The 56400-nt window shown below is 72.4% G+C and carries 55 protein-coding genes and 1 pseudogene (1 of these 56 only partly in view); 45 read left to right on the top strand and 11 right to left on the bottom strand.

The window, feature by feature from the left end; all coding sequences use genetic code 11:
• The 7 genes from rsmD to mutM all read left to right on the top strand — a co-directional run.
• On the top strand, window positions 1–125 hold the 3' end of the coding sequence (gene rsmD / locus AB0B35_RS09695; RefSeq protein ID WP_361043362.1) for a 16S rRNA (guanine(966)-N(2))-methyltransferase RsmD. 508 nt of this gene lie to the left of the window's left edge; only the last 125 of its 633 coding nucleotides appear in the window; the start codon falls outside the window, past its left edge; the stop codon is at window positions 123–125.
• Between the two features lie 7 nt (window positions 126–132).
• A complete protein-coding gene (coaD, locus tag AB0B35_RS09690; RefSeq protein WP_361042961.1) occupies window positions 133–621 on the top strand; it encodes a pantetheine-phosphate adenylyltransferase in 489 nt (162 codons plus the stop codon).
• Between the two features lie 110 nt (window positions 622–731).
• Window positions 732–1226: a hypothetical protein gene (locus AB0B35_RS09685; RefSeq protein WP_360520473.1), complete on the top strand. Its 495-nt coding sequence runs from the start codon at window positions 732–734 to the stop codon at window positions 1224–1226.
• 225 nt (window positions 1227–1451) lie between these two features.
• Window positions 1452–2042, top strand: a complete 591-nt coding sequence (locus tag AB0B35_RS09680; RefSeq protein WP_361042959.1) for a DUF177 domain-containing protein — start codon at window positions 1452–1454, stop codon at window positions 2040–2042.
• Window positions 2043–2157: 115 nt separating this feature from the next.
• Window positions 2158–2331 carry a 50S ribosomal protein L32 gene (gene rpmF / locus AB0B35_RS09675; RefSeq protein ID WP_120318486.1) on the top strand — a complete coding sequence of 58 codons (174 nt, stop codon included), beginning with the start codon at window positions 2158–2160 and terminating at the stop codon, window positions 2329–2331.
• Window positions 2332–2452: 121 nt separating this feature from the next.
• Window positions 2453–3226, top strand: a complete 774-nt coding sequence (rnc, locus tag AB0B35_RS09670; protein ID WP_361042957.1) for a ribonuclease III — start codon at window positions 2453–2455, stop codon at window positions 3224–3226.
• Window positions 3227–3458: 232 nt separating this feature from the next.
• A complete protein-coding gene (mutM, locus tag AB0B35_RS09665) occupies window positions 3459–4316 on the top strand; it encodes a bifunctional DNA-formamidopyrimidine glycosylase/DNA-(apurinic or apyrimidinic site) lyase (protein WP_361042954.1) in 858 nt (285 codons plus the stop codon).
• 47 nt (window positions 4317–4363) lie between these two features.
• Here the strand turns inward: mutM and AB0B35_RS09660 are convergent, their stop codons facing one another.
• The 3 genes from AB0B35_RS09660 to AB0B35_RS09650 form a co-directional block, all read right to left on the bottom strand.
• Window positions 4364–4951: an endo alpha-1,4 polygalactosaminidase gene (locus tag AB0B35_RS09660; RefSeq protein WP_361042952.1), complete on the bottom strand. Its 588-nt coding sequence runs from the start codon at window positions 4949–4951 to the stop codon at window positions 4364–4366.
• Between the two features lie 2 nt (window positions 4952–4953).
• Window positions 4954–5580, bottom strand: coding sequence for a spherulation-specific family 4 protein (locus tag AB0B35_RS09655; RefSeq protein ID WP_203694319.1), 627 nt, complete (start codon window positions 5578–5580; stop codon window positions 4954–4956).
• 79 nt (window positions 5581–5659) lie between these two features.
• Complete coding sequence (locus tag AB0B35_RS09650) at window positions 5660–6409, bottom strand: CAP domain-containing protein (RefSeq protein ID WP_361042948.1); 750 nt, start codon at window positions 6407–6409, stop codon at window positions 5660–5662.
• Window positions 6410–6646: 237 nt separating this feature from the next.
• Between AB0B35_RS09650 and AB0B35_RS09645 the strand changes: the two genes are divergently transcribed.
• The 7 genes from AB0B35_RS09645 to AB0B35_RS09615 all read left to right on the top strand — a co-directional run bounded on the left by AB0B35_RS09645 (window position 6647) and on the right by AB0B35_RS09615 (window position 19343).
• Window positions 6647–6841: a hypothetical protein gene (locus tag AB0B35_RS09645; RefSeq protein WP_203694320.1), complete on the top strand. Its 195-nt coding sequence runs from the start codon at window positions 6647–6649 to the stop codon at window positions 6839–6841.
• A 290-nt stretch (window positions 6842–7131) separates the two neighbouring features.
• Window positions 7132–10671, top strand: coding sequence for a chromosome segregation protein SMC (gene smc / locus AB0B35_RS09640; protein WP_361042945.1), 3540 nt, complete (start codon window positions 7132–7134; stop codon window positions 10669–10671).
• Window positions 10668–11267 carry an HAD-IA family hydrolase gene (locus AB0B35_RS09635; protein WP_361042942.1) on the top strand — a complete coding sequence of 200 codons (600 nt, stop codon included), beginning with the start codon at window positions 10668–10670 and terminating at the stop codon, window positions 11265–11267. The genes smc and AB0B35_RS09635 overlap by 4 nt, the downstream gene beginning before the upstream one ends.
• Before the next feature lie 358 nt (window positions 11268–11625).
• On the top strand, window positions 11626–12282 hold the full coding sequence (locus tag AB0B35_RS09630; RefSeq protein WP_360520448.1) for an ATP-binding cassette domain-containing protein: 657 nt from the start codon (window positions 11626–11628) through the stop codon (window positions 12280–12282).
• 217 nt (window positions 12283–12499) lie between these two features.
• Window positions 12500–15505: an FtsX-like permease family protein gene (locus AB0B35_RS09625; protein ID WP_361042939.1), complete on the top strand. Its 3006-nt coding sequence runs from the start codon at window positions 12500–12502 to the stop codon at window positions 15503–15505.
• Window positions 15502–18468, top strand: coding sequence for an FtsX-like permease family protein (locus tag AB0B35_RS09620; RefSeq protein WP_361042935.1), 2967 nt, complete (start codon window positions 15502–15504; stop codon window positions 18466–18468). The genes AB0B35_RS09625 and AB0B35_RS09620 overlap by 4 nt, the downstream gene beginning before the upstream one ends.
• Window positions 18469–18479: 11 nt before the next feature.
• Entirely contained in the window at window positions 18480–19343 is an 864-nt protein-coding gene (locus AB0B35_RS09615) for an ATP-binding cassette domain-containing protein (protein WP_361043359.1), read from the top strand.
• A 205-nt stretch (window positions 19344–19548) separates the two neighbouring features.
• Here AB0B35_RS09615 and AB0B35_RS09610 read toward each other — a convergent pair whose 3' ends face one another.
• A complete protein-coding gene (locus tag AB0B35_RS09610; protein WP_361042933.1) occupies window positions 19549–21135 on the bottom strand; it encodes an alkaline phosphatase D family protein in 1587 nt (528 codons plus the stop codon).
• Between the two features lie 111 nt (window positions 21136–21246).
• Between AB0B35_RS09610 and ftsY the strand changes: the two genes are divergently transcribed.
• The 6 genes from ftsY (at window position 21247) to ffh (ending at window position 29483) form a co-directional block, all read left to right on the top strand.
• Entirely contained in the window at window positions 21247–22479 is a 1233-nt protein-coding gene (gene ftsY, locus AB0B35_RS09605; RefSeq protein ID WP_361042930.1) for a signal recognition particle-docking protein FtsY, read from the top strand.
• 36 nt (window positions 22480–22515) lie between these two features.
• A complete protein-coding gene (locus AB0B35_RS09600; RefSeq protein ID WP_239165823.1) occupies window positions 22516–23319 on the top strand; it encodes an aminoglycoside phosphotransferase family protein in 804 nt (267 codons plus the stop codon).
• Between the two features lie 248 nt (window positions 23320–23567).
• Window positions 23568–24974, top strand: a complete 1407-nt coding sequence (locus tag AB0B35_RS09595; RefSeq protein ID WP_360520431.1) for an ammonium transporter — start codon at window positions 23568–23570, stop codon at window positions 24972–24974.
• A 24-nt stretch (window positions 24975–24998) separates the two neighbouring features.
• Window positions 24999–25337: a P-II family nitrogen regulator gene (locus AB0B35_RS09590; protein WP_166386781.1), complete on the top strand. Its 339-nt coding sequence runs from the start codon at window positions 24999–25001 to the stop codon at window positions 25335–25337.
• Between the two features lie 33 nt (window positions 25338–25370).
• A complete protein-coding gene (locus AB0B35_RS09585; RefSeq protein ID WP_361042928.1) occupies window positions 25371–27638 on the top strand; it encodes a [protein-PII] uridylyltransferase in 2268 nt (755 codons plus the stop codon).
• A 288-nt stretch (window positions 27639–27926) separates the two neighbouring features.
• Window positions 27927–29483 carry a signal recognition particle protein gene (gene ffh / locus AB0B35_RS09580; protein WP_361042925.1) on the top strand — a complete coding sequence of 519 codons (1557 nt, stop codon included), beginning with the start codon at window positions 27927–27929 and terminating at the stop codon, window positions 29481–29483.
• A 274-nt stretch (window positions 29484–29757) separates the two neighbouring features.
• Here ffh and AB0B35_RS09575 read toward each other — a convergent pair whose 3' ends face one another.
• Window positions 29758–30549, bottom strand: a complete 792-nt coding sequence (locus AB0B35_RS09575; protein WP_361042923.1) for a hypothetical protein — start codon at window positions 30547–30549, stop codon at window positions 29758–29760.
• Between the two features lie 47 nt (window positions 30550–30596).
• Here AB0B35_RS09575 and AB0B35_RS09570 point away from each other — a divergent pair, with 47 nt between their 5' ends.
• Together AB0B35_RS09570 and proS are read left to right on the top strand one after the other, a co-directional pair.
• Complete coding sequence (locus AB0B35_RS09570; RefSeq protein WP_361042920.1) at window positions 30597–31679, top strand: amidohydrolase family protein; 1083 nt, start codon at window positions 30597–30599, stop codon at window positions 31677–31679.
• 333 nt (window positions 31680–32012) lie between these two features.
• Complete coding sequence (gene proS / locus AB0B35_RS09565) at window positions 32013–33422, top strand: proline--tRNA ligase (protein ID WP_361042918.1); 1410 nt, start codon at window positions 32013–32015, stop codon at window positions 33420–33422.
• A 55-nt stretch (window positions 33423–33477) separates the two neighbouring features.
• Here proS and AB0B35_RS09560 read toward each other — a convergent pair whose 3' ends face one another.
• Window positions 33478–33873, bottom strand: coding sequence for a hypothetical protein (locus tag AB0B35_RS09560; RefSeq protein WP_361042916.1), 396 nt, complete (start codon window positions 33871–33873; stop codon window positions 33478–33480).
• Between the two features lie 196 nt (window positions 33874–34069).
• On the opposite strand from AB0B35_RS09560, the gene AB0B35_RS09555 reads away from it, so the two are divergent.
• The 14 genes from AB0B35_RS09555 to AB0B35_RS09490 all read left to right on the top strand — a co-directional run bounded on the left by AB0B35_RS09555 (window position 34070) and on the right by AB0B35_RS09490 (window position 43102).
• On the top strand, window positions 34070–34723 hold the full coding sequence (locus AB0B35_RS09555; protein ID WP_361042913.1) for a DUF402 domain-containing protein: 654 nt from the start codon (window positions 34070–34072) through the stop codon (window positions 34721–34723).
• Window positions 34724–34903: 180 nt separating this feature from the next.
• On the top strand, window positions 34904–35572 hold the full coding sequence (locus tag AB0B35_RS09550; RefSeq protein ID WP_361042911.1) for a DUF402 domain-containing protein: 669 nt from the start codon (window positions 34904–34906) through the stop codon (window positions 35570–35572).
• A 121-nt stretch (window positions 35573–35693) separates the two neighbouring features.
• A complete protein-coding gene (gene rpsP / locus AB0B35_RS09545; protein WP_361043357.1) occupies window positions 35694–36158 on the top strand; it encodes a 30S ribosomal protein S16 in 465 nt (154 codons plus the stop codon).
• The gene (locus AB0B35_RS09540) at window positions 36130–36393 is read left to right on the top strand and encodes an RNA-binding protein (RefSeq protein ID WP_120318507.1); all 264 of its coding nucleotides are present in this window, start codon (window positions 36130–36132) and stop codon (window positions 36391–36393) included. The genes rpsP and AB0B35_RS09540 overlap by 29 nt, the downstream gene beginning before the upstream one ends.
• Before the next feature lie 18 nt (window positions 36394–36411).
• A complete protein-coding gene (gene rimM, locus AB0B35_RS09535) occupies window positions 36412–36930 on the top strand; it encodes a ribosome maturation factor RimM (RefSeq protein ID WP_361042909.1) in 519 nt (172 codons plus the stop codon).
• A 5-nt stretch (window positions 36931–36935) separates the two neighbouring features.
• Window positions 36936–37706 (top strand): tRNA (guanosine(37)-N1)-methyltransferase TrmD, encoded by a 771-nt coding sequence (trmD, locus tag AB0B35_RS09530; protein WP_361043355.1) that lies wholly within the window; start codon window positions 36936–36938, stop codon window positions 37704–37706.
• Window positions 37707–37868: 162 nt separating this feature from the next.
• Window positions 37869–38225: a 50S ribosomal protein L19 gene (gene rplS / locus AB0B35_RS09525; RefSeq protein WP_361042906.1), complete on the top strand. Its 357-nt coding sequence runs from the start codon at window positions 37869–37871 to the stop codon at window positions 38223–38225.
• A gap of 174 nt (window positions 38226–38399) precedes the next feature.
• On the top strand, window positions 38400–39275 hold the full coding sequence (gene lepB / locus AB0B35_RS09520) for a signal peptidase I (RefSeq protein WP_361042903.1): 876 nt from the start codon (window positions 38400–38402) through the stop codon (window positions 39273–39275).
• 35 nt (window positions 39276–39310) lie between these two features.
• Window positions 39311–39946: a signal peptidase I gene (lepB, locus tag AB0B35_RS09515; RefSeq protein WP_361042901.1), complete on the top strand. Its 636-nt coding sequence runs from the start codon at window positions 39311–39313 to the stop codon at window positions 39944–39946.
• Between the two features lie 54 nt (window positions 39947–40000).
• Window positions 40001–40645: a signal peptidase I gene (lepB, locus tag AB0B35_RS09510; RefSeq protein ID WP_361042898.1), complete on the top strand. Its 645-nt coding sequence runs from the start codon at window positions 40001–40003 to the stop codon at window positions 40643–40645.
• 53 nt (window positions 40646–40698) lie between these two features.
• Entirely contained in the window at window positions 40699–41163 is a 465-nt protein-coding gene (locus AB0B35_RS09505; RefSeq protein WP_361042895.1) for an NUDIX domain-containing protein, read from the top strand.
• Entirely contained in the window at window positions 41157–41861 is a 705-nt protein-coding gene (locus AB0B35_RS09500; protein ID WP_361042892.1) for a ribonuclease HII, read from the top strand. The genes AB0B35_RS09505 and AB0B35_RS09500 overlap by 7 nt, the downstream gene beginning before the upstream one ends.
• Before the next feature lie 66 nt (window positions 41862–41927).
• A complete protein-coding gene (locus AB0B35_RS09495; protein WP_020523399.1) occupies window positions 41928–42245 on the top strand; it encodes a DUF2469 domain-containing protein in 318 nt (105 codons plus the stop codon).
• A 119-nt stretch (window positions 42246–42364) separates the two neighbouring features.
• The gene (locus tag AB0B35_RS09490) at window positions 42365–43102 is read left to right on the top strand and encodes a M23 family metallopeptidase (protein ID WP_361042889.1); all 738 of its coding nucleotides are present in this window, start codon (window positions 42365–42367) and stop codon (window positions 43100–43102) included.
• A 120-nt stretch (window positions 43103–43222) separates the two neighbouring features.
• Here the strand turns inward: AB0B35_RS09490 and AB0B35_RS09485 are convergent, their stop codons facing one another.
• From AB0B35_RS09485 to AB0B35_RS09470, 4 genes are all read right to left on the bottom strand, one after another.
• A complete protein-coding gene (locus tag AB0B35_RS09485; protein ID WP_361042886.1) occupies window positions 43223–44392 on the bottom strand; it encodes an aminotransferase class V-fold PLP-dependent enzyme in 1170 nt (389 codons plus the stop codon).
• A gap of 11 nt (window positions 44393–44403) precedes the next feature.
• Window positions 44404–45609: a DNA-processing protein DprA gene (gene dprA, locus AB0B35_RS09480; RefSeq protein ID WP_361042883.1), complete on the bottom strand. Its 1206-nt coding sequence runs from the start codon at window positions 45607–45609 to the stop codon at window positions 44404–44406.
• On the bottom strand, window positions 45606–47126 hold the full coding sequence (locus AB0B35_RS09475) for a YifB family Mg chelatase-like AAA ATPase (protein WP_361042880.1): 1521 nt from the start codon (window positions 47124–47126) through the stop codon (window positions 45606–45608). The genes dprA and AB0B35_RS09475 overlap by 4 nt, the downstream gene beginning before the upstream one ends.
• 129 nt (window positions 47127–47255) lie before the next feature.
• Window positions 47256–47615, bottom strand: coding sequence for a YraN family protein (locus AB0B35_RS09470; RefSeq protein ID WP_361042877.1), 360 nt, complete (start codon window positions 47613–47615; stop codon window positions 47256–47258).
• A gap of 161 nt (window positions 47616–47776) precedes the next feature.
• Here AB0B35_RS09470 and AB0B35_RS09465 point away from each other — a divergent pair, with 161 nt between their 5' ends.
• From AB0B35_RS09465 to AB0B35_RS09430, 8 genes and pseudogenes are all read left to right on the top strand, one after another.
• Window positions 47777–48619 (top strand): hypothetical protein, encoded by an 843-nt coding sequence (locus AB0B35_RS09465; RefSeq protein ID WP_361042874.1) that lies wholly within the window; start codon window positions 47777–47779, stop codon window positions 48617–48619.
• Window positions 48620–48875: 256 nt separating this feature from the next.
• Complete coding sequence (gene rpsB, locus AB0B35_RS09460) at window positions 48876–49703, top strand: 30S ribosomal protein S2 (protein ID WP_360520355.1); 828 nt, start codon at window positions 48876–48878, stop codon at window positions 49701–49703.
• A gap of 78 nt (window positions 49704–49781) precedes the next feature.
• The gene (tsf, locus tag AB0B35_RS09455; RefSeq protein ID WP_361042871.1) at window positions 49782–50609 is read left to right on the top strand and encodes a translation elongation factor Ts; all 828 of its coding nucleotides are present in this window, start codon (window positions 49782–49784) and stop codon (window positions 50607–50609) included.
• 109 nt (window positions 50610–50718) lie between these two features.
• Window positions 50719–51438 (top strand): UMP kinase, encoded by a 720-nt coding sequence (pyrH, locus tag AB0B35_RS09450; protein WP_120318522.1) that lies wholly within the window; start codon window positions 50719–50721, stop codon window positions 51436–51438.
• Between the two features lie 400 nt (window positions 51439–51838).
• A complete protein-coding gene (gene frr, locus AB0B35_RS09445) occupies window positions 51839–52396 on the top strand; it encodes a ribosome recycling factor (RefSeq protein ID WP_360520349.1) in 558 nt (185 codons plus the stop codon).
• A 137-nt stretch (window positions 52397–52533) separates the two neighbouring features.
• Window positions 52534–53343 (top strand): annotated as a pseudogene (locus AB0B35_RS09440) (phosphatidate cytidylyltransferase); the annotation flags it as partial.
• Between the two features lie 108 nt (window positions 53344–53451).
• Window positions 53452–54579 carry a 23S rRNA (adenine(2503)-C(2))-methyltransferase RlmN gene (gene rlmN / locus AB0B35_RS09435; RefSeq protein ID WP_361042868.1) on the top strand — a complete coding sequence of 376 codons (1128 nt, stop codon included), beginning with the start codon at window positions 53452–53454 and terminating at the stop codon, window positions 54577–54579.
• 25 nt (window positions 54580–54604) lie between these two features.
• On the top strand, window positions 54605–55669 hold the full coding sequence (locus tag AB0B35_RS09430) for a DivIVA domain-containing protein (protein WP_361042866.1): 1065 nt from the start codon (window positions 54605–54607) through the stop codon (window positions 55667–55669).
• 108 nt (window positions 55670–55777) lie between these two features.
• Here AB0B35_RS09430 and AB0B35_RS09425 read toward each other — a convergent pair whose 3' ends face one another.
• Entirely contained in the window at window positions 55778–55999 is a 222-nt protein-coding gene (locus AB0B35_RS09425; RefSeq protein ID WP_360521687.1) for a DUF2631 domain-containing protein, read from the bottom strand.
• 198 nt (window positions 56000–56197) lie between these two features.
• Between AB0B35_RS09425 and AB0B35_RS09420 the strand changes: the two genes are divergently transcribed.
• A partial coding sequence (locus AB0B35_RS09420) for an MBL fold metallo-hydrolase (RefSeq protein WP_361042863.1) occupies window positions 56198–56400 on the top strand: 203 nt, incomplete at its 3' end.

Genomic DNA, 56400 nt, shown 5'->3' with positions numbered 1-56400 from the left:
GCTCGCCGGAACCCGCCTGGGTGCAGGGCATCACTGGCGAACGCAGCCGCCGCTACGGGGAGACCGCCCTTTGGTACGGTCGCGCCGTTGCGCAGAGTGGCGGAGCGGTCTTACCGGAAGGGTGAGCAGCTAGTGAGGCGTGCGGTCTGTCCCGGATCCTTCGATCCGGTCACCCGGGGACATCTGGACATCATCGATCGGTCGTCGCGCCTGTTCGACGAGGTGATCGTCGCGGTGCTGGTCAACCAGACGAAGCAGGGGCTGTTCTCCATCGAGGAGCGCATCGAGATCCTGCGCGAGGTCACCAAGAACCTGCCCAACGTGCGGATCGAGTCGTTCCGCGGGCTGCTGGTCGACTACTGCCGCGACAACGACGCCCAGGTCGTGGTCAAGGGCATCCGCGCGGTCAGCGACTTCGACTACGAGCTGCAGATGGCGCAGATGAACATCGGCCTGTCCGGGGTGGAGACCCTGTTCATGCCGACCAACCCGCTGTACTCGTTCGTGGCGTCCAGCCTCGTCAAGGAGATCGCCAAGTGGGGCGGCGAGGTCTCCTCCTTCGTTCCGGAGCTGGTGGAACGGCGTCTGCTGGAGAAGTACCGGGACAGCGGGACCGACTGAACCGCAGGTCCGTCGCGGCGACGCGCCGCAGGGGTCCCCGGTCTGCCACACGGGTGGACGGGGGACGCATCATGGTGTGGACAACAACGCTGGACAAGGAGTGACCGTCGGTGGACCCACTCGACCGGATTGACGACATCATCGCGCTGGTGGAAGCCGCGCGATCGGTGCCGATGTCGCGTAACTGCATGGTCGACCGCGGTGAGCTGATCGGCGCGCTGGACCAGCTCCGGGCAGAGTTGCCCGGTGAGCTGCGGCGGGCCGCTGCCCTGCTGGAGGAGCGGGACAAGATCCTCGACGCCGGGCGGCGCGAGGCGGACCGCATCATCCACGAGGGTGAGCAGGAACACGCCCGGCTCGTCTCGGTGAACGAGATCACGGTCTCGTCCGAGCACGAGGGCTCGCGCATCGTCGGCGAGGCCCGTGCCGAGGCGCAGCGCCTGCGCGAGGAGGTCGACGAGTACGTCGACACCGCGCTGGGCAACTTCGAGCAGTTCCTGACGCGTGCGCTGGCCTCCATCGAGCGCGGCCGGGACAAGATGCACGCGCTGCGCGAGATCGGCTCGTTCGTCCCCGGCGACGACGACCGCCCCCTGCCTTTCTGAGTCATGCGGATCCCGCTGCTGAGTCATGCGGATCCCGCTACGCGGCCTTAATCGGTGTCATCCTGCGCTTGCGCTCCGGATGACACCGAGCGGCCGCTTCGACGGGCTCCTGGGCGCGTGACCGCGCCAACTGCTGGTGGCGGTTCGACGGGGGCCTGTCGCTTCAGGTAATCTTCTACGTCGGCCTGCGATGACGGCCTCCATCTACCTGCCCAGTGAAAGCTCATGTCTGCACACTCGACGAAGCACCTCGACCCGCGCGCTCCGCTCGTCCTCGACACCCGGGACCTGCCGCGAGGCGCGGGGTCGATGCGTGCCGTCCATCGGGTGGTGCCGGCACCGGCTGAGCTGGGTCTTCAGCTGATCGGTGTGCCCGAGGGCGCGGACCTGACGCTGGATCTGCGGCTGGAGTCGGTGTCGGAGGGCGTGCTCGTCTCCGGAACCGTCTCCGGTGAGGTGACGGGCGAGTGCGCCCGCTGCCTCGCCGACATCGGCGAGCCGCTGACCGTGAACATCCAGGAGCTTTTCGCGTACGCGGACAGCGCCACGGACGAGACCACGGACGAGGACGAGGTGGGCCGGCTCCAGGACGACATGATCGACCTTGAGCCGACGCTGCGGGACGCGGTGGTGCTGGCATTGCCGGTCAATCCGCTGTGCCGAGAGGACTGCCCAGGGCTGTGCTCCGAATGCGGGGCGCGCTGGGACGACCTGCCCGAGGATCACTCCCACGAGCAGATCGACCCGCGCTGGGCGAAGTTGGGCAAGCTGACCGGCTCTTCAGGGCCGGACGAGCCGGCCGAGCCGGCGCCCTAGATCGGTGACCTGCCCGCCGCGTTCGCCGCGGTGGGGGCCGAGACCCGGGTACGACGGCTGCGGCCGTACCGAGATAATGGTCGGCGACCGCCGACTACTACTGAGGAGTAAGACAGTGGCAGTCCCGAAGCGCAAGATGTCGCGCAGCAACACCCGTCACCGCCGGGCGCAGTGGAAGGTGAGCGCGGTCGCGACCGTCGCCTGCCCGCAGTGCAAGTCGGCCAAGCTGCCGCACGCCGCGTGCAGCGTGTGCGGCACCTACAACGGCCGCCAGGTTCTCGAGGTCTGAGTCTCAGGCGATCCCGGTGTTTCCGGGAAGCTGTGAAACGTCACGTCGCCGGCTGGTTCTCGCCAGCCGGCGACGTCGCCGTACCTGTGCTGCCCCTCAGCCGCCGGGAGGGGAGTGACTGATGGCCTCGAAGCCGTCCCAGGATCCGCGTGCCGCCGAGCGGTCCGCGGAGGCCGCCGCGGCCGATCTCGCCGCGGCGTTCGGCGTGACGCTGGAGCCCGAGCTGCTGGAGCGGGCGCTGACCCACCGCTCGTACGCGTACGAGCACGGCGGGCTGCCCACCAACGAGCGGCTGGAGTTCCTCGGCGACGCCGTGCTGGGCGTCGTCATCACCGCCTCGCTGTACGAGGCCCATCCGGACCTGCCCGAGGGCCGTCTGGCGAAGCTGCGGGCCAGCGTCGTGAACTCGCGCGCCCTGGCCGGGGTGGCCCGTTCCCTCGGCGGTGACGGCATCGGCCGGCACCTGCTGCTCGGCAAGGGCGAGGAGACCACCGGCGGGCGCGACAAGGAGTCGATCCTCGCCGACACGCTCGAGGCGCTGCTGGGCGCGATCTACCTCGAACACGGCATGGAGAAGGCCGCCGAGGTGGTCCGCGCGCTGTTCGACCCGCTGATGGCGGAGTCCGCGCGCCGGGGCGCGTCCCTGGACTGGAAGACGAGCCTGCAGGAGCTGACCTCCGCGCACGGCTGGGGCGTGCCCGAGTACGCCATCGAGGAGCAGGGCCCCGACCACGCCAAGATGTTCACCGCCTGGGCGGTCGTCGGCGGCGAGCGCTTCGGCGGCGTCACCGGCCGCACCAAGAAGGACGCCGAGCAGCGTGCCGCCGAGGACGCCTGGAAGCTGCTGTCGCACCGGGCCGTGGACATCTCCCACCCCGAGGCCCGGGAGGCCTGAGGCCGCGACCGTGGCCAGCCCTTTGACCATCCGACTCGCCTGGCACTCGTGCGATTCTTGAGCACGCTTTCGCCCAGGTGCCTGGCAAGTCGAGCGATCAAGGCCACCGGGTGCCGGTGGGAACGTCAGGGGTGTTGTTCATGATGAGGGCGACGCCCGGGCCACTGCTCGGGCGGTTCGCGTCGGCACTGCCGCGCCGTCGCTTCAACGGCCGGTGAGGGAGGCTGGAGTCATGCCCGAGTTGCCCGAGGTCGAGACGGTCCGCAGCGGGCTGGCCCGCTGGGTGGTCGGCCGCACCATCGCCACCGTGGAGGTGCGGCACCCGCGTGCCGTGCGCCGCCACCCGGCCGGGGCGCAGGACTTCGCCGACGTGCTGGCCAGGCGGACGATCACCGACGCCCGCCGCCGCGGCAAGTACCTATGGCTGCCGCTGGACAGCGGGGACGCGGTCGTCGGCCACCTCGGCATGTCCGGCCAGCTGCTGGTGCAGCCCGCGGACGCGCCGGAGGAGAAGCACCTGCACATCCGGTTCGACTTCAGCGACGACGGCCCGCAGCTGCGCTTCGTCGACCAGCGCACCTTCGGCGGGCTGGCGGTCTCGCCGGGCGGCGCGACGCTGCCGGCGGAGATCGCGCACATCGCCCTGGACCCGATGGACGCCGCGTTCGTCGAGGCCGACTTCCTGGCCGCGCTGCGGCGCAGACGCACCGCGGTCAAGCGGGCACTGCTCGACCAGACGCTGATCTCGGGGGTCGGCAACATCTACGCCGACGAGGCGCTGTGGCGGGCGAAACTGCACGGCGAGCGGCCCAGTGACGAGCTGACCAAGCCGGCCGCCTCGCGGCTGCTCGGGCACGTGCGCGACGTGCTCGGCGAGGCCATCGCGGTGGGCGGCACGACCTTCGACGCGCTGTACGTGAACGTCAACGGCGAGTCGGGCTACTTCGACCGCTCGCTCAACGCGTACGGGCGCGAGGGCGAGCCGTGCTCGCGGTGCGGGTCGCCGATCCGGCGCGAGCAGTTCATGAACCGCTCGTCGTTCTCGTGCCCGCGCTGCCAGCCCAGGCCGCGCACGGTGGGCCGGGCGTGACCCGCCTGCAGGCCGGGTCGCGGTCCCTTCGTCGCCCGGCTTGAGGTTCAGCCCGGGGGCCGGTCGGGCGAGTCCGGGACGGTCAGGTCGGCGTCGGCGTGCTCGGCGTCGAGCAGGCCGACCGGCAGCGACATCCGGTGCGCCTGCGTGATCAGCTCGTCGACGACGCTGTGCGGCGCGCCGGCCAGCTGGTCCAGGACCGCGGCGTCGAAGCCCTTGTCCCGGCACAGCCGCAGCCGGTCGGTGAGGATGGGCGTGATCCGGGTGCGCAGCTCGCCCTCCGGGGCGTCCCAGCGCACCCGCCCGGCCGCGCTGGTCATCTCGGCGGGGAAGCGCGCCGCGTCGGGCCGATCGCGTTCGACCTCGGCCAGCGGCAGGTAGCAGACCGCCCGGCGGCGGGCGTGGTGCAGGTCCTCGACCGTGGCCGCGGCGGTGGTGAACCCGTCCAGCACGAACACGTCGGCCGCGGCGGGCTGCGGCGGCGCGGCCAGCGACCACTGCCAGCGCAGCCGGTCGGGTACGGCGGCCGGCGGTGGGGCGTCGTACCAGTGGGTCGGCCGGGCCGGTGTGGCGCAGGCGACGCAGCCGAGCGCGACCATCGCGCTGACCGGGACACGGGCCCCCGCGATCCGCACGGCTACACCGGGACCGGCACGACCGCGGACGCCCCGTGGATGGACGCCTCGTGGGTGGCCAGGCCGAACCGTGCGCCGCGGCCGCGCATCAGCTCGTGGCAGGCCGCGATCTGGTCCAGCGGCACCGAGTGCACCAGGTGCGCGTCACCGGGCCGTACGCCCTCCTCGGTGCCGTGCCGGTAGCGGTCCCAGGGGCCCTCGAAGGTGCACAGCACCGCGCCCAGGCCCCGGTAGATGGAGTCGGTCGGGCGGCCCGGGTTCACCAGCAGCGTGTCGAAGCCGATCCGGCGGGCCGCGCGGACCGCGACGGCGACCGGGCCGATCGAGTACGGGCTGGTCGGGGCCTGGTCGAAGAAGACGCCCCGGACCGGGTAGCCGGCCCAGCGGCCGAGCTCGGCCCGCACCTGCTCGGCCGGTCGCGCGCCGAAGGCCAGGTCGACGTAGCCGAGCAGCCCGGCGCCGGCGCGGACCAGCCGGGTGGTCGCCGCCGTCCAGGTCGGGTCGAGCCCGCTGCCAGGCCCGGCGTCGATGTTGAGCAGGACGGTCGCGCCGACGCCGGCGGCCTCGATCGTCGCCCACAGCTCCGGGTTCAGCTGCGGGTGTGCGGGAAGTGGGAGCAGGGGGGTCACGCTCGTACAACGACCGATATCGGTGTGCCGCGACTGCCCGGAAGTGACTGTCGGCTAGCCGACTGGCTCCCCGCCGCCGCTACTCGCGGCCGAACTCCTGCGTCCAGTACGCCCGGCGCTCCTGGTAGGCCAGGCCCACGCCGGTCGCCCGCGCGTCGCAGTTCAGGATGTTGTTGCGGTGCCCGGTGCTGGCCATCCACGCGTCCACGACGGCCTGGGCGGTCGAGTAGCCGTAGGCGATGTTCTCGCCTGCCGCATGCCGGCGTGGGTAGCCTGCGTCCTCCAGGCGGTCGACGAAGCTGCTGCCGTTGCGGCCGGTGTGGCTGAAGTAGTCGTACCGGGCCATGTCGGCGCTGTGCCGCCGGGCCGCGTCGGCCATCTGCGTGTCGGTGTGCAGCCGCCCGCAGCCGGCCCGGTCGCGCTCCCGGTTGATCAGGACGGCGACGAGGCTTTCCAGGGCGGTGATCCGGTCGCTCTCGGGACTGGTCCGCGGGGTGGGGACGGCGGCCCGCGCGGCGGCGGGCCGATTCGCGGCGGACACATCCGGAACGGCGGCGGCCGATCTCGGGGACACGTGCGGCGACCCCGGCGGGGTGATCCGCGATGACGGAGTGTCACCGGAAAGTGTGGCCGCGGTGTCATCCGAACCGGTGACAGCCGCCCCGCCCGCGGTGGGAGGTCCCCCGGCCGGGGTGGGGGCGGCGGGCGGTCCGCTCAGCGCCAGCGCGCCGCCGACCAGGGCGGCGAGTAGCGCACCCGAGCCGATCAGCGCGGGCAGCAACCGTAGAGGCGCACGATGCCGGCCGGCGTAACGGCCACGAGGTGCCACCGCCTGACGCTAGCAAGCCGGGGCGGTTTGTCGCCTCTCGACACCTTCCGTGATGTGTGGCGCAGGGCAACTTGACGTTACGGGCGTATCGGCGGAGTATGGATACGTCGCCAGTCGCGCCCGACCGCGCTCGCCAGCCATATCCGGAGAAACATTCCGGATGGCACGGGCCGGGAGTCGCGAATAACTGGGCGCGCGTTTGGCCGGCGAACCGGCAGCGCTTCACAAGGAGACGATATGGCGAAGGCCCTCTATGGCCACGTCGCCGCTGCGCCAGATCGGCGTATGCTCGACGAGGTCACCCGGTTGCGTGCCACGGTGCGGGCACTGGAGTTCGAGGTAACCCGGTTGCGTGCGGAGAACGATCGGCTGGCGGCTGCTGCTGCCGAGGCCGACGACTTCTTCCGCATTGCCGAGCCGGCTCTGACCTGAACAAATCCCGCGTGAGCGGGACCGTGGCCGACCGCCGCTTCTGCCGGCGTCGCCACAGTGCACCAGTCCTAATGCGCGCCTCCACTCCTGTGGCGGCGCGCTTTTTCATGTGCCGGGCCGAACGGGCGCCGGCGGCGGTTTAACCGTCCGGCAGGGTTGGGCATACGACAGCGGCGGCATCGGCGGCGCGTCCGGTGGCCGATCTCCTGTTGGGTACCCTGCAGCTTTGACCGGATAGCATGTGCCACCCGCCGACCGGCGGGATCGCTGATGATCATTTTCGGAGCGCCGTGCACCTCAAGAGCCTGACGGTGAAGGGCTTCAAGTCCTTCGCCTCCGCGACCACGCTGCGGCTGGAGCCGGGCATCACCTGTGTGGTGGGCCCGAACGGCTCCGGCAAGTCCAACGTGGTGGACGCGATCTCGTGGGTGCTCGGCGAGCAGGGCGCCAAGGCGCTGCGCGGCGGCAAGATGGAAGACGTGATCTTCGCCGGCACGTCCGGCCGGCAGCCGCTGGGGCGCGCCGAGGTCACCCTCACCATCGACAACGCCGACGGCGCGCTGCCGATCGACTACACCGAGGTCTCGATCACCCGCCGGATGTTCCGCTCCGGCGAGAGCGAGTACGAGATCAACGGCGACGCCTGCCGCCTGATGGACATCCAGGAGCTGCTGTCCGACTCCGGCATCGGCCGCGAGATGCACGTCATCGTCGGCCAGGGCCGGCTCGACAGCGTGCTGCACGCCCGGCCCGAGGACCGCCGCTCGTTCATCGAGGAGGCCGCGGGCGTCCTCAAGCACCGCAAACGCAAAGAGAAGGCGCTGCGCAAGCTCGACGCGATGCAGGCCAACCTGAACCGCGTCACCGACCTCACCGACGAGTTGCGCCGCCAGCTCAAGCCGCTGGGCCGGCAGGCCGAGGTGGCCCGCCGCGCCGCGACCATCCAGGCCGACCTGCGCGACGCCCGGCTGCGGCTGCTCGCCGACGACCTGTTCACGCTGCGCACGACCCTGGACAAGGAGGTCGCCGACGAGGCGGCCCTGCGCACCCGGCGGGAGCTGGTCGAGGAGGAGTACGAGCAGGTCCAGCTGCGGCTGTCGGTGCTGGAGCAGGCGCACGCCGCCGACGCGCCCGCGCTGACCCAGGCTCAGGACGTCTGGTACCAGCTCTCCGCGCTGCAGGAGCGCTTCCGCTCCACCGCCCAGCTGGCCGCCGAGCGGCACCGCCACCTGGCCGCGCCCGCCGAGGACGAGCGCTCCGGCCGCGACCCGGAGCGGCTGGAGGCCGAGGCCGAGGCGGTACGCGAGCAGGAGGAGGCGCTGCGCGAGGCGCTCACCGAGGACCAGGTGCGGCTGGCTGAGGCCGTCGAGCGCCGCCAGGAGCTGGAGCGCCAGCTCGCCGGGGCCGAACGCGCGCTGGTCGCCGCCGTGAAGGCGATCGCGGATCGGCGCGAGGGCATGGCCAAGCTGTCCGGCCAGGTCAACGCCGCGCGTACGCGCACCGCGACCGCGTCGGAGGAGATCGAGCGCCTGTCCACGGCGTACGGCGACGCCGCGATGCGGGCCGAGGCCGCCCAGGAGCAGGTCGAGGCCGTCGCCGAGCAGACCTCCGACGCCGATCGTGACAACGCCGACCTGGACACCGCCCACGCCGTCGCGGTCGCCGCGTACGAGGAGGCCAACGCCGCGGTCAAGCGTGCCTCCGACGCCGAGCGCGCCGCCGAGAAGGAGGCCACCGGCTGGAAGGCCCGCGAGGAGGCGCTCGCGCTCGGCCTCAACCGCAAGGACGGCGCGGGCGCGCTGCTGGCCCGCGGCGGCGAGGTGCCCGGCCTGCTGGGCAGCGTCGCGTCGCTGCTGGCCGTCGAGCCCGGCTGCGAGGCGGCACTCGCCGCGGCGCTGGGTGCGCTGGCCGACGCGGTCGCGGTGTCCGGCGTCGACGAGGCGACCGAGGCGATGCGGCTGCTCAAGATCCAGGATGCGGGCCGGGCCGCGCTGCTGATCGGCACGCCGACTCCGCAGTCCCGCCCCGACGTGGCGCTGCCGCCCGGCGCCCGCTGGGTGCTGGACGTGGTGCGCTGCGCCGACACCATCCGTCCCGCGATCACCAGCGCGCTGCGTGACGTGGTGCTGGTCGCCGACCTGCGGGCCGCGTCCGCGCTGGTCGCCGCGCACCCGTCGCTGCGCGCCGTGACCGCCGAGGGCGATCTGGTCGGCGCGTTCGCCGGGGCCGGTGGCTCGGCCAAGGCCCCCAGCTACATCGAGGTGCAGGCGGCCGTCGACGAGGCCCGCGCCAAGCGTGCCGCGGCCGAGGAGTCGATCGCCGTCCTGCGGGAGGAGATCGCCGAGGCCCGCGAGCTGGCCACCGCGCGCAAGCGTGACGTGGACGAGGCCGCCGCCGCCAAGCGCGCCGCGGAGGGCGAGCGCAACGCCGCCGCCCGCCGCCTGGCCGAGGTCAGCGCCGCCGCCCGCTCCGCGCAGGCCGAGGCGCAGCGCCTGGCCGCCTCCCGCGACAAGGCCGTCGCCGCCCGCGAGCAGGACCTGGTCCATCTGGCCGAGCTTGAGGAGCGGCTGATGGCCGCCGAGTCGGTGCCGGTCGACGAGGACCCGTCCACCGCCGAGCGCGACCAGCTCGCCGCGCTGGTGCCGCAGGCTCGGCAGAACGAGGTCGAGGTGCGTCTCGCGGTGCGCACCGCCGAGGAGCGCGTCTCGCAGATCGCCGGCCGGGCCGACTCGCTGCTGCGCCAGGCCGCCGCCGAGCGCGCCGCCCGGGAGCGGGCCGCCGCCCGCCGGGCCGCCCGCGAGCGCGGAGCCGCCGTGGCCAAGGCCGTCGAGTCCGGCACCCGTGAGGTGCTGACCAGGTTGAACGTGGCGCTGGAGGAGGCGGCCGAGCGGCGGGACACCATCGCCGAGGCGCGTACGGCCCGGGAGGCCGAGCTGGCGCAGGTGCGCAACGGCGCGAAGCGGCTCGGCGACGACCTGAACCGGCTCACCTCCGAGGTGCACCGCGACGAGGTGGCCCGCGCCGAGCAGCGCATGCGCATCGAGCAGCTGGAGACCCGTGCCGCGGAGGAGTTCTCGCTGGACGTGGAGACCCTGCTCGGCGAGTACGGTCCCCAGGTCCCGGTGCCGGTGATCATGCTCGGTTCGGCGGACCTCGCCGAGCCGGAGCCCTACGACCGGGCCATCCAGGAGAAGCGCGCCGCCAAGGCCGAGCGCGACCTGGGCCTGCTCGGCAAGGTCAACCCGCTGGCGCTGGAGGAGTTCGCGGCACTGGAGGAGCGCTACAAGTTCCTCTCCGACCAGCTCGAAGATCTCAAGGCGACCCGCAAGGACCTGCTCACCGTGGTCAAGGACGTGGACGACCGCATCCTGGAGGTGTTCACCACCGCGTTCGAGGACACCGCGCGCGAGTTCCAGGTGGTCTTCCCGATCCTTTTCCCGGGCGGCGAGGGCCGGCTCGTGCTGACCGACCCGGAGAACATGCTCACCACCGGCGTCGAGGTCGAGGCGCGCCCGCCCGGCAAGAAGATCAAGCGGCTGTCGCTGCTGTCGGGTGGCGAGCGCTCGCTGACCGCGGTGGCGATGCTGTGCGCGATCTTCCGTGCCCGCCCCAGTCCCTTCTACATCATGGACGAGGTGGAGGCGGCGCTCGACGACGTCAACCTCGGCCGCCTGATCACCCTGTTCCAGGAGCTGCGCTCGCGCAGCCAGCTGATCATCATCACGCACCAGAAGCGCACCATGGAGGTCGCCGACGCCCTGTACGGCGTGACCATGCGCAACGGTGTGACCGAGGTGATCAGCCAGCGTCTGAAAGGCGAGTCCGCATGAGGCGTCGGCCGGCCGAGGCCCTGCTGATCGACTTCGACGGGGTGCTGCGCCACTTCGATCCGTCCGCCTACGGCGACTTCGAGGACCGGCACGGCATCGCCCCCGCTCGGCTGCTGGAATCCGGCCTGGAGTGGGCCCGCCAGCTGCCGGCGATCACCGGTCACTGGACCCGGCAGCAGTGGCTGGACGCGATCGCGGCGCACACCGGAGCACCCGCCGCGGCACTGACCGAATGGGACGCCTACCCCGGGTTTGTCGACCAGGCCGTGCTCGCGTTCGTCCGTGAGGTGCGCGCGGCCGGTCGCAAGGTCGGCCTGGCCACGAACGCGACCGATGATCTGCACGACGACTTGGGGCTGCTCGGTCTCAAGGGCGACTTCGACGCGATCGTCTCCTCGGCCGAACTCGGCGTGCACAAGCCGACGAAAGAGTTCTTCAAGGCCGCTTGCCTGGCCCTGGAGACCCCACCGGATCGGTGCCTGTTCATCGACGACACCGACCGCAACATCCGCGGTGCCCGCGTCGCCGGTCTGTCCGCCCTCCGCTGGGACGGCCCCGACGTGCTGACCTACGCCCGCGCCGCCCTCGCGCTCTGACCCGCGACCGCAAGGGCCAATCCACCGTGCCCCGCCGGTCCGTCCCCGCCGACCCGCCCGGCCCGTCCAAGGTCATCGGACTTGCCTGGCACCTGTGCGTTTCTTGAAGGCGCTTTCGCCCAGGTGCCAGGCAAGTCGAGTAATCATGTGGGGCTGGCGCGGCTGGGGGCCGCATTCGGCTCGGTGTGAAAGTTTCTCTCGGGATGTGGAAACGGTAAGGGGCGGTGACAACCGGATCTCCGTGCTGCGCGTGACTACTACCGGACTCTTGCCGATCTCCAGGGCCGCCTCTCGCTGAGAGCGATCTCCGGTAGCCGCGAGGGTGCGCACGACCCGATTCGGCGAGGGGAGCGCGGCGATGACGTCGTCGCTGGAAGTGGACCGCGTGACGGTGGAGTACACCGCCGGAGCGCCGGTGCTGCGTGACGTGTCCGTGGCGGCCCAGGCGGGCCGCATGCTCGCGGTGACCGGCCCGTCCGGCGCGGGCAAGACGACGCTGCTGCGGGCCATGGCGGGGGTGCTGCGCCCGGTCAGCGGCGCGGTGGCGGTGGACGGCAAGCCGCTGCGCGACCGCGACGACGCGGTGTCGCGACGGGTGGTGCTCATCCCCCAGGACAACGGCCTCGCCACCATCCTCACCGCGGGCGAGAACGTGCAGGTCGTGCTGGTGGCCAACGGTTTCTCCCCGGAGGATGCCCGCCGGGCCACGGCCGAGTCGCTGGAGCACGTCGGCCTGTCCGCGCAGGCGGGGCAGCTCGTCGAGGAGCTGTCCGGCGGCCAGCAGCAGCGTACGGCGATCGCCCGCGGCCTGGCCCTGTCCGGCGCGGTGCTGCTGGCCGACGAGGTCACCAGCGAGCTGGACGCCGCCAACCGGGCCCGGGTGCTCGACCTGCTGCGCGCCGAGGCGGACCGGGGCGCCTGCGTCGTGCTGGCCACCCACGACCTGGAGGCCGCGGCCGCCTGCGACGCCGAACTCCACCTGCTCGACGGCGCTGCCGAGCTGGTCCGCGCCTGACCCCCGCCCCGGTGCGGACTCGATCGCGCCCGACCCCACCCCTGGTCCGGACTCGATCCCGCACCCCGTGATCCGGACATGGCCGCCACCGACCCCGACCCGATCGCGCCCGACATCACCCCTGGTCAGGCTTGATCGCGCGGGGCCCCACCCCCTGATCCGCCGCCCGTGGAAGCGCTTCCGGCGCTCGGAGCGGGTATCCCCGAAGAGGTAGCGCATGCTTCGCTTGGTGCTCGGCGTGCTGGCGAGCCGCCGCAGCCAGGCCGTCATCCTGGCCGTGCTCGCCGTGCTGGCGGTCGCCGCCGGGACCGCCGCGCCGCTCTACGCCTCCGCCGCCGACCGCGCCGTGGTCGCCGCCGAGCTGCGCGCGGCCACCGCGGCCGAACGGGCCATCACCTTCACCGCCGAGATCGCCGCGGCGAACGGGTATACCTCCCAGCTCGACAGCCTGCGCGGTCAGGTCGCCGAGCGCACCGACGGCAGCGGGCTGACCGAGATCGTCGCGGTGCACGCCGACGGGCGGGTGCCGGGCGTGTCCCCGGTCGACGCGCCGCTGTCCATGCGCGCGGACGTGTGCGAGCACCTGGTGCTCACCGCCGGGACCTGCCCCGCCGCCGCGGGCGAGGTCGCGATCAGCGAACCCACCGCCCAGCGGCTCGGGTTGAGCACCGGCGGCGAGTTCACCTACCGGGCGCACAAGGCTCCGGAGCCGGTGACGCTGCGCGTGGTCGGCGTGTACGACCCCGCGGGCCCGCTGGCCGGCGGCGACCCGTACTGGGCGGGCCGGGCCGACTACACGCCGCGGCCGCAGCGCGTGGGCAACCCGCTGTTCGTGGCCGCGCCGACGGTGGCCGAACTCCGAGCCACCACGCTGATCGCGACCGTGGACATGATCGCCGGGGACGAGGCGTTCACGGCCGGCAACCTCGACGGGCTGACCGAGGTGGTCAAGCCGGGGATGGGGCTGGTCGGCGTACGGATCGACAACGGCCTGCCGCGGCTGCTGCAGCGCATCGAGGAGACCCGACAGGTGCTGAGCCTGGCCGCCCCGCTGGGCGCGGTGCAGCTACTGGTCGTGTGCTGGTTCGTGCTGCTGATGGCGATCGGGTACACCGCCTCGGAGCGGCGCAGCGAGCTGGCGCTGGGCCTGCTGCGCGGGGTGCCGCCCCGGCACCGGGCGCTGCTCGCGCTCGGCCCGACGGCGTTCGTGCTGCTGGTCGCGGCCCCGTTCGGGGTGCTGCTGGGCTGGCTGCTGGTGCGCCTGCTGACCTGGGCGACGTTCGCGCGGGCGCAGGACGTGGTGCTCGATCAGGGAGCGCTGCTGGCGGCCGGCGGCACGCTGCTCGTCGTCATGATCAGTGCCGCGGTCGCCGAGCGCCGGGTGTTCTCCGGCTCGCTCATGGAAGGACTGCGGCAGGTGCCGACCCGGCGGCGACGCCGCGTCGGGCTGGTCGAGCTGGGCGTGGCGGTGGTCGCCCTGGCCGCGATCGGGCAGTCGTACGCCTCGGACAGCCAGGAGGGCGGGCTGCCGCTGCTCGCGCCACTGCTGCTGGCGATCGTGGTCGGCCTGCTCACCGCCCGGGTGGTGCGTTCCGCGGCGACCCGGTTCGGCGCGTCCCGCCTGCACCGGGGCAAGCTCGCGCACGGGCTCGCCGCGCTCCAGGTGGCCCGCCGCCCCGGCGCGGACCGCCTGGTCGCGCTGACCGTCGTCGCGGTGGCCCTGGTCGGATACACCGTGAGCGCGTGGGACGTGGCCGCGAACGCGGCCAGGGAACGTGCCGAACTGGCGCTGGGCGCGCCGCGGGCGCTGACCGTGTACGCCCCGTCGCGTACCGCGCTGCTGACCGCGGTCGCCAAGGCCGACCCGGACGGCGCCTGGGCCATGGCGGTGACCCGCCAGGACGACCCGGACATGACCCTGCTGGGGGTGGACAGCACCCGGCTCGCGACCGTCGCGCTGTGGCCCGCCGGTGCGACCGTGTCGGCGGTCGACACGGCACGGATGCTGCGTGCTCCGGCGGGCGACCCGGTGATCGTGGCCGGTGACGGACTGGAGTTCGAGGTGGAGACCACCCCGGAGTTCGACGGCCCCATGCGGCTGACCGCCGCCCTGGTCGGGCCGGACGGCGCCCCGGTCACCGGCGCGGTCGAGATCGCCGACGGGGCCGGGCGTACGAGCTACAAGCTGGACCTGCCGGCGTGCGCGGTCCCGCCCGGCTGCCGCCTGTACTGGCTGAGCTTCCCCGTCTCACCCGACGGCTTCACGCTGCGCGGCCTGCGCCAGCTCGGCCCGGACCGGGTCCTGCTGGAGGGCCAGGCCATCGGCGCGGCGTCGCGATGGCGGGCCGACATGGGCGCTGAGCGCGAGGTCACGGTGCTCAACTCCGACGACGCGGTGAGCCTGCGCTACGTGCCCAGCGATCCGCGCCAGATCAGCACAGACATCAGGCTGTACGTGTCCGACGCGCCTGTGCCGCTGCCGGTGGTCGCGGCCGGGCCGCCGTGGCTGGCGCACACCGGCGAGCTGGCCGAGATCGAGCCGCTCCAGGCGCTGCCCCGGCCGGTGGACCTGCGCTGGGTGTCGCCGGTGCTGCCGGGCGCGGGCACCGACGGGGCCTTGTTCGACCTGCAGAACGCCGACCGGCTCAGCGGCAGCCGGGACAACGCGATCCAGCTCCAGGTGTGGCTGAACGCCGCCGCCCCCGCCGACGCGGTGGACCGGTTGCGCGCGGCTGGCCTGGTGCCGGTGCGCGACGAGGCGGTCGGCGAGCGTGTCGACCGCTACCGCGAGCAGGGCGCGGGACTGGCGCTGCGGCTGCACCTGGCCGCGGCGGTGCTCAGTGTGCTGCTGGTGGCGCTGGCCGTGCTCGTGCTCGCCGCGACGGACCGCCGTAACCGGTCGGCCGAGCTGGCGGCCCTGCGTACGCAGGGACTGCCCGCCGGTGCGGCCGCCCGCGCGGGCCGCCTCGGCAACCTCGCGATGATCGGGATCGCCGCGCCGGTGGGCGCGTTGACGGCTGCCGTGGCGTGGGCCGTCAGCGGCCCGGCCCGGCAGATGCTGACCGCCAGCGGCGGGCTGGCACCACCGGGACCCGGCCTGGCGCTGGTCGCGGCAGCGGTCGCCGCGGCGACGTTGGTGCTGCTGGCGGCCGCGCTGACGGCGGGACGTTCTCTGGTCAGGGCCACCACCGGCCGCCCCGGCAGTGTGGAGGGACAGCGATGACGGCGCTGCTGTGGGCGATGGTGCGGGCCCGGCGCGGGCTGGCCGTGATCACGCTGCTGCTGACGGCACTGGCGGCGGCCGCCGCCGCGGCAGGACCGCTCTACCAGGACGCGGCCGCCGTGTCGCTGCGCGGCGTCGAGGTCGCCGCGGCCACCGTCGGCGAACGGGTCGTCACCGCGCAGACCTCGGACGACCCGCGCGGCGGCGACCAGCCGCTGCGGCCGTACGTGCCCGGCATGGTCACGCTCAGCGGGATCTCGGCTCAGGTCGTCGTCACCGGCGAGCAGGGCGAGGAGAACGAGCAGGGCATGTTCCTGGCCACCCGGACCGGGATCTGCGAGCACCTGACCATCGTCCGGGGCCGGTGCGCCACTGGCGAGCGCGAGGTCGTGCTGCGCGTGGACGCCGCCTCCGAGCTCGCCGCGCTACCCGGCCAGGACCTGGAGTTCCGTTCGCCGCCGGCTGGGCCGCAGGACGAGGACCCGCCCGCGCCGGTGCGCCTCACCGTCGTCGGCCTCTACCAGCCGGTCCGGCTCGACGACCCGTACTGGGGCGATCGGCAGGTCCTCACCGGTCTGGAGCAGCCCGCCGCGTTCGCCACCGAGCGCACCGTGGCGGCCGTCGACGGCAGCCGGATGCGCATGGTGGACCTCCTGATCACCCCGGCGGCGTTCGAGGACACCGACCGGCTGCGCGACGACCTCGGCGACGCCGAGTCGGAACTGGACGCGGGCGGTTTCGGCACCGACACCGAGGTGGACAACCTCATCGCCCGGATCAGCGCCGGCGAGGAGCAGCTGGCGTCGAGCCTGCTGCTGGCGGCCGTGCCGCTGGTGATGCTGTGCTGGCTGGTCCTGTTCATCGCGGTGGCCGGCGGCGTCGAGCAGCGGCGCGGCGAGCTGGGCCTGACCGCGCTGCGCGGCGTGCCCGCCCGCACCCGGTGGTGGCTGGCCACCGCCGAGACGTCCGTGCCGGTGCTGGTCGCCGTGATCCCCGGCTACCTGCTCGGGTACGCCGCGACCGCGCTGCTCGCGGCGGTCGCGCTGCCGGGCTCACCGCCGGTGTATCTGAACCCGGCGTCGGCGCTGTACACCGCCGTGGCGGTGCTCGGCGCGCTGCTGGCCGGGCTGCTCGCGCAGGTGCGCGCGCTGACCACGCCGGTGCTCGGCCTGCTGCGCCGGGCCCGGGTGCGCCGCCGCGGCGGCCTGGTCGGCGGCGTCGAGGCGATGGTCGGCGCGCTCGCGCTGGTCGCCGGTTACCAGGTCGCGGCGGGCGGGGACACCGGCTCGGGCGGCATCGGGCTGCTCGCGCCGCTGTGCATCGCGCTGGGCCTGGGCCTGGTCGCGGCGCGCGCGGTCGGGGTGCCCGCCGAACGGCTCGGCCGCCGGGCGCTGCGCCGCGGCCGGCTGCGCACCGGCCTGGCCGCGCTGACGCTGGCCCGGGGCGGCGGCACGCACTGGGTCGTGGTGCTGCTGACCGTCGTGTTCGGGCTGCTCGGCTTCGCGCTGTCGGCCCGGGACGTGGCCGCACAGGCCTGGCACGAGCGGGCCGAGGTGCAGGTCGGCGCGGCCCGGGTGCTGCGGGTCGAGACGCTGCCCGCGGCCAGCCTGCTGCACGCGGTGCGCACCGCGGACCCGGCCGGCCGGTACGCGATGGCGGCCATGCGGGTCAACGTGAACACCGAGACGAAGCTGCTGGCGGTGGACAGCTCCCGGCTCCCGGCGGTGGCGCTGTGGCCGGACGCGTACGGCGCCACGGCCCCGGCCGAGGTGGCGCGGCAGTTGCGGCCCGCCGAGGTCACGCCGCTCTCGCTGACCGCAGCCGAGGTCGATGTCACCGTCACGCTGGACCGGATCGAGCCGGGCGCCACGGCGGGCCTCACCCTGCGCCTGGTCGGCGTCGGCGGCGCGCAGTCCAGCGTCCGGGTGGAGAAGCTGAAGCCGGGCACGCACGCGTACCGGATCGCCACACCCGCCTGCGCGGCCGGTCCTTGCCAGCTCCGGCAGCTGTCGGTGGACCTGTTCACGCCCAAGCGGTACCTGGTCGACCTGACCATCGGCGACCTGCGCGACCGCACCGGCAAGACGGTGCTCGGCGGCGCGGACCTGGCGGGCCACCACTGGCGGCTGCCGCAGACCAGCGCCGCGCGGCCAGTGCCGGACCTGGTCCCCGCCGCGGGCGGCCTGCGGGTGTCGGTGGACAGCGTGCTCACCCCCGACATGCGCGCCTCCGCCGATCCCGCGCCCGACCCGCTGCCCCTGGTCGCCGCCGGTGACCTGCCGCCCGAGCTGCTCGGAGCGGGCGGCACGGTGCGGGTCCCGATCGTCCGCGCGGGCACCCTGCCCCTGGTGCCGCGTTACGGCGCGCACGGCGCGCTGGTCGACCTGCAGTACGCCGACCTGCGGGTGGGCGGCGAATCGGACGCCCAGGAACCCGAGGTCTGGCTGGCCGCCGACGCCCCCGCAGATCTCGTCCAGCGCCTGGAGGCCAACGGGCTGAAGGTGCTCGGCGAGCGGAACGCGGCCGGGCAGCTGCGGCTCTACGAGGAGCAGGCCCCCGCGCTGGCGATGCTGTTCCTGGCCGCGGCCGCGCTGGTCGGCGTGCTCTTCGCCGCGGGCGGCCTGCTGGTCACCGCGGTGCTCGAACGCGGCCGCACCGACGAGGGGCTGGCCACCCTGCGCGGTCAGGGCGTGCGCGCGGCGGTGCTGCGCGGCGCGGACCTGGGCGGGCGGTTCGCCCTGGTGCTCACGGGCACCCTGATCGGCCTGCTGGCCGCGGCGCTGTCGTGGGCGCTGGCCCGCGGGGTGCTGCCGGTGTTCGGCGACGGGGGCACCGCCGTGCCGCCGCCCGACCTGCCTGGTCCGCTGGTCACCGCCCCGATCGCGGTGGCCCTGCTGGTGCTGTTGACAACGTGCCTGCTCGCCACGAGGGTGGCGCGCGGGAGCGAGGGAGCGACGTCGTGAAGAACTCCAGCCTGACCGGTCTGGCCGTGGTGTGCCGCCGGGTGGTGCACATCTACCGCGCCGAGGGCGGCGACGTGGTCGCGCTGGCCGGCGTCGACCTGGACATCGCGCCGGGGGAGCGGGTGGCCCTCGTCGGGCCGTCCGGCTCCGGCAAGTCGACGCTGATCGCGCTGCTGGCCGGGCTGATGCGGCCCAGCGCGGGGCGGGTGCAGATCGGCCTGGTGGACATCGGCCGGATCAGCGAGGCCGAGCTGGCCCGGTTGCGCGGCACCGACCTGGGCGTGGTGCTGCAGGGGGCGCGGCGCAACCTGCTGCCGTACGCCACCGTGCTCAGCAACGTGTGGCTGGCCCAGCGCCGGGCGGCGCACGTGCGCCCCGCCGACCTGGAGCCGCCGGAGCGCATCCTGGCGCTGCTCGGGCTGACCGGCCTGGGCCACCGCAAGGTGCAGGACCTGCCGCCCGGTGCGGCGCAGCGGGCCGCGATCGCGGTCGGCATGGCCGCCTCACCCGGCCTGCTGCTCGTCGACGAGCCGACCAGCCAGCTCGACCGGACCGCCCGGGACGAGGTGCTGGCGGCGCTGGAGGCGGTCAACACCGAGCGCGGCACCACCATCGTCGCCGTGACGCACGACCCCGACGTGGGCGCGCGGCTGGGCCGGGCGGTGACCATCCGCGACGGCCGGGTCGGCTCGGAGGGGCGCGACGGGCGGGAGTTCGCGGTCATCGCGGGGGACGGCACCGTGCAGTTGCCGCCGGACGTGCTGGATGTGCTGCCGCCGGGCACGCTGCTCACGGTCGAGCACGCGGGCGGCAAGGTCACGTTGGTCACGGACGACCACTCGGTGTCGGTGCCGGTCAGTACTGAGGCCGTCTGACCGCCATCTGCGCGGCCGGGCCGTCGGTGGCGACGCCCGGCGCTCGCTTCCGCCGCGCCTTCTATCGACGTTGGCCTATTGCATCGAGTTCGATCGCCGCGCGACAGTCGATTTAATAGGCCAACGTCGATGACAGGGCGGGGTCCGGGGACCCGGCGCGGCGGATCGCCGGACGGTCGGGTGTCGGAAAGGTGACATCGAGGGGTCAGCGGGTGAGGTCGTGGCGGCGGACGGGGGACAGGCCGGCGCCGCCGGCGGTGCCCTCGATGACGACCGAGGCGGCGCGGCCGCGGTGGGTGAGCGTGGCCACGGCGCTGCCGAAGTACGGCGGGTCGTAGGCCGTCCAGCGCACCGCCGGACGGGGCACGCCGAACAGGCGGGCGACCAGCGCGGCCGGGCCGGACAGCGCCCGCCACCAGCCCACCCGCAGCAGCGTGCGCATGACGCCCTGGATGCTCTGGTGCAGCGGCGAGCAGGTGATCTGGTGCACGGTCGCGGTCGCGCCGGGGATCGCGGCGCGGGCGACGTACGAGTGGTGCACGTCGCCGCCGAGCACGCTCACCGTTGCCGGGCCGCGCACCCCGGCGATCAGCGCCGTCAGCTCGTCGAAGGAGTGCCCGACGGCCGCCCAGTGCTCCAGGTCGTACTTCTGGCGCAGCCGCTCCATGCCGGGCCGCTTCGCCGCCAGCACCTCGATGACGGCCTCACCGTGGTGGATCGTCGGCGCTAGCAGCCACGGCAGCGAGCAGGCCAGCACGAGGTGGTCGCAGTCGGCGCGAGCCTGCTCGGTCAGGTCGTCCCAGTGCTCCTGCGGCCACATGCGGCGTTCGGGCCCGTCGATCACCCGGTTGCCCCGGCAGTCGAGCATGACCAGCCGCGTACGGCCGACGTCGACGGTGTATCCCCACGGATAGGGGTCCGGCCCTGCCGGGGTGGCGACCCGGGCCGCGAACTCGCTCAGCACCGCAGTGGCGTCCTCGCCGGCCCGGATGCGCGTCCACACCGGGTCGCCGTCGAGCTGCGCCGGGGCGAGGTTGCCGAGGTGCTGGAACAGCCAGTACGAGGCGATGCCGGTGGTGCTGCGCTCGCCCCACCAGGGCTCGCGGCGCACCTCGGCGAGCCAGGCGGCCGAGGAGTTCCAGTCGTCCATGATCTCGTGATCGTCGAAGATCATCACGCTGGGCACCGTGGACAGCAGCCAGCGGACCGGCATCTCGGTCCACGACTCGTGGTAGAGGTGCACGTACTCGGCGAACGTGACGACGTGTCCCTCGGGCGCGGAGCCCGGCCTGGTCTGCTCGGCCAGCCAGCTGCGGGTCGGGGCGGACAGGCCGTCGGCGTAGATCTGGTCGCCGATCAGCGCCAGCAGGTCGGGCAGGTCGGCGTGCCCGTGCCGGGCCTGCGTGAGCAGCCGGTGTCCGAGCGCCTCCAGCGCGTCCGGGTCGTGTCCGGCCTCGGCGTGGGTCTGCGCGCTGGCCTCGCGGCAGGAGCCGAACGCGATCACCGCGTCGGCCTGTCCCGGATCGCGGATGGTGATCACGGAATCGGGGTATCCCGGCAGCGGCCACACGGCCGCGCCGTCGAGTTCGACGGTGTACGAGTTCGCACCGGTCGGCAGTCCGGCCAGCACCACCAGTCCCACGTGCACCCCGAACGCCTCGAACGTGTCCGACGTCACGCTCGCCTCACCCGCGCGCACGCGCACCCGCGCGGGCTGGTCGGTCTGTACCCAGATGACCGCCTGGTCACCGTCGACGCGCCGCAGGAGGGGGCCGAGGAGGAGGTTCGCCACGCGGACATCCTCCGTGATCGGGACGGTGGTGGCCAGGGCCGGGGCTGTCGTATCGGCGCGCGCGGCCTCCGGTGTGCGCCGGATGCCCCGAGGTTTGAGAGGATGCCCAGCATGAAAGACGCGCTCGTCCCCGTACTCATCGTCATCGGCCTGCTACTGCTGGCCGGACTGGCGCTGTTCCTGGTCCGCCGGCCGGGCCGCGGCACGCTGCCGCAGGCGCCGGAGGGCGAGCGCCCGGGGATCGAGCGCGGGGAGAAGATCCCGCCGAGCGTGATCGCGCCGCCCGCGCCCGAGAAGGCGCCGGAGCAGCCCGCACCGGGCAAACCGGCCGTCGTGCCCGCCCCGGCCCCGCCCGCCCCGGTCGAGACGGCGCCGCCGGTCGCGCCGCCGAAGGCCGAGCCGGAGATCGAGAAGCCGGAGCCGACCGCGGGCCGCCTGGTGCGGCTGCGCGCCCGGCTGTCGCGCTCGCAGAACGTCTTCGGCAAGGGCCTGCTCGGCCTGCTGTCGCGCGACCACCTCGACGACGACGCGTGGGACGAGGTCGAGGAGAGCCTGATCAGCGCCGACGTGGGCGTGCAGGCGACCACCGAGATCGTGGCGAAGCTGCGCGAGCGCACCCGGGTGCTGGGCACCCGCAGCGCCGCCGACCTGCGCTCGCTGCTGGCCGAGGAGCTCACCGAGGCGCTGGACCCGAAGCTGGACCGCTCGCTGCACACCGGCGTGGTGGACGGCAAGCCGTCGGTGATCCTGGTCGTCGGCGTGAACGGCGCGGGCAAGACCACCAGCTGCGGCAAGATCGCCCGGGTGCTGGTGGCCGACGGCCACACCGTGGTGCTGGGCGCGGCCGACACCTTCCGCGCGGCCGCCGCCGAGCAGCTGGCCACCTGGGCCAGCCGGGTCGGCGCGCAGGTCGTGCGCGGTCCCGAGGGCGGTGACCCGGCCGCCGTGGCGTTCGACGCGGTCAAGAAGGGCATCGACGCGGGCGTCGACACCGTGCTCATCGACACCGCCGGCCGCCTGCAGAACAAGGTCGGCCTGATGGACGAGCTGGGCAAGATCAAGCGTGTGGTGGAGAAGCACGGCCCGGTCTCGGAGACCCTGCTGGTGCTCGACGCGACCGCGGGACAGAATGGGCTGAGCCAGGCTCGGGTCTTCACCGAGGTCGCCGAGGTCACCGGCGTGGTGCTCACTAAATTGGACGGCACGGCGAAGGGCGGTATCGTGATCGCGGTGCAGCGTGCTCTCGGCATTCCGGTGAAGCTGGTCGGCCTCGGCGAGGGTCCCGACGATCTCGCACCCTTCGACCCTCAGCAGTTCGTCTCCGCCCTGCTGGGCGACGAGTGACGAGCCGACGAGCGACGAGCAGCTGACGAGTCCATGGTGACAGCCCCTTTCCAGGATCCCACCGAGATCCCGCTGCGTGGCGGGAACGTCAGCACGGTGGTGCGGGTCGGCGAGACGGTTCGGCGCAACGCCGGTCCGTGGACGCCGACCGTGCACGCCCTGCTGCGCCATCTCGAGTACGCCGGTTTCACCGGTTCCCCCCGTGCCCTGGGCATGGACGAGCACGGCCGCGAGGTGCTGTCGTACCTGCCGGGCGAGTGCGGGGAGTACCCGCTGGCCCCGCACTGGGTCACCGACGAGGCGCTGGTCACCGTCGCCACCATGCTGCGCATGTTCCACGACGCGCAGGCCGGCTTCCGGACCCCGCCGGGCGGGGTGTGGCGCTCGTTCGGGCCGCCCCCGCCGGACGCGGAGATCATCTGCCACCACGACGCCGCCCCGCACAACGTCATCTGGCGGCCGGACGGCACCCTCGCGATGATCGACTTCGACCTCGCCTCGCCCGGGTCGCGCATCTACGACGTGGCGTACGCGGCCTGGACCTGGGTGCCGATCTTCAGTGACCGGGACTCGATCACGCTCGGCTGGCACCGGCCCGACCGGCCGCGCCGGCTGCGCCTGTTCGCCGACGCGTACGGGCTGATCCCGCGTGACCGGCACCGTCTCGTGCGGACCATCCGCAAGCGGATCGTGGACCACGTCGAGGGCATCCGCCGCCTCGCCACCGCGGGGGAGCCGGCGTTCGTACGGATCGTGCAGAAGGGCCACCTTCGGCGGCCGCTTCGCGACCTTCGGCTGATTGACTACGAGCGGTACACGCTGGAGCACGCGCTGCGCTGAAACGCGCCATGAATGCTCTCCTCACGTGTGAACATTTCTTCACACGTACGAAACAGATCGTGACGTGCCGGAAACCGAGCAGCGTCACTGCGCGAAACAGGGGTTGGCGATGCTGCCCCCCAACCAGCACCGATGGCACTGCGGCGATCGGTCGGGGATGACACGACGAGCGGCCTGTCGACACGGCGGCGCCACGACGGTCGACCTCGGGGCTGGCTGGGAGGAACCCACTCACTTAGGAGGGCAGCGTGCTGCTCGTCGAAGATCCACCGACGATCGACACCGGCAACACAGCGTGGCTGCTGGTCTCGTCCGCTCTGGTGCTGCTCATGACTCCGGGTCTGGCGCTGTTCTACGGCGGCCTGAACCGTGCCAAGGGCGTCCTCAACATGATGATCATGAGCTTCGCCTCGATCGGGCTCGTCTCCATCATCTGGGTCGTCTACGGCTTCACCGCCGCGTTCGGCACGAACGCCAACGCGGACCTGAACGGTTTCATCGGTAACTTCTCCACCTACCTGGGTATGCCGATCGACAAGACCGGCGAGATCTGGTTCCTGGCCGGCGCGTCGACGGGCATCCCGACGTACGTGTTCGCCATCTTCCAGATGATGTTCGCGGTCATCACGGTCGCCCTGATCAGCGGCGCGATCTCCGACCGGGCGAAGTTCGCCGGCTGGCTGGTCTTCGCCTTCGGCTGGGTGACCCTGGTCTACATCCCGGTCGCGCACTGGGTCTGGGGCGGCGGCTTCATCGGCGCCAAGATCTTCGCGCTCGACTTCGCCGGTGGCACCGCGGTCCACATCAACGCCGGTGCCGCGGCACTGGGCGTGGCCCTGGTGCTCGGCAAGCGCATCGGCTGGCCGAAGGACAAGTTCAAGCCGCACAACGTGCCGTTCGTCGCTCTCGGCGCCGGTCTGCTGTGGTTCGGCTGGTTCGGGTTCAACGCGGGCTCGGAGCTGACGGTCGACGCCATCACGGGTGTCGCGTTCCTGAACACCCAGGTGGCCACGGCGGCCGGTCTGCTCGGCTGGATCATCGTCGAGTGGTTCCGTGACGGCAAGCCGACCCTGGTCGGCGCGTCCTCCGGCGCGGTCGCCGGCCTGGTCGCGATCACCCCGGCCTGTGGCTTCATCCCGACCCTGCCCGCGGTGCTGCTCGGCCTCGTGGCCGGTGCGGTCTGCGCGCTGGCGGTCGGCCTGAAGTACAAGCTCGGCTACGACGACTCGCTCGACGTGGTCGGTGTGCACTTCGTCGGTGGCTGGATCGGCTCGCTGTTCATCGGTCTGTTCGCCAGCACCGAGCTGAACTCCTTCATCACCACGCTGGGCGGCCAGGACGGCCTGTTCTACGGCGGCGGCGTGACGCAGCTCGGCCGGCAGGCGCTGGCCAGCGGCATCGTGACGGTCTTCTCGTTCGTGGTCGCGGCGCTGCTCGCGTTCGTGATCGACAAGACCATCGGCTTCCGGGTCAAGCCCGAGGCCGAGGTCGAGGGCATCGACGTGGCCGAGCACGCGGAGAGCGCGTACGAGCTGTCGTCCTCGGCGGGCGGCGGCAGCGCCGGCGCCTTCGCTCTGGCCGGTATCGGTACGCCCAAGGCCCCCAAGGCCGATGTGGAAGAGACGGCACCGGCCACCGAAAAGGTGTCCGGCTAAGGTTCCCAGATGGAGGGGTTGAGCATGAAGCTGGTCACCGCCGTCATCAAGCCGTACCAGTTGGACGCTGTGAAGGAGGCTCTGCACGCCATGGGCGTGGCCGGGCTGACGGTCAGCGAGGTCCAGGGTTACGGCCGGCAGAAGGGCCACACCGAGGTGTACCGGGGTGCCGAGTACACGGTGGAGTTCCTGCCGAAGATCCGGATCGAGGTGGTCACGGACGAGCTGGACGTGGAGAAGGTAGTCGACTCCATCGTCACCGCCGCCCGGACCGGCAAGATCGGGGACGGAAAGGTCTGGGTCACCGAGGTCTCCGAGGTGGTCCGGGTCCGCACCGGCGAGCGCGGACTCGACGCGCTCTGAGGCAGTAGCCGTAACAACCTGAAAGAGGACCACATGGGCCCGGGGAACGTCGTAGCTTCCGCATCGGACAGCGCGGCGGGCCCCGGGCCCGACTATGCGCGCCTAGCGCTGCGCGAGCCGGGCTCCATCGGCGCGGTCGCCCGGCTCGCGCGGGCCGGCGCGCTCGACGCCTGGCTGCGCCGCCTGCTACCGGACACCCCCGGTGTCGCCCTGGTGGCCGTCGGCGGCCTGGGCCGCCGGGAGTGCACCCCGCACGGCGACCTGGACCTGATCCTGGTGCACGCCGGGGTGCCGCGGGTCGACGAGCTGGCCGCCTCACTCTGGTATCCGATCTGGGACGCCCGGATGGGCCTGGACCACTCCACCCGGACCGTCGCCGAATCGCTCGACGCGGCACACGACGACGTCAAGGTGGCCCTCGGGCTGCTCGACGCCCGCCACATCGCCGGCGACCCCGACCTGTCCGCCCAGCTCGGCCGCGCCGCCGTGGACCAGTGGCGGCGCACCGCCCGCCGCCAGTTGCTGCGGCTGCGCGAACTCGTCGAGGAGCGCCACGCCGCCCACGGCGAGCTGGCGTACCTGCTCGAAGGCGACGTCAAGGAGGCCGCCGGGGGTCTGCGCGACGTCGGCGTGCTGCGCGGCATCGGTGTCGCCGGAGTCGCCGACGCGCTGCCGCCCCAGGTGCGCGCCGCCGCGACCCGGCTGCTCGACGTACGCGACGCGCTGCACGTCAGCATCGGCCGGCGCAACGACCGGCTGCGGGCCCAGGAGCGCCTGCAGGTGGCGGAGCTGCTCGGGCTGGCCGACGGGGACGCGCTGCTGCGCCGGATCGGGCTCGACGCGCGTACCGTCTCGTGGTCGCTGACCGACGCCTGGCGCTCGGTGCAGCGCTGGAACACCGCCGCCACCCGCGGTGGCGACCCGCGCGCCCGCGAGGCGGTGGCCGTGCGCCGCCCGATCGCCCGCGACGTGGTCGCCGCGGACGGCGAGATCGTGCTGGCCCGGGCCGCCGTCGGCCCCCACCCCGACCCGTCGCTGTCGCTGCGTGTGGCGGCCGCCGCCGCCCAGCACCAGATGCCCATCGCGCGGGCCACCCTGGAGTGGCTGGCCCGGTTCTGCCCGCCGCTGCCGACGCCCTGGCCCGCCTCGGCCCGTGCCGCCCTGCTGACCCTGCTCGGCGCGGGCACCGGCCTGGTGGCGGCCTGGGAGGCCTGCGACCGGTTCGGGCTGACCTCGGCCTGGCTGCCGCAGTGGACCCGGCTGCGTGGCACCCCGCAGCACCACCCCGTGCACCGCTTCACCCTCGACCGGCACCTGGTGCAGGCCGCCGCCAACGCGTCCACCTGGTCGCGCGAGGTGGCCCGGCCGGACCTGCTGGTGCTCGGCGCGCTGCTGCACGACGTCGGCAAGGGCCTGCCCGGCGACCACAGCGAGGTCGGCGCGGAGCTGGCCCGCGAGATCGCCACCGCGATCGGCCTGCCGCCCGCTGACGTCGACACGATCGCCACGCTGGTGCGATACCACCTGGTGCTGCCCGACACCGCGACCCGGCGCGACCTCGACGACCCGGCGACGATCAACCACGTGGCCAAGCTCGTCGGGGACACCGGCACCCTGGAGCTGCTGCAGATGCTCGCCCGCGCCGACGCCCAGGCCACCGGCCCGGCCGCCTGGTCGGGGTGGAAGTCCAAGCTCATCGACGACCTGTGTGCGCGGGTGCGCAAGGTGCTCGGCGGCGGCCAGCTGCCCGAACCCACCCTGCCCGACCCGGCGCTGCTGGCCGGGCCGCTGCCCGTGGTGCAGGTCGCCGACGACTGGGTGGCGCTGGCCGCGCACGACCGCGTCGGCCTGCTCGCCGCCGTCGCCGGCTGCCTGGCCACGCACAAGCTGGAGATCGTCGCCGCGGGCACGTCCACGATCGGCGAGCGGGCCATCATCGAATGCGCGGTCAACAACCGGTACGGCGCACCGCCCGACCGGGAGCTGCTCGCCGCCGACCTGCGCCGGGTGGGGCTGGACCAGCTCGCGCTGCCGCGCCGGCTGGGCAGCGGCCGCAAGCCGGCGGCCGGGGCCGAGCCGCGGGTCATCTGGGGCGAGGCGACCGGTGCGACACTGCTGGAGCTGCGTGCCACGGACTCGCCGGGCCTGCTCTTCCGGGTCACCTCGGCCCTGGCCGAACTCGGCGTCGACGTGCGCACCGCCCGTGTCTCCACCCTCGGCGCCGACGTCGTCGACGCCTTCTACCTGGTCGGCGACTTCGACCGCGACGCGGTCGAGGCTGCCGTCCTCGCCGCGGTGTGACCGGCGGCGCGATTCTTGATCGTTCGACTTGCCGGGCACCTGTGCGTATCTTGGGCGCGCGCTTTCCCACATGTGCCGGGCAAGTCGAACGATCTTGGGCGATCGGGGGCCGCCGGGCGGCCGGGGTGGCGGCCGGCGCGGACGGGAGGGCGGTTCGCGGGGTCGGGGAGGTGGGTATGCCCGGACCGGGCGGCAGTGGGACCGGCCCGTGGGGGCAGCGGCTACCCTTACCAAGGCTGCCTGTAGCCGCTCATTCAGACGAACTCGAACAATTGGGGATGTTGCGCTGTGTTTGACACCCTGAGCGACCGGCTCTCCGGCATCTTCTCCAAGCTGCGGAGCAAGGGCCGGCTCACCGACGCCGACGTGGACGCCACCGCCCGGGAGATCCGGCTGGCGCTGCTGGAGGCGGATGTCGCCCTGCCGGTGGTGAAGGCCTTCATCTTCCGGCTCAAGGAGCGGGCGCGCGGCGCGCAGGTCTCGCAGGCGCTCAACCCGGCCCAGCAGATCATCAAGATCGTGCACGAGGAGCTGGTCGCGGTCCTCGGCGGGCAGGCGCGGCGGCTCCAGTTCGCCAAGCAGCCGCCCACCGTGATCATGCTGGCCGGTCTGCAGGGTTCCGGTAAGACCACGCTCGCGGGCAAGCTCGCCCGATGGCTCAAGGCCCAGGGCAACCAGCCGCTGCTGGTCGCCTGCGACCTCCAGCGCCCCAACGCCGTCAACCAGCTGCAGGTGCTCGGCCAGCGTGCGGGCGTCGAGGTGTACGCGCCGGAGCCCGGCAACGGCACCGGCGACCCCGTACAGGTCGCCAAGGACTCGATCGAGCACGCCCGCCGCCACATGCGCGACATCGTGATCGTCGACACCGCCGGCCGGCTCGGCATCGACACCGAGATGATGGCGCAGGCCGCCGCGATCCGCGACGCCGTCAGCCCCGACGAGGTCATCTTCGTCATCGACGCGATGGTCGGCCAGGACGCGGTGGCCACCGCGACGGCGTTCCGCGACGGCGTCGGCATCACCGGTGTCGTGCTCTCCAAGCTCGACGGCGACGCCCGCGGCGGCGCCGCGCTGTCCGTGCGCGAGGTCACCGGCCAGCCGATCCTGTTCGCGTCCACCGGCGAGAAGCTGGAGGACTTCGACGTCTTCCACCCCGACCGGATGGCCAGCCGCATCCTCGGCATGGGCGACGTGCTGACCCTCATCGAGCAGGCCGAGCAGGCCTTCGACGAGGAGCAGAAGGAGAAGATGGCGGCGAAGCTGCTCGGGGGCGAGCAGTTCACGCTGGAGGACTTCCTCGACCAGCTCATCGCCGTACGCCGGATGGGCCCCATCGCGAACCTGCTGGGCATGATGCCGGGCATGGGCCAGATGAAGGACCAGCTGGCCGAGCTGGACGACAGCCACTTCGACAAGGTCACCGCGATCATCCGCTCGATGACCCCGGGCGAGCGCAGCACGCCGAAGATCCTCAACGGCTCGCGCCGGGCCCGCATCGCCCGGGGTTCGGGCGTCACCGTCACCGACGTGAACCAGCTGCTCAACCGCTTCGAGCAGGCGCAGAAGATGATGAAGCAGATGGGCGGCATGATGGGCCTGCCCGGCGGCGGCCGCCGCAAGGCGACCAAGTCGCCGAAGAACAAGCGCAAGGGCACCAAGGGCGGCGGCGGTGGCGGCGGTCGTTTCCCGGCCGGCCTGCCCGGCATGGGCGGAATGCCGCAGCTTCCGCCGGGTATGGACCCGGCCGCGCTGGAGCAGCAGATGGGCATGGGCGGCGGCAGCCCGTTCAAGGCTCCGAAGCTCGACTTCGGCAAGCTGATGAAGGGCGACGACAAGGACAAGTAGGTCCTCCGCCGCACGGAGTTTTCGAAGATCGCCACCTCAGGGTCCGCTACCGGTCACCCCCCGACGCCGGGCCTGAGGTGGCGATCTTCGTCTGCATGGGATCGATGCATGCAGTCGGGGAGGCGCCGGCACAGATGCTGACTGCCATCAACTCAGCTGTGCCGACGCCCCGCGCCTGCCTCCATTATCGAACACGTGTTCGAACAAACGCAAGGGATCGTCCTCGATCCACTGTCGCGTCAGCCTCCCGGGTGACCCGCGACCTGTCCGGCCGTCACCGACTTGCTCCGGACTCGCGCGGCCGCGCGAAGCCCGGCTGATCCGCTGGACCGCCCACGGCCAGCACCCTGCGCAGCCGCGCCAGCTCGGCCTCGGTGCCGACGGCCGCGCGGTGCTCCGGATGGAACGTGTAGTGGTGCACGGCTGCCACCAGGAACGGCGTGTCGACGTGGGACAGTTCGACCGGCAGGTTGTGCCACTGGACCCGGCCCGGCAGGGCCTCACGTAGGTAGAAGGTCGTGCCGCCGGGCGCGGGCGACAGCTCGTCGCCCCGGATGATCGCCTCCCAGCGCACCTGCCTGTGCCGCCAACCGCCGAGGGCCAGGTGATCCGGGGTCAGCCGGACGACCGGCCCCGGCCGCAGCGCGTCGATGACCACGGTGCCGCCGACCAGCAGCAGCATCACGCCGAGCGGCAGCAGCGTGTCGTCGGTGAGCAGCTGCCGCCCGTGGTCTCCCGACTCGGTCACCGGCACCGCGAACGCCAGCATGCCGAACATGATGATCCGCCGGCCCGCGAGCGCGGACACGGGAGCGGTGAACCCGCCGTCGCGCACCAGGAACGAGGCGGGCCGGTGCCGGTGGCGGTGGGCGAACCACTCATAGGTGGCGTACGGCAGGACCAGCGCGGCGAGCATCGGCAGCAGGAAGCCGACGAGCAGGGAAGCCGGGTAACCGAGCCGCTCCGGGCCGTACGCCTCCCAGAGGAACGGCTGGGACTGCCGCAGCAGCACCCCGACGGCGAGCAGGCACAGCGCGACCTGACGGAACGGGGGCAGGGGCGACATGGCGCACACCCTAACCACCGTGATCAACCGTGTGGCACAGTGCCAGCATGGCGACGGCGCTGCATGTGCGGGGCGTGGTGCTCCCCGACGACGAGGTCCGCGATCTGTGGCTGGTGGGCGACCGGGTGTCGCTGACGCCGGTGCCGAGGGCGCAGACGATCAGCGACGGCGGCTGGGTGCTGCCCGGCCTGGTCGACGCGCACTGCCACATCGGCATCGCGCCCGGCGGGGCCCCGGTGACCAACCTCGACCAGGCCCGGGAGCTGGCGATCACCGACCGGGACGCCGGGGTGCTGGCGATCCGGGACGCGGGCTCGCCGTTCCCGTACACCGAGCTGGACGACGACCACGACGTGCCGCGACTGGCCCGGGCGGGCAGGCACGTCGCGCCGCCGCGGCGGTACCTGCCCGAGATCGGAGTCGAGGTGCCCGCCGACGAGGTGGTCGCGGAGGTGACCCGGCAGGCGGCCGCGGGCACGGGCTGGGTGAAGCTGGTCGGCGACTGGATCGACCGCGACCGCGGCGACCTGGCCCCGGCCTGGGACGAGGCCACGCTCACCGCGGCCGTGGCCGCGGCGCACGCCGCCGGCGCGCGGATCACCGCGCACTGCTTCGAGGAGTCGAGCGTCGCGACGCTGGTACGCGCGGGCATCGACTGCGTCGAGCACGGGACCGGCCTGTCGACCGACCTGCTCGACGAGATGGCCCGTCGAGGCACCGCCCTGGTCCCCACAATGATCAACATCGAGACGTTCGGCCACATCGCGGAACGCGCCGAGGCGAAGTTCCCCGGGTACGCCAAGCACATGCTGGCGCTGCGTGACCGCTTCCCGGCGGTGGTGTCCGCGGCGCACGAGGCCGGGGTGCCGATCTACGTCGGCTCCGACGCGGGCGGCGGCATCGCGCACGGGCTCGCGGCCCAGGAGATGCTGCGCTTGCGCGCGGCCGGCATGTCCGCGTCCGACGTGCTCGCGGCCGGCTCCTGGCGCGCCCGCGACTGGCTGGGCTTCCCCGGCCTCACCGAGGGGGGCCTCGCCGACCTGACCGTCTACGCCGATGACCCCCGCGCTGACCTGCGCACCCTGCTGGCCCCCCAACGCATCGTCCTGCGCGGCCGCGTCATCCGCTGACCCTCCCCACCCGCCCCGCCTCAACGCCGCTCCGGATCGGCTCCGCAGTTTCAGGGAAAGTGCACGAACCGGGGCATCGATGGCTGCACTTTTCCTTGAAACTGCGGCCAGGTGTGATCCCGACCTGCAGAGGGCGGGCGAGGGCGGGCGCGCGCCGGGCGGGCGGCCATTGATCGTTCGAGTTGCCGGGCAGGTGTGCGTATCTTGAGGGCGCTTTCGCACAGGTGCCTGGCGAGTCGGGCGATCTTGAACACATCGGGCGGGCGGCGGCGGGGTGGGACACGGGCGGGCTGGGGGGAGTGGGGGCTGGGCGGGTCAGTAGGATGACCCGCTATGGCGCGTGTGCTCACTCCCCGGGCGGAAGACTTTCCCCGCTGGTACCAGGACCTGATCTCCAAGGCTGAGCTGGCCGACAACGGCCCGGTCCGGGGCACCATGGTCATCCGACCGACGGCGTACGCCATCTGGGAGCGGATGCAGGCCGACATGGACACCCGGATCAAGGCGGCGGGCGCGGAGAACGCGTACTTCCCGCTGTTCATCCCGGAGAGCTACCTCAAGCGCGAGGCCGAGCACGTCGAGGGCTTCTCGCCCGAGCTCGCGGTGGTCACCCACGGCGGTGGCAAGCAGCTGGCCGAACCGGTCGTGGTGCGCCCCACCAGCGAGACCGTCATCGGCGAGTTCATGGCCAAGTGGGTCGACTCCTACCGTGACCTGCCGCTGCTGCTCAACCAGTGGGCCAACGTGGTCCGCTGGGAGATGCGCCCGCGGGTCTTCCTGCGCACCTCGGAGTTCCTGTGGCAGGAGGGGCACACCGCCCACGCCACCGAGGCCGACGCCAAGGACTACACCCTGAAGATCCACCACGAGGTGTACGAGCGCCACATGCGTGACCTGCTCGCCATCCCGGTAGTGCTGGGCCGCAAGACCAACCGCGAGCGCTTCGCGGGCGCCACCAGCACGTACACGCTGGAGGCGATGATGGGCGACGGCAAGGCGCTGCAGATGGGCACCTCGCACGAGCTCGGCCAGAACTTCGCCAAGGCGTTCGACATCGGCTACTCCTCGCAGGCCGGCACCCGCGAGTTCGCGTGGACGACCTCGTGGGGCACGTCCACCCGCATGCTCGGCGGCCTGATCATGTGCCACGGCGACGACAACGGCATGCGCATCCCACCCGCGCTCGCGCCGGTCCAGGCCCTGGTGACCGTGGTCAAGGAGACCGACGGCTCGATCACCTCGGCCGCCCGCACGCTCGTCGAGGACCTGGCCGCGGCCGGGGTCCGGGTGAAACTGGACGACCGGGTCGACACCCCGTTCGGCCGCCGCGCCGTGGACGCCGAGCTGAAGGGCTACCCGATCCGGGTCGAGGTCGGCCCGCGCGATCTGGCCGAGGGCCGTGTCGTGCTGGTCCGCCGGTTCGACGGCTCGAAGACCCCGCTGCAGCTCGGCGAGGCCGTCGGCGCGGTCACCGCGGCGCTGGAGGCCGACCAGAAGGCGCTGTACGACGAGGCCCTGGCCCGCCGGGAGGCGAACACCGTCGAGGTGTCCACCCTGGACGAGGCCATGGAGGCGGCGGGCACCGGCTGGGCGCGAGTGCCGTGGTCCGCGGTCGGCGTCGACGGCGAGGCGCTGGCCAACGAGCGCGCCATCACGGTGCGCTGCCTGTTCCGGGCCGACGGCTCGATCCCGGCCTCGCAGGACGAGCCCGACCTGACCGCGATCCTCGCCCGCTCGTACTGACCCGAACGACCCGAAAGCGGCCCCCGGTCAGGCTCCGGGGGCCGCTTTCGGCGTCTCACGCGGCCGGTTGCTCCGGCAGCCGTGAAAGGATCACGCCGAGCGCGTCCTTGATCTGCGACACGTCGGTCTTGAGGACCGACACGTCGGTCTTCAAACCGGCGACGTCGGTCTTCAAGCCGGCGACGTCGGTCTTCAGTCCGGCGACGTCGTCGTCCAGCGTCGAGAAACGCATGTTCATCTCGGCGCGGGTGTCTTCGAGATCGCGCCGCAGCGCGGTCAGGTCGGACCGGTGCTGCTGGTGGTACACGGTGTGCCGCTCCAGCATCGCGGTGTGCTTGCGCTGCGTTTCGGCGATCTGGCCGACCTGCACGATGACCGTGGTCGCATCCTCGTCGATCTTCTGGATGCGCTGGTGTTCGGCGTGCTGGTGCTGTTCGACGGGAATCGACATTCCCACGTCCTCCTGAGTGTGGCTGCAAAGGAACTACTCAGGAGCGGCCCCCACTCCCATCCGGTCCGGTAGCCGGTGGTGAGCCGCCCATTCCGCTCTCTCGAAGCGGCCGGGGGTCTTTCGGTGGTGCTGTCGCGACGGCTCGACTCTAGTGTCGTACGACTTGGTCAATCAAGTTCTTCGCTAGGGTTGGCACATGCGTTTCGAACCCGGACGGGTGATCCTGCACCGCCACTTCCACGGCCACCGGATCGGCCTGCTCAAGACCGCTGTGGTCGTCGCCGACGACGAACAGGGCCTGCTGCTGTGGGTGCCCCGCGGGGCCCCGATGCTCGACCGGCTGGCCGTCGACCGACGCGGTCTGCGGGCCATGCCCTTCTCGGAGTGGATCGAGACGGAGACGAAGCTCTGGGAGGTCACCTGGTCGGGGCCGAGCCTGCTCAAGTGGCTGCCGCGTGGCGAGGACCACTCGGTCTGGTTCTTCCGCGACGACGCCGGCCGGTTCACCCGGTGGTACGTGAACCTGGAGGAGTCCGGGCAGCGCTGGGACGACGGCCATGTCGCCGGGGTCGACATCGTGGACCAGGACCTCGACATCGTGGTGACCCCGGACCGGTCGTGGCGCTGGAAGGACGAGGAGGAGTTCACCGAGCGTCTGGCGTACCCGCAGCACTACTGGGTGGCGGACGGCGAGGCGGTGCGGGCCGAGGGCGAGCGCGTGGTCAAGCTGATCGAGGCGGGCGCGTTCCCGTTCGACGGCACCTGGTGCGACTTCCAGCCCGACCCGGCCTGGACGGCGCCCGCCGAGGTTCCGGCCGGCTGGGACCGCCCGCGCGTACACCGCGCCTGACCACCCTGCCGCCGGGCCGGCCGCCGCGTCGGTCTTGGGTGTCATGATCGCTGTTTAGGGTCAGAACGTGGGGTTGAACCGCAGATCATGACCGGAAACAGCGATCATGGTGCCGCCACCGGCTCGGCGCGGCCTCGGCGGGGCGGCGGGGGAGTGGGCAGGTCGGTAGGGTCGCGGGGCATGTACTTCGAGACGGGGCAGACCGTGCTGCGGCGGTGCTGGCGCGGCGGGCGCATCACGTTCCTGCAGGCCACCACGGTGGTCGAGGACGGTGAGCGGGGCCTGCTGCTGTGGTTGCCCGCCGGGACGACGTATTGGCGGATCATGACCGAGGACGGCCGCAGCCACCACGACGGCACCCTCGGCGAGCTGGGCCCGGACGCCGCCCTGCGACCGCTGACGTGGGCGGGCAACGACCTGCTGATGTGGCAGCGGCCGGGCGAGCCGTGGTCGGTGTGGTGGTTCTTCCCCGGCGGGGAGTTCGGCAGCTGGTACGGCAACCTGGAGGAGCCCTTCGTCCGCTGGCGCGACGGCGACGTGTGCGGCGTCGACTTCGCCGACAACGCCCTGGACGTGCTGGTGGAGCCGGACCTGAGCTGGCGCTGGAAGGACGAGGGCGAGCTGGTCGCCAAGACCGGCCACGCGGACTACTGGGACGAGGCGGGCGCGGCGCGCATCCGGGCCGACGGGGCGCGTCTGATCGAACTCGCCGAGGCGGGGGCGTTCCCGTTTGACGGGACCTGGTGTGACTTCCGTCCCGATCCTGCCTGGCCGGTGCCGCGACGCACAGCGGGTTGGGACCGCCCGCGCGCGATCCGTCCGGTTCCGTCTGGCACAATGGCTAGCTGATATTCGGTGCGTTTCCGGCTGCCCTCTAACTTCCGGGGCGCGGCGATGTCTCGAGCAACGGAGCCCGGCAACCCCACGCAGGGCGATGGCGCTCACCTCAATCCCACAGGAGTGTAAAACCGTGGCCGTTCGTATCCGGCTTCTGCGGATGGGCAAGATCCGCAACCCGCAGTACCGCATCGTCGTCGCCGACTCGCGCACCAAGCGCGACGGCAAGGCGATCGAGTACATCGGTATCTACCAGCCGAAGGAAGACCCTTCGGTGATCGAGGTCAAGTCGGACCGGGTGCAGCACTGGCTGTCGGTCGGCGCGCAGCCGAGCGAGTCCGTGATCGCCATCCTCTCCAAGACCGGCGACTGGCAGAAGTTCAAGGGCCTGCCGGCTCCGCCGCCGCTGCTGGTGGCCGCGCCGAAGGCCGACCGCAAGTCGACCTACGAGGCCGCCGCCCAGGCTGCCGCGGGTCTCGAGCCCGCCAAGGCCGCCCCGGCCAAGAAGGCCGCGAAGGCGGAGAAGGCTGCCGAGCCGGCAGCCGAGGCCAAGGCTGAGGAGCAGACTGTTGCGGCCGGCGACGAGCAGCAGAGCTGACGCCGCGCTCCGGCCCGCGCTGGAGCACCTCGTCAAGGGCATCGTGGACCACCCGGACGACGTCCGGGTGCGTCTGGTCGACAACCGCCGCGGGCCGCGGCTGGAGGTCCGGGTTCACCCCGAGGACCTCGGCACGGTCATCGGCCGTGGTGGTCGCACCGCACGGGCCCTGCGCCAGGTGGTCGGCTCGGTCGGCGGCAAGGGCATCCGCGTCGACATCGTCGACGCGTTCTGACGGCGGATCAGCAGTCACATGCTTCTGATCGTCGGACACGTCATGCGCGCGCACGGCATCCGGGGCGAGGTCCTGGTGCATCCGCGTACTGACGAGCCCGCGTTGCGCTTCGCGGCGGGCTCGACGTTGATCGTCGAGCCCGCCGTGGCGGGGCTTCCGGGCAAACTGACCGTGGAGTCGGCCCGCCCGCACTCGGGCGAGCTGATCGTGACCTTCGTGGAGATCCCGGACCGCAACATGGCCGAGCTGGCCAAGAGCGCGGTCCTCAACGTCGACTCCGCCGAGGTGCCCGCGCCGGAGGACCCGGACGAGTTCCTCGACCACCAGCTGGTCGGGCTCGACGTGGTCACCGTCGGCGGCGAGCCGCTGGGCAAGGTCCTCCGCATCGACCACGCGCCCGCGTCGGATCTGCTGGTGGTGCGCATGCCCGACGGCCGGACCGGCCTCATCCCGTTCGTCAGCGCCATCGTGCCCGAGGTGGACGTGGCCGGCGGCCGGATCACCGTCGACCCGCCCGGCGGGCTGTTCGACCTGTGACGGGCATCCGCGTCGACGTCGTCAGCATCTTCCCCGAGTACTTCGCGCCGCTGGAGCTGTCGCTCATCGGCAAGGCGCGCACCACCGGGGTCCTCGACCTGCACCTGCACGATCTGCGCACCTGGACGCACGACGTGCACCGCACCGTCGACGACACCCCGTACGGCGGCGGGCCGGGCATGGTGATGAAGCCCGAGCCGTGGGGCCAGGCCCTGGACGAGCTGGCGCCGCGGGGCACTCCGGCGCGGCTGGTGGTGCCGACCCCGGCCGGCGCCCCGTTCACCCAGGCCACCGCGTACGAGCTGGCCGCCGAGCCGCACCTGGTCTTCGCGTGCGGCCGGTACGAGGGCATCGACCAGCGGGTGCTGGACCACGCCGCGGAGCGCATGCCGGTCAGCGAGGTGTCGCTGGGCGACTACGTGCTCTTCGGTGGCGAGGTCGCCGTGCTGGTGATGCTGGAGGCGATCACCAGGCTGATCCCGGGAGTGCTCGGCAACGCCGACTCGCTGGCCGACGAGTCGCACGCGCACGGGCTGCTGGAGACGCCGGTGTACACCAAGCCGCAGTCGTGGCGCGGGCACGACGTGCCCGACATCCTGCGCTCCGGCGACCACGGGAGGATCGCGCGCTGGCGGCGCGACCAGGCGCTGCTGCGTACCGCGGGCCGGCGTCCCGACCTGCTGGCCGCGCTCGACCCCGCCACGCTGGACAAACGTGACCTAGCCCTGCTCGACGAGGCTGGATTTCCGGCCCGCCGGGTCGATGTGGCAGAGTAGAGAGGTTGCCGTCCGCGGACGGTGACAGCTGCCGTCTGCCGGACACGCCGTGCCCGACGACGAGGACTCAAGCCGACCACCGCCTTCGTGCGGCAGACGCCTGGGTCAGTATCGCCCACACGCGTATCGGCAACCGATGCGCTGAGATTCAAGGATGCAGCGATGCAAACGCTGGACGTACTTGACGCCGCCTCCCTGCGGACCGACCTCCCCGCGTTCCGGGCCGGTGACACCGTGAAGGTGCACGCCCGGGTCGTCGAGGGCAACCGGTCCCGTGTGCAGGTCTTCCAGGGCGTCGTGATCCGTCGCCAGGGCTCGGGCCTGCGCGAGACCTTCACGGTCCGCAAGCTGAGCTTCGGCGTGGGTGTCGAGCGCACCTACCCGCTCCACGGTCCCGCCATCGACCGCGTCGAGGTCGTGACCCGTGGTGACGTGCGCCGCGCCAAGCTCTACTACCTGCGCGACCTTCGCGGCAAGAAGGCGAAGATCAAGGAGCTGCGCGAGGCCAAGGTCGCCTGAGACCTCGTCCTCGACGATCACGGGCGGTGACACCTTCGGGTGTCGCCGCCCGTTCGTGTTTCCAGCGGATTGTTAAAGCTCGTATCACAGCCTGAAGGGGACTCCCGAAAAGTTCTCTGTTCTTCTAGGCTTGCGGCCGACATCCAGTGGCGAACTTCACGAGCGGCGGCAGTTGTGGCACTCCTCCCCAGCAGCAGGCACGACGAGATCACGGGCGAGCAGTGGAAGAAGCGCCGACGCCGCCGGGGCCGGGGTCGCAAGGGCATGCCGCTGTGGCAGGAGCTTCCGCTGCTGCTGGTGGTGGCGTTCTGCCTGGCCGTGCTCATCCGCACCTTCCTGATGCAGGCGTTCTACATCCCGTCAGGCTCGATGGAGGACACCCTTCTCGTCGGCGACCGCGTCCTGGTCAACAAGGTGGTGTACGAGTTCCGCGACCCCGAGCGCGGTGAGGTCATCGTCTTCAAGGGCCCCGACAACTGGGCTCCGGAGAACGGCGCGGACCCGGACGCGGGCTTCTTCTCCAAGCTCGGCCGCACCGTCGGCGACCTCGTCGGCATCAGCCAGCCGGGGGAGAAGGACTTCATCAAGCGGGTCATCGGGCTGCCGGGTGACCGGGTGTCCTGCTGCGACGTCGACGGTCGGATCTACGTCAACGGCGTGCCGATCGACGAGCCGTACGTGATCCGCAACTCCCCCCGCGGCGACAAGGGCGACAAGACCTGCAACACCCGCGACTTCGACGAGGTCATCGTCGAGCCCGGCATGCTGTTCGTGATGGGTGACCACCGTCTGGTGTCACAGGATTCACGCTGCCAGGGCCAGGTGCCGATCGACGACGTCATCGGCAAGGCGATGGTGGTCGCGCTGCCGTTCAGCCGCTGGGGCTCGGTGGCCCAGCAGGAGGTGTTCGACAAGGTGCCTGACGCCAACCCGGCGGGCGCGGCCGGGCCGGCCCCCGGCGCGTCGGTGTCGGTGGCCCTGCCGCTGCTGCTCGGCGCGGTGGTGGTACGCCGCAGGCTTACACGCGACAGGGCAACACAGCTCGGGTGATCGTCGTTTTCAGTTTCGCCGCGTAGGCTCCGTGCGTGATTGACGAGCAGACCAAAAGCAGCAAAGGGTCGTTCTGGCGCGAGCTGCCGATCCTGCTGGGTGTGGCCATCATCGTGGCGTTCCTGGTGCGGCAGTTCGTGGTGCAGACGTTCTTCATCCCCTCCGGGTCGATGGAGCACACCCTGGACCTCGACGACCGGGTGCTGGTCAACAAGCTCGTCTACGACTTCCGGGCGCCGGAGCGCGGCGAGATCATCGTTTTCGTGTCGCCCCAGAGCTGGCGTAACACCCCGGAGCACGAGGACTACATCAAACGGGTGATCGGGGTGCCCGGCGACCGCGTGGTCTGCTGCGACCCGCAGGGCCGCATCCAGGTCAACGGCCACCCGCTCGACGAGCCGTACGTCTACCCGGGCAACAAGATGGCGCCCGAGGAGTTCGACGTCACCATCCCCGAGGGCCGGCTGTGGGTGATGGGCGACCATCGCGAGGCCTCGGGCGACTCGCTGGCCAACTACAACAACCACGGCCAGAACATCGAGGAGGCCACGATCCCGCTGGACTCCGTGATCGGGCGCGCGTTCGTGCTGTTCTGGCCGTTCAGCCGGACCACCTGGCTGACCGTGCCGGACACGTTCGCGGGAGTGCCCGAGCCGTCGTCCGGAGGCTGACACCGGGCGAGCCGGGGGCCACCGGTTCCCGGCTCGCCGCGTAGGCTCCGGCACATGATCGACGACGAGAAGCAGAAGCCGCGCGGCGGCCGGGGATCGTTCTGGAAAGAACTGCCGGTGCTGCTGGTGGTGGCCCTCGTCGTCGCCCTGCTGGTGCGGCAGTTCGTGGTGCAGACCTTCTTCATCCCCACCGGATCGATGGAGCAGACGCTGCTCGTCGACAACCGGGTGCTGGTCAACAAGCTCGCCTACGAGTTCGGCGAGCCGTCCCGCGGCGAGATCGTCGTCTTCGAGGCCCCGCTGACCTGGCGCAGCTCGGTGGAGCAGGAGGACTTCATCAAGCGGATCATCGGCGTGCCCGGCGACCACGTGGTCTGCTGCGACGCCCAGGGCCGGATCACCGTCAACGGGCAGCCGCTGGACGAGCCGTACGTCTATCCGGGCAACAAGATGGCCCCGCAGAAGTTCGACATCACGGTGCCCGCAGGCCGGGTCTGGGTGATGGGCGACCATCGCGAGGCGTCGGCGGACTCGCTGGCCAACTACAACGGCCACAACCAGGACATCATGCAGGCGACCATCCCGCTGGAGGCGCTCGTCGGGCGGGCCTTCGTGCTGTTCTGGCCGTTCGGCCGGGCCACCTGGCTGACCGTGCCGGAGACCTTCGCGGCCGTGCCGGGGCCGTCGCCCGCCGCCTGAGGCCGCCGCGCCCGGCGTGTGCCGGGCGGGCCGGACGAATTAGGCTGCATGTCATGCAGGTGGAGCGCCGGTCGAGGCGGGCCGGACGGGTGCTGTTGGTGGACGCCGCCGGACGGCTGCTGCTGTTCCGCGGCAGCGACCCCCGGCACCCGGATGTGCATTACTGGTTCACCCCCGGTGGCGGCCTCGACGACGGCGAGACGACCGCGCAGGCGGCGGCCCGGGAGCTGTACGAGGAGACCGGCCTCGCGGTGCCCTCGGCCGAGCTGGGCCCCGTCGTGCACTCGGAGGTCGCGGAGTTCTCCTTCGACGGCGTCGCCTACCGCCAGGAGCAGGACTTCTACTTGGTACGGGTGCCCGAGTGGCGTGTCGACACCAGCGGCTTCGACGAGGTCGAGCAGCGGTGGGTGCACGCCCACCACTGGTGGAGCGTGCCGGAGTTGCGGGAGACGGCCGAGGTCCTCTACCCGGCGGACCTGGTCGCGGTGCTCGACGGCGCGGGGGTCGGCCCGTGCTGAGCCCGTCGCGTCCGGTGCTGCGCGTGGACGGCGGCGTCTACGCCCTGGAGCGCGCGCTGCAGCGCCGCGGCTTCGCGGTGGTAGCGGGCGCTGACGAGGCGGGCCGCGGGGCCTGTGCGGGGCCGCTGGTGGCCGCTGCGGTGGTGCTGCCGGACAGCAAGCGCGCCGAGATCGAGGGGCTGACCGACTCGAAGCTGCTCACCCCGGCCACCCGGGACCGGATCTTCGACGTGGTGCGGGCGTCCGCCCTGGCGTACGCCGTGGTGGTCATCGAGCCCGAGGAGATCGACCGGCGCGGGCTGCACGTGTGCAACGTCGCGGCGATGCGGCGCGCGCTGGCGGCGCTGACCACGCGCCCGGCGTACGTGCTGACCGACGGCTTCCCGGTGGACGGGCTGGGTGTGCCCAACCTCGCGGTGTGGAAGGGCGACCAGGTCGCGGCCTGTGTCGCGGCCGCCAGCGTGCTGGCGAAGGTGTCGCGCGACCGGATCATGACACAGCTCGATATGGTGTATCCGCAGTACGGCTTCGCGCTGCACAAGGGGTACAGCACCGCCGAGCACCAGGCGGCGCTGACCGAGCACGGGCCGAGCCCGGTGCACCGCCGCTCGTACCAGAACGTGGCACGGGCGGAGCGGGGACGAAACGGGCAGCGCGGGGTGGCCGAGCTGACGGCGTCGACCGGCCTCCGTGGCTAAACGCGCGCCGCTGGGCGCGGCGCGGTACGGTTCATCGGCAGGATGTGGGCCGCAGGAGGGCGAACGATGAGCGCAGAGGATCTCGAGAAGTACGAGACCGACATGGAGCTGCAGCTCTACCGGGAGTATCGCGACATCGTGCGCCAATTCTCCTACGTGGTGGAGACCGAGCGCCGGTTCTACCTGGCCAACCAGGTGGACCTGCACGTGCGCAACTCCGACGGCGAGGTCTACTTCGAGGTCGAGATGCACGATGCCTGGGTCTGGGACATGTACCGTCCCGCCCGCTTCGTGAAGAATGTCCGAGTGATGACCTTCAAGGACGTCAACGTCGAGGAGCTGGAGAAGCCCGACATCTCGCTGCCCACGGAGGGCGGTTTCTGAGCACCCGGCTCTAGCACACCGGGCGCGTGATCGGGCGGTTGTCCCCAACCGCCCGGTTGTCCACAGGCGCGCCTCGTCGCATGTCGCGGGGCGGCCCGGCCGTCGGGCACGCTGCCGCCGTGAGAACCACCCTCGCGCCCACCGCGGCGCTCCTGCTGATCATCGGTGCCCTTCCGCCCGCTCCCGCCGCCGCCCGGACCGCCGGGGATCGGCCCGTCGCGGCAGGCGCGGCCCGGCCGCGCACTCCGCTCACCCGCCCGCCCACCGAGCGACCGGTGCTGGCCGGACTGCCGCCGCCGGGGCTGCGCACGTCGTCCGAGCCGCTCGGGTGGGAGATGCAGGCGTCGGAGTCGCTGGCGTTCGGACTGCGGGCGTCGGAACTGCGGGCGTCGGCCGGATGGCGGTGGCCGTTGGCCGGCACGCCGCGCCTGGTGCGCGGATTCGATCCACCGCCGCAGCCGTGGTTGCCGGGCCATCGCGGCGTCGACCTGGCGGCGTCACCGGGCACCCCGGTCCTGGCCGCCGGCGGCGGGACCGTCGTCTACGCGGGGGTGCTGGCCGGACGGGGCGTCGTCAGCGTCGACCATCCCGGCGGGCTGCGCACGACGTACGAGCCCGTGGACGCGCTGGTCGAAGCCGGTGACGTCGTCGCCGCCGGGAGCACGATCGGGCTGCTGGCCGCAGGTCACCCCGGTTGCTCCGCGTCCGCCTGCCTGCACTGGGGACTGCGGCGCGGGGCCGTCTACCTCGACCCGCTGGCCGTGCTGGGCCTGGCCCGGGTGCGCCTGCTGCCCGGCGGCGGCCCGGCCCGCACCTGGCGACTGACCGGCGAGATCCCGCTGAACCCGGCCGCCTGAAGATCGCTGTTTCCGGTCAGAACCTGCGGTGAGACCCGAGTTCATGACCGGAAACAGTGATCTCCGTGGCCGTCACCCGCGGCGGATGCCGAGGTGGCAGGGATTGCGGGGAGCGGTCGCTCAGCCGCGCAGCAGGCCCGGAAGGCCCGCGGCGAGCCGCTCGTAGTCGGCGGCGGTGTTGTAGATCTGGGCGCTGATCCGCAGGAAGGCGCGGTCGCGCCACCACATCACGTTCGGTTCGGCGGCGAGTTCGACGCTGATCCGGGTGCGCAGCGCGGCCGTCTCCGTGAGGTCGCGTACCGCGCCCGCGGGCAGCGGCAGCAGCCGCATGGGCACCTCCGGGCCCGGGTCGGGCAGCGCGTCCGGGTCCAGGCCGAGCGCCTCGCCGATCACCCGCTGGCCGTACGCGGCGAGCGCGACGTTGTGCCGCTGGATCGTGTCGAAGCCGTAGCGGCCGAAGACGTCCAGCCCGACCGGCGCGGCCAGCCAGGGGCTGTGGTCGAGGGTGCCCTGCTGCTCCAGGAACAGCGGGAAGCCGTCCGGCTGGGAGTGCGACACGACCAGCGGCACCATCCGCTCCCGCCAGGCCGGGGCGACCTGGAGCAGCGCGGTCCCCGGCGGCGCGTACGCCCACTTGTGCAGGTTGCCCACCCAGAAGTCGGCGTCCAGGCCGGCCAGCGGGCGGTCCAGCATGCCGGGCGCGTGTGCGCCGTCCACCAGCAGCGGCACACCGCGTTCGCGCAGCGCGGCGGCGAGCGCGTGCACCGGGTGCCGCTGCGCGGTGGCCGAGGACACCTGGTCGACGATCACGAGCCGGGTGCGCGGGCCGACCCGGTCGAGCACCGCGGCGACCGTGTCGGCCTCGGACGCGCCCAGCTCGACCGGGGCGGTAACCACGCGTACGCCGTGCCGCCGCCGCTGCTCGTCCACGGCCAGTTCGACGGCGTGGTAGCCGTGGTCGGTCACCACGATCTCGTCGCCCGCGCCCGGCGCGACCGCCGCCAGCACGATCGCGGTGCCCGTGGTGGCGTTCGCGACGAACGCGGCGCCCGCGGGGTCCGCCCCGCAGAACACCGCCGTGACCTCGCGGGCCGCGGCGACCCGCTGCCACAGCCCCGACGTGACGAACCTGGTCGGATTCGCGTCGTGCTCGTCGATCAGCCGCTGCCGGGCCTCGCGGACCGGCAGCGGGACCGCGCCGAACGAGCCGTGATTGACATGCGCGACCGCCGGGTCGAGCGCGAACAGCTCGCGAGCCCCGTCCAGCGGGGTGGGGGGATCACCGATCATGTACCCGGAGTCTAGGCCTTCCGCCGGTCCGGCAGGGGTCGGGCGTAACCGCCGCCGTGCTCGCGCAGATGGCCTCGCAGCACCAGGGACGGCAGGATAGCCAGCGCGCCGCGCAGGGACACCCCGGCGTCGGCGGCGATCTGCTCGGCGTACGCCCCGCCGCGCCGGGGCACCGCGTCCACCAGCTGCTTCTCCATCGGATCGAGCACGTCCTGCGGCCGCGCCGCGCCCCGGGGCACCGGGGCCAGCTCGCCGATGCCGCCCACCTCCTCCAGCACCTGCTCCACCGTGGAGACCAGCCGCACCGGCTCGTGCGGCTCGCGGCGCAACTCCTCGTGGCAGCCGACCGACAGCTCCGAGGTGACCGGCCCCGGCACCGCCATCGCGGCGCGGCGCAGCTGCCGGGCCCGGCGCAGGGTCTGCCGGGCACCGCTGCGCGCGGCCGCCTCGACCAGCACGGTGCCCCGCGACAGCGCGGCGATGACCCGGTTACGCACCAGGAAGCGCACCTTGAACGGGGCCGTCCCGGGCGGCCACTCGCTGATCAGCAGGCCCTCCTCGGCGATCTGGTCGAACAGGTTGCTGTTGCTCTGCGGGTACGGCCGGTCCACGCCGCAGGCCAGCACCGCCACGGTGAGGCCGCCCGCGGCCAGCGCGGCCCGGTGCGCCACCGCGTCGATGCCGTACGCGCCGCCGGACACCACCGTCCAGCCCCGGTCGGCCAGCCCGTAGCCCAGTTCCGTCGCCGCGTGCGTGCCGTAGACCGTGTTGGCCCGCGCGCCGACCATGGCCACGGACCGCTCGACCGCGTCGTCGAGCCGGTGCGGCCCGCGCAACCACAGGCAGTGCGGCGGGTAGGTGTCGCGGTCGATCGTGTTGGGGCCGTCGACGCTGATGTGCCTTAGATCGGCCAGCCGGGCGGGCCACTCGCCGGACTCCGGCGTGAGCACCCGTACGCCCAGCCGTTCGGCGCGTTCCCGGAGCCGTTCGGCGAGCTCCGCGTGCGGCCGGCCGTTCAGGCGCAGCTCCGCCGCCTCGGCCAGCGGGCCGCTCTCGTGTCCCGCGGCGAGCCGGTCCAGCGCCTCCACCGGGCCGTACGCGGTGACCAGCTCGTACAGGCGGCGGCTGCCGGGTTCGACCAGGCTGCCGAGCACCAGCCGGGCGTCGCGGACCGCCCGCTCGTCGGCGGAGTCGGCGGGGATGTCGACGATGTTCACGGCTTACCTCCGTCACGCAGGGTCAGGGCAGTGTTGATCTCGGCTTTGCCGGGCCGGTCCAGCCCGGTCAGGTCGCTCAGCGTCCAGGCCAGGCGGAGCACCTTGTCGTGGCCCCGGGCGGACATCGCGCCGGTGTCCAGCCGCCGGCGCAGCTCCTGGGTCACGTCGTCGGGCAGCCGCCAGCGGCGCTGCCGCAGCACGGTGCCCGGCACCTCGCCGTTGCACCGCGCGTCAAGCCCGGCCCAGCGTGCGGCGGCCGTCTCCCGAGCCGCGGCCACGCGCTGCGCCACCACCGGCGAGGACTCCCTGGCCGTCGCGTCCGTGAACAGGTGGGCCGCCTTCAGCGGCGGCAGTTCCAACTGGATGTCGATGCGGTCCAGCAGCGGCCCGGAGATGCGCCCCAGGTAACGCCGCCGGACCTGGGGCGTGCAGGCGCACGCGGCATCGCCGGTGGGCCGCGCGCACGGGCACGGGTTGGCCGCCAGCACCACCTGCACCTGAGCCGGGTACACCACCACCCCGCGCGAGCGGCCCAGCGTGACCGTCCCGTCCTCCAGCGGCTGGCGCAGCGTGTCCAGCGCCTGCCGGGTGAACTCGGGAGCCTCGTCGAGGAACAGCACGCCCCGGTGCGCCAGCGACAGCGCGCCGGGCCGGGCCAGCCCGCTGCCGCCGCCGACCAGCGCCGGAACCGACGCGGTGTGGTGGGGTGCCTGGTAGGGCGGGCGGCGCAGCAGCGGCTCACCGGGCGAGAGAACGCCGGCGATCGAGTGCAGCGCGGTGACCTCCAGGGAGGCCGCGTCGTCCAGCCGTGGCAGCAGCGAGGGCAGCCGCTGCGCCAGCATGGTCTTGCCCGCGCCGGGTGGCCCGAACAGCGCCAGGTGGTGCCCGCCCGCGGCGGCCACCTCCAGGCCGAGCCGGCCCATCTCCTGCCCGGCGACGTCGGCCAGGTCGGGCTGCGGCCCGCCCGGCTGGGGCTGCGCGTCCGGCGGCTCGATCAGCGCGCACCGGCCGCGCAGGAAGCCGATCACCCGGCCCAGGTGGTCCGCGGCCAGCACCCGCATCCCGGGCACGAGCGCCGCCTCGGCCGCGTTGCCGACCGGCACGATCGTCTTCGCGATGCCCTGGCGCGCGGCGGCGGCCACCATCGGCAGCACCCCGCGTACCGGGCGCACCGAGCCGTCCAAGCCCAGCTCGCCGAGCACCAGCACGCCGTCGAGCCCGGCCAGCGGCAGCGTGCCGGTGCCCCCGAGGATCGACAACGCGATGGAAAGATCAAACGCCGAACCGCGTTTGCGTAAGTCGGCCGGATCGAGGTTGACGGCGATGCGCCGCTGGGGCCAGGGCTCCCCGGAGTTCACGATCGCCGCGCGCACCCGCTCGCGGGCCTCGTTGAGCGCGGAATCCGGCAGCCCGCTCAGCACCACCACCGGCAGGCCCGCGGCCAGGTCGGCCTCGACCCGCACGATGTGCCCCGTGACCCCCTCCAGCGCGGCACACAGCACCATCGCGTAACTCATCGAGCCCCTCCGCTCCGCTGCGGGCCTCGATGTGTTCTGTGCCTGCCGGCCTGAGTCCCTCCGCTTCGCAGCGGGCCTCGACGTGTCCTGTGCTCGTCGGCCTGAGTCGCTTCGCTTCGCCGACGCATGTCAGAACGCGCCGCGGATGTGGTCGACGACGGGGTCGGCGTCGCGCGGGGCGTACACGCTGACCACGTCGAAGCGGACCTCGCTGGGGCGTACGCCGGTGGCGGACAGCCACTGCGCGGCCAGTTGCCGCAGCCGGCGGACCTTGGCGCGGGCGACCGCCTCGGCGGGTGTGCCGTATGTCGCACCGCGGCGGGTCTTCACCTCGCAGAACACCACCGCGTCGCCGTCGCGGGCCACGATGTCGATCTCACCGGCCGCGCCGCGCCAGTTGCGGTCGAGCAGCACCATGCCCGCCGCCAGCAGATGGGCCGTGGCCAGGCGTTCTCCCCAGGCACCGAGGGCCTGTGTCACCTTCGTCATGAGCGCCGAGCGAACACGTGGATCGGCCGGATCGCCACGGCCGCAACGGGGCCGGCTGTGGACGGGGCGTCGCTTGTGGACATCCGCCTGATCATGTTGTTGATCTGTTAAGGCGGCCGCTCGTTGGCGTGAAGCTGAAATCTGCTCTACGGTGGGCGGCCGTGGACGGACATGACGATTTCGCCGAGTGGCCCAGCCCCTTCCGGGAGCAGCGGGGCGGCCGGGACGACCGGCGCGCACCGGACCAGTACGCATACGACTTCGACGGCGAATCCCGGGTGCCGGCCCCCCGCTCCGGCGACAGCCGCTACGCCTCGCTCGCCGAGCTGAGCAGCGGGCCGGGCGCCGGCCGCGACGACCGCGACTGGGACCGTGGCGGCGACCGCTACCAGGCCGACGCGGACTTCGCACCGCGCGGTCAGCGGTCCGGCCCGGCGATGCCGCCCGCCGACCCCGACTTCGCCCCGCGCGGGTCCCGCTCGGGCGCGCCGCTGCCCCCGCCGGACCCGGACTTCGCGCCGCGCGGCCAGCGCCCGGCCGAGCCGATGCCGGACATCGACTTCGCCCCGCGCAGCCCCCGCGAGCGCGGACCGGTCCCGCCGCCCGCGCTCGGCGGCCAGCCGATGGGCAACCCGGACCCGATCCAGCAGCCGACCTCGACCGTCGACGCGGCCGCGGTGCGCCGCTCGGTGGCCGATTCCGACGGGATCTACCGCAGCAAGCGGCCGGCCCTGCTGGTGGCGTTCTGGGCGCTGGCCGGGCTCGGCGAGCTGCTGATGCTGCGTCCGCTGCTGGCGGGCATGTTCAAGACCGAGGCCGGGCTCGCGCTGGCGCCGCTGCTGGCGATGACCGCTTTCCCGTTCCTGGCCCTCGGCCTGTACGCGCTGACCACGGGCGCGGCCACCGCGGTGCAGTTCCAGGGCCCCCGGGTCTGGCTGCGCACGCCGCTGGCCTACCTGCTCGTGGGCGCGGCGCTGATGCTGGCCGCGGCGACCGCCTCCTAGGGGTTCGTCCGGCGTTCACGGTGTCCCGGGCGAGAGTGACCCGGGGCACCGCGTACACTGGGTTATCGCGACCACTTCACGTGGTCGACTTCGCGCGCCCTCCCGCCTGTAGTCAGGCTGGGCGGCGGCCTCCCTGGTCCCCGTTCGCGGGGTTCCACCATGGCCGACGATCGGGCGCCAGGCGGCGGCCACCGGCCGCCGGTTCAACCAGGGAAAGCACGGGCCCCTGGCCCGTGCCGAGAAGATTGGCCTGCACATGGCTGTTGTCAGCATGCGCCAGCTGCTGGAGAGCGGCGTTCACTTCGGGCACCAGACCCGCCGCTGGAACCCGAAGATGAAGCGCTTCATCTTCACCGAGCGCAACGGCATCTACATCATCGACCTGCGCCAGACCCTCGACTACATCGAGAAGGCGTACGCGTTCGTCCGCAACACCGTGGCCGAGGGCGGCACCGTGCTGTTCGTCGGCACGAAGAAGCAGGCCCAGGAGGCCGTGGCCGAGCAGGCCGCGCGCGTGGGCATGCCCTACGTCAACCACCGCTGGCTGGGCGGCATGCTCACCAACTTCCAGACGGTGTACAAGCGGCTGCAGCGGATGAAGGAGCTGGAGTCGATCGACCTGACCGGCACCGCCGCGGGGTACACCAAGAAGGAGACCCTGCAGCTGTCGCGTGAGAAGACCAAGCTCACCAAGACCCTCGGTGGTCTGCGGGACATGCAGAAGCTCCCTGCCGCGGTCTGGATCGTGGACACCAAGAAGGAGCACATCGCCGTCGACGAGGCCCGCAAGCTGGGCATCCCGGTGATCGCGATCCTGGACACGAACTGCGACCCGGACGAGGTCGACTTCCCGATCCCGGGCAACGACGACGCGATCCGCTCGGCCGAGCTGCTGACCAAGGTCATCGCGACCGCGGTCGCCGACGGTCTGATCGCCCGCTCGGGCAAGGCCGCGCGCGGCGGCGACGTGAAGCCGGAGCCCGGCACCGTCGCGGCCGACGAGCCGCTGGCCGAGTGGGAGCAGGAGCTGCTGACCGGCGACAAGCCGGCCACCGAGGCTGCTGCCGCGCCTGCCGCTGAGTGACCCGCTGTCACACGGTGCGGGTCCCGGACCCGCACCGTGTGGTACGACTTGCGAAGTCTTCTACCAAAGAGGGAACTGATGTCCACTATTTCCGCTGCAGACGTCAAGCGGCTCCGTGAGCTGACCGGCTCCGGCATGATGGACTGCAAGAAGGCGCTCGAGGAGGCCGAGGGCGACTTCGACAAGGCCGTGGAGATCCTGCGCGTCAAGGGCGCCAAGGATGTCGGCAAGCGCGCCGGCCGCTCCACCGCCAACGGTCTGGTCGCCCACAAGGGCAACGCGATCCTCGAGCTGAACTGCGAGACGGACTTCGTCGCCAAGAACGACGCGTTCATCGCGCTCGCCGACCAGCTGGTCGCGCACGTCGCCGAGATCAAGCCGGCCGACGTGGACGCGCTGCTCGCGTCGAAGATCGGTGACGGCACCGTCGCCGACCTGATGCAGGACCAGTCGGCGAAGATCGGCGAGAAGCTGGTCATCGGCCGCTTCGCGGTGCTCGAGGGCGCCGTCGCGGTGTACATGCACCGCAAGAGCGCCGACCTGCCGCCGCAGGTGGGTGTCGCGGTCCAGTACAGCGGCAAGTCCGACGAGGCCGGCGCGGACGACGCCCGCTCGGTCGCGATGCAGATCGCGGCCATGCGGCCGAAGTTCGTCACCCGCGAGGAGGTGCCGGCCGAGGTCGTCGAGTCCGAGCGCCGCATCGCCGAGCAGACCGCTCGCGAGGAGGGCAAGCCCGAGGCCGCCCTGCCGAAGATCATCGAGGGCCGGGTGAACTCGTTCTTCAAGGACTTCGTCCTGATCGAGCAGCCGTCGGTCACCGATCAGAAGAAGACGGTGAAGCAGGTGCTGGCCGAGGCCGGCATCGAGGTCACCCGCTTCGCGCGGTTCGAGGTCGGCCAGGCCTGAACCGCCCCGAGCGGAACGTACTGAAGGAGGGAGGTCGCTGGTGGCAGCCAACGGCCTCCCTTTTCCATACCGTCTGCGGGGTCGCCGACGGTGAGACGAAAGGTCGCTGATGTCCGGACACCAGTTCAATCGGGTCGTGCTGAAGCTCTCCGGCGAGGTCTTCGGCGGTGGTGAAGTAGGCGTCGATCCGGACGTCGTGGCCGGGGTCGCCCGCCAGATCGCCACCGTGGTGCGCCGCGGCGTGCAGGTCGCCGTCGTCGTCGGTGGAGGCAACTTCTTCCGCGGGGCCGAGCTGCAGAAGCGCGGCATGGACCGGGCCCGCGCCGACTACATGGGCATGCTGGGCACGGTGATGAACTGCCTGGCGCTGCAGGACTTCCTGGAGAAGGAGGGCATCGAGACGCGGGTGCAGACCGCGATCACGATGGCCCAGGTCGCGGAGCAGTACATCCCGCTGCGCGCCATCCGGCACCTGGAGAAGGGCCGCGTGGTGATCTTCGGAGGCGGCGCCGGTATGCCGTACTTCACCACCGACACCGTTTCGGCCCAGCGCGCGCTGGAGATCCACGCCGACGTGGTGCTGATGAGCAAGAACGGCGTGGACGCGGTCTACACCGCAGACCCGCGCACCAATCCCGACGCGGTGCGGATCGACCAGATCACGTTCAGCGAGGTGCTGCGGCAGAACATCCGGGTGGCCGACGCCGCCGCGTTCAGCCTCTGCGCCGACAACGGCCTGCCGATGCTGGTCTTCGGCGCCGAGGGCGACGACACCATCGTGCGCGCCGTCAGCGGCGACAAGATCGGCACCCTGATCACCGCCTCCTGACCCACCCGCCCCACCCGCCCCACTGCCCGCCCCGCCCCCGGCCGCCCTCCCGCCGCAACTCTTGAAGACTTGCGGCTTGAGGCCCACTTCGTGGCCGCGACTCTTCAAGAGTTGCGGCGGATGGGGGCGGGGTGGGACGCCTCGCGCAGGGACGGACGTGACGGGCGGTACCCTATGGCCGCGTGGCGGACCGGTTCCGGGCGTGGAGACGGTGCGCGCAGCGGACACGTCCACGCGGGGTCGGACGTGATGCGAGCATGACGCCGCCGTCAGGCGGATGATCGAAGACAGAGCACAGCACGGAGTCAGTGCCCGGCGACCAGGTGCGCCGCGGGACGGCCCACAGGCCGCCGCGCCGCCACCGGTCGGACGCGGCACACGATCAGAGACGGAGAAGCCCGTGATCGACGACACCCTCCTCGAGGCCGAGGAGAAGATGGACCGGGCGGTCGACCACGCGAAGGAGGAGTTCGCGGCGATCCGCACGGGCCGTGCCAACGCGGCGATGTTCTCCAAGATCTTGATCGACTACTACGGCACGCCCACCCCGCTGCCGCAGATGGCTTCGATCGGCGTGCCCGAGCCGCGCATGGTGATCATCAAGCCGTACGACGCGTCCCAGCTGGGCGCGATGGAGCGCGCGATCCGCGACTCGGACCTGGGCGTCAACCCCGGCAACGAGGGCACTCAGCTGCGCATCGTCGTGCCGCCGATGACCGAGGAGCGCCGCCGCGACATGACCAAGGTCGCCCGCGGCAAGGGCGAGGACGCCAAGGTCGCCATCCGCAACGTGCGCCGCAAGGCCAAGGAGGAGCTCGACCGCATCGTCAAGGACGGCGAGGCGGGCGAGGACGACGGACGCCGGGCGGAGAAGGAGCTCGACGACCTGACCGCCAAGTACGTGGCGCACATCGACGAGCTCATCAAGCACAAGGAAGTCGAGCTGCTCGAAGTCTGATGAGCGAGCCATACGACACGGACCCTCGCCGGTCCGGCGCTTCCCGGGCGCGGCAGCCCTACGATGCCGCGCCCGACGCGTATGACGACCCCGCCGACGGCCCTGCCGACGAGCCGGCCCCGGCCGCCAAGGACTACGGGCGGGCCGGGCGCAACGTGCCCGTCTCCATCCTGGTCGCGGTCGGCCTGCTGCTGGTCATCCTGACGCCGCTGTTCTTCTTCAAGCCGCTGTTCCTGGTGATCCTGGTGGCCGCGACCGGCCTGGGCGTCTGGGAGATGACCCGCGCCCTGCGCACCTCCGGGGCCCGGCCGCCGCTGATCCCGCTGCTCGGCGGCGGGGTGGCGATGATGTGCCTGGCCTGGTTCTCCGGCGTCGACGCGCTCAGCATCGGCCTGCTGATCACCGTGCTGGCCACCATGGTGTGGCGGATGGGCGACGGCCCGGCGGGCTACCAGCGCGACATCGGCGCGGCCGCGCTGATCATGGTGTACGTCCCGTTCCTGCTCAGCTTCGCCGCCCCGCTGACCACGCCCGAGGACGGCAAGTGGCGCATCGTGGCGACGCTGGCCGCGGTCGTGCTCTCCGACACCGGCGGTTTCGTGGCGGGGGTGCTCTTCGGCAAGCACCCGATGGCCCCGACGATCAGCCCGAAGAAGTCCTGGGAGGGCTTCGCCGGCTCGATCATCGCCACCGGTGCGGGCAGCGCGGCGATCCTGTGGGCCCTGCTGGACGTGGCGCCCTGGAAGGGCGTGCTGTTCGGCATGGTGGTGTCCGTCGCGGCGGTGCTCGGCGATCTGGCCGAGTCACTGCTCAAGCGCGACCTCGGCATCAAGGACATGAGCAACATCCTGCCCGGTCACGGCGGCATCATGGACCGGCTGGACTCGATCGTCTTCGCCGTGCCGACCGCGTACCTGTTGCTGTCCGTGCTCGCGCCTGTGGCGTGAGGTGAGACACAGCGGGTGGCGCGGGCAGGCGTGGCACCACCCCGAGCAGCACTGTTGGCACCATCGAGGGCTGTCGCCCTCGCGTGGACGTGGGACACTGGACCAGTCATGACGAGCCTTCCGTTGATTTCCGTTACCGATGGTGACGGCGCCACTGCGCGCCGCGCCTCCATGCCCCCGCGCCACCTGGCCGACCTGGATCTCGCCGGTCGGCGCAGCGCCGTGTCCGACCTCGGTGAGCAGGCCTTCCGCGCCACCCAGCTGTCGACGCACTACTTCGGGCGGCTGGAGCGCGACCCGGCGGGCATGACCGACATCCCGGCTGCGGCGCGCGAGCGCCTGTCCGAGCAACTGCTGCCCAAGCTGCTGACCCCGGTGCGTGAGCTGGCCTGCGACGACGGCGCCACCCGCAAGGCGCTGTGGCGCCTGCACGACGGCTCCATGGTCGAGAGCGTGCTGATGGGCTACGGCGACCGGGTCACGGTCTGCATCTCCAGCCAGGCCGGCTGCGGCATGGCGTGCCCGTTCTGCGCCACCGGGCAGGCGGGGCTGACCCGCAACCTGTCCACCGCCGAGATCGTCGACCAGGTGGTGTACCTGGCGGGGGTCGCGCAGTCGGGCGTGATGGGCGGCGAGCCGCGCCGGCTGAGCAACGTGGTCTTCATGGGCATGGGCGAGCCGCTGGCCAACTACAGCCGGGTCATCGCCGCGGTGCGGCGTCTCACCAGCCCGGCTCCCGAGGGCCTGGGCCTGTCCCAGCGGCACGTGACGGTCTCCACGGTGGGTCTGGTCCCGGCGATGCGCAAGCTCGCGGAGGAAGACCTCTCCGTGACTCTTGCGCTCTCGCTGCACGCGCCTGATGATGACCTTCGCGACGAACTCGTGCCGGTGAACCAGCGGTGGAAGGTCGCCGAAGTGCTCGACGCCGCGTGGGCGTACGCCGCTCGCACGGGCCGCCGGGTCAGCATCGAGTACGCCATGATCAGGGACGTGAACGACCAGCCGTGGCGGGCCGACCTGCTGGGTCGCCTGCTTGCGGGGCGGCTGGCGCACGTCAATCTCATCCCGCTCAACCCCACGCCCGGCAGCAAGTGGGACGCGAGTCCCAAGCCGGTCGAGCGGGAGTTCGTCCGGAGGTTGCGCGCGGCCGGAGTGGCCACTACGGTGCGTGACACCCGGGGACGCGAGATTGACGGCGCATGTGGACAGTTGGCTGCGAGCGAGGTTGAGGCATGAGCGTTAACAGGATTGAGGTTTCGGCGTGAGCTCGCATGGTCAGCGGTTCCGCCGCCGGGCGGTCCGTCGCGGTTACAAGGTCGACGAGGTGGACACGTTCCTCGACCGGGTGGAGGCGACGCTCAACGGCGCCCCCGTCGGCCCCGAGGTGAGGTCGCAGGAGGTCCGGGACGTCGTGTTCCGGGTGCGCTTCGGCGGCTACGACGAATGGCAGGTCGACCTGCACCTGGACCGGGTCGAGCGCCAGCTCGCCGAGCTGGAGGAGCGGCCGGCCGCGCCGGGTCGCGGCGCTGAGCTGCGCGCCGGCCTGGGCGCTCCGACTCCCGCCCCCGCGCCCGTGCCGGATCGGATGGGTCCGCCGCCCCCGCCGCTACCGACCCGCACCCCGGCGGCCAACGCGCCGACCGGTGCCCTGCCGCGCTACGAGCAGCCGCGCTTCGACGAGCAGCCCTCGTACGCGGGCCAGCCCGGGATGGGCCCGAACACCGGTGGCCAGGTCCCGGTGGTTCCGCCCGGCCCGCAGGGCAGCTTCGACGGCTTCGGCGGCGGCCACGGCCGGGCCGACATGACCAGCGAGATCCGGATGGAGCGGCCGCAGCCGCCGCGCAATGAGCCGCCCCGAGTCGACCCGTACGGGCCCAGCAGCGGTTTCGGTTCGGTGACTGCGCAGCAGCCGGTGTACGGCGGCGGCGCGCCCCAGCGCGGCTACGACAACGACGCCACGAACACCTTCGGCGCGGTGCCGCCCGCCTCGGCGAACCCGTCCACGTACGGTGGCGGCGGCGGTTTCGCCCCGCCCCCGCCCCCGCCGCCGGCGGCGCCCGCGGGCCCGGCCTACACCGGTGAGCTGGCCCGGGTGGACCAGCTGCGGCGCACGTTCCAGCTGCGCCGGTTCGGCAGCGGCTACGACCCGCAGCAGGTCGACCGGCTCTTCGAGACCGTCCTGGGCTCGCTGTCGGGCCGCACCGGCGGCACGGTCAACGAGGGTGAGCTCGACCCGAGCCGGCTCGGCCTGGTCCCCGGCGGCTACTACGAGGCCGAGGTCGAGCAGGCGCTGCGCGAGGTGCGCGACATCGTCGCCCGCCGCTGACCGGCGAAAGCATGACGGCCCCGGCCGCGACCCTGTGACAGGGCGCGGCCGGGGCCACTTTCTGATCAACTCAGCCGACCAGTTCGGCCGACCGGGGTCGGTCGCCGGTCAGTCGCGCAGGCCGTTGCGGCGCAGCACGATGTCGATGATCATGATCGCGGCGAGGATGCCGGCGATGCTGATCAGCCAGATCGACTCGACGTTGCCCTCGTGGTTGCCGAACAGCATCAGCAGCAGCGCGACGATGACCACGGTCCCGGCGATCCGGGCGGCCTTCACCGGGGTGGGGGCGTGCTGGTCGGGCGAGGTTACCGGCTCTTCTGCGGCCACGATCAGGTCCTTCTCTCTCGACTCCAGGCCTCCGCCGACGGAGTGCGTCGCGGTGGCGGCAATACAGTCTGGCATGTCGTGATCCAGTGCTCGGGGGGAGTCCGGCATCCCACGGCCGAGGTGGCGGTGGACGGGCCCGCCGGAGCGCTCAGGTAGCGTCTATCAGGTCGGCTTACGCGGCGAGAAGGGAAACGGGAAGTGCGGATCACCGGTACGGGACACGCCAGCATGCGGATCGATACGGCGGTGGGTTCGATCCTGTGCGATCCGTGGGTGAACCCGGCGTACTTCGCCTCGTGGTTCCCGTTCCCGGACAACTCGCAGCTCGACTGGGAGCACCTCGGCGACGTCGACTACCTGTACGTCTCCCACCTGCACCGGGACCACTTCGACGCGGCGCA

The organism is Catellatospora sp. NPDC049133, assembly GCF_040648455.1.
Classification (GTDB): domain Bacteria; phylum Actinomycetota; class Actinomycetes; order Mycobacteriales; family Micromonosporaceae; genus Catellatospora; species Catellatospora aurea.
This window is presented reverse-complemented; position numbering and strand designations above follow the sequence as displayed.

What these genes read in the sequence shown, in the direction of transcription:
- pyrH (WP_120318522.1), top strand. Translation starts at nt 50,719, where the DNA reads ATGTCCGGACACCAGTTCAATCGGGTCGTGCTGAAGCTCTCCGGCGAG.
- rpsB (WP_360520355.1), top strand. Translation starts at nt 48,876, where the DNA reads ATGGCTGTTGTCAGCATGCGCCAGCTGCTGGAGAGCGGCGTTCACTTC.
- rimM (WP_361042909.1), top strand. Translation starts at nt 36,412, where the DNA reads ATGCTTCTGATCGTCGGACACGTCATGCGCGCGCACGGCATCCGGGGC.
- AB0B35_RS09590 (WP_166386781.1), top strand. Translation starts at nt 24,999, where the DNA reads ATGAAGCTGGTCACCGCCGTCATCAAGCCGTACCAGTTGGACGCTGTG.
- AB0B35_RS09645 (WP_203694320.1), top strand. Translation starts at nt 6,647, where the DNA reads ATGGCGAAGGCCCTCTATGGCCACGTCGCCGCTGCGCCAGATCGGCGT.
- mutM (WP_361042954.1), top strand. Translation starts at nt 3,459, where the DNA reads ATGCCCGAGTTGCCCGAGGTCGAGACGGTCCGCAGCGGGCTGGCCCGC.
- AB0B35_RS09630 (WP_360520448.1), top strand. Translation starts at nt 11,626, where the DNA reads ATGACGTCGTCGCTGGAAGTGGACCGCGTGACGGTGGAGTACACCGCC.
- AB0B35_RS09470 (WP_361042877.1), bottom strand. Translation starts at nt 47,615, where the DNA reads ATGACGAAGGTGACACAGGCCCTCGGTGCCTGGGGAGAACGCCTGGCC.
- AB0B35_RS09570 (WP_361042920.1), top strand. Translation starts at nt 30,597, where the DNA reads ATGGCGACGGCGCTGCATGTGCGGGGCGTGGTGCTCCCCGACGACGAG.
- AB0B35_RS09555 (WP_361042913.1), top strand. Translation starts at nt 34,070, where the DNA reads ATGCGTTTCGAACCCGGACGGGTGATCCTGCACCGCCACTTCCACGGC.
- AB0B35_RS09485 (WP_361042886.1), bottom strand. Translation starts at nt 44,392, where the DNA reads ATGATCGGTGATCCCCCCACCCCGCTGGACGGGGCTCGCGAGCTGTTC.
- AB0B35_RS09505 (WP_361042895.1), top strand. Translation starts at nt 40,699, where the DNA reads ATGCAGGTGGAGCGCCGGTCGAGGCGGGCCGGACGGGTGCTGTTGGTG.
- rlmN (WP_361042868.1), top strand. Translation starts at nt 53,452, where the DNA reads ATGACGAGCCTTCCGTTGATTTCCGTTACCGATGGTGACGGCGCCACT.
- AB0B35_RS09475 (WP_361042880.1), bottom strand. Translation starts at nt 47,126, where the DNA reads ATGAGTTACGCGATGGTGCTGTGTGCCGCGCTGGAGGGGGTCACGGGG.
- AB0B35_RS09575 (WP_361042923.1), bottom strand. Translation starts at nt 30,549, where the DNA reads ATGTCGCCCCTGCCCCCGTTCCGTCAGGTCGCGCTGTGCCTGCTCGCC.
- AB0B35_RS09585 (WP_361042928.1), top strand. Translation starts at nt 25,371, where the DNA reads ATGGGCCCGGGGAACGTCGTAGCTTCCGCATCGGACAGCGCGGCGGGC.
- rplS (WP_361042906.1), top strand. Translation starts at nt 37,869, where the DNA reads ATGCAAACGCTGGACGTACTTGACGCCGCCTCCCTGCGGACCGACCTC.
- AB0B35_RS09635 (WP_361042942.1), top strand. Translation starts at nt 10,668, where the DNA reads ATGAGGCGTCGGCCGGCCGAGGCCCTGCTGATCGACTTCGACGGGGTG.
- rnc (WP_361042957.1), top strand. Translation starts at nt 2,453, where the DNA reads ATGGCCTCGAAGCCGTCCCAGGATCCGCGTGCCGCCGAGCGGTCCGCG.
- proS (WP_361042918.1), top strand. Translation starts at nt 32,013, where the DNA reads ATGGCGCGTGTGCTCACTCCCCGGGCGGAAGACTTTCCCCGCTGGTAC.
- AB0B35_RS09620 (WP_361042935.1), top strand. Translation starts at nt 15,502, where the DNA reads ATGACGGCGCTGCTGTGGGCGATGGTGCGGGCCCGGCGCGGGCTGGCC.
- tsf (WP_361042871.1), top strand. Translation starts at nt 49,782, where the DNA reads ATGTCCACTATTTCCGCTGCAGACGTCAAGCGGCTCCGTGAGCTGACC.
- ftsY (WP_361042930.1), top strand. Translation starts at nt 21,247, where the DNA reads ATGAAAGACGCGCTCGTCCCCGTACTCATCGTCATCGGCCTGCTACTG.
- AB0B35_RS09495 (WP_020523399.1), top strand. Translation starts at nt 41,928, where the DNA reads ATGAGCGCAGAGGATCTCGAGAAGTACGAGACCGACATGGAGCTGCAG.
- AB0B35_RS09625 (WP_361042939.1), top strand. Translation starts at nt 12,500, where the DNA reads ATGCTTCGCTTGGTGCTCGGCGTGCTGGCGAGCCGCCGCAGCCAGGCC.
- AB0B35_RS09550 (WP_361042911.1), top strand. Translation starts at nt 34,904, where the DNA reads ATGTACTTCGAGACGGGGCAGACCGTGCTGCGGCGGTGCTGGCGCGGC.
- AB0B35_RS09560 (WP_361042916.1), bottom strand. Translation starts at nt 33,873, where the DNA reads ATGTCGATTCCCGTCGAACAGCACCAGCACGCCGAACACCAGCGCATC.
- AB0B35_RS09680 (WP_361042959.1), top strand. Translation starts at nt 1,452, where the DNA reads ATGTCTGCACACTCGACGAAGCACCTCGACCCGCGCGCTCCGCTCGTC.
- lepB (WP_361042898.1), top strand. Translation starts at nt 40,001, where the DNA reads ATGATCGACGACGAGAAGCAGAAGCCGCGCGGCGGCCGGGGATCGTTC.